Source organism: Streptomyces sp. NPDC056161, from assembly GCF_042268025.1.
Classification (GTDB): Bacteria; Actinomycetota; Actinomycetes; order Streptomycetales; family Streptomycetaceae; genus Streptomyces.
In genome coordinates this window covers 1-47,110 of sequence record NZ_JBHJUV010000068.1, presented here as the reverse complement: position 1 = coordinate 47,110, position 47,110 = coordinate 1, and the positions used below count along the sequence as shown (strand labels likewise).

Genomic DNA, 47,110 nt, shown 5'->3' with positions numbered 1-47,110 from the left:
CGATCGAACACCACCGTCGCCGGAAGCCGCAGACCACACACCACACCCAGACGATTACGCAACTCCACCGACGTCAACGAATCGAACCCGAGGTCCTTGAACGTCGTGGCCGCGGCCACCGAGGCGCCGGCGGCGTGGCCGAGGACGGTCGACACCTCGGTCCGGACCAGGTCCAGCACTTCACGTTCCCGGTCGGCGGGTGACAGAGCCTTGACCCGCGCGGCCCATCCCGAGGCGCCGCCCGGTGATCCGGCCGATGCAGCGGCCGCCCGGCGCGGCACCGCGCGCACCAGACCTCGCCACACCGGACCGAGGCCGCCGGCGGCGGCGCGCGCGTTGAGGGCAGCGCGGCCCAGACGCAGAGGGAGCACGTGTGAGGTGTCGGCGCTCAGGCCGAGGGCGCGGTCGAACAGTGCGAGTCCGTCGTCGGCGGCCAGTGCCTCGATGCCGGTGCGGGCCAGGCGGGCCACGTCGGCGGTCCGCATGGCGCTGGTCATGCCGGCGCCGCCGGTGTCGGCCCACAGGCCCCAGCCGAGGGAGAGCGCCGGGTGGCTGAGGGCGCGGCGATGCGCCGCGAGAGCGTCGAGGTAGGCGTTGGCGGCCGCGTAGTTCCCCTGGCCGGCGTTGCCCGCGACGGCGGCGACGGAGGAGAACAGGATCAGCGGGGACCGGTCGGAGATGAGCTCGTGGAGGTGCCAGGCCGAGTCCGCCTTCGCGGTGAACACCCGGTCCAGGGCATCGGGGGTCGTGGTCTCGACGGTCGCGTCGTCGAGGATGCCGGCCGCGTGGACGACGGCCGCGAAGGAGCCGTGCCGACGGAAGAGCTCCGTGACAGCCGCCCGGTCACCGACATCGCAGGACTCGACGACCACACGCGCGCCCAGCACCGCCAGCTCCGCCACCAGGTCAGGCGCGACGCCGGAACGACTGACCAGCACCAGCTCGCGAACCCCGTGAACCGACACCAGATGCCGGGCCAGCAAGCGACCCAACACGCCGGTACCACCGGTGATCAGCACCGGACCGTCGCTGAGCGAAAGGGAGAATCCGGGCCCTGATTCAGGTTCGGGCGCCGGAGCCAGACGCGGTACCGACACCCGGCCGCCGACGACGGCGAGCTGCGGCTCAGCGTCCATGACCGGACGCACCAGGGCGACGGCCGTTTCGGCATCCGTAGCCTGATCGGTCTCGACGAGGACCAACCGGCCCGGGTTCTCCGTCTGGGCGCTGCGGACCAAGCCCCGCACCGCGGCCCCGGCCAGGTCCGAGGAACTGGTGACGACGACGAGCCTGGTGTCCGCGTACTGCGGATCGGCGAGATGGCTCTGGATCAGATCCAGGGCCCGGGCCGTCGCCGCACGGGCCGTGGCGGCGTCGATTGGCGCGTCGGCGGGGCGGAGGAAGTCGGCGACGATGACCGGCGCTTCCTCAGGGACCGGAGACGTTTCGACCGGGACCCAGGTGACGTGGTACAGCGCCCCACCGTCGCCAGCCGCGACACCAGCGCCGCTCCAGGCCCGAAGGGTCAGGGACTCGACGTCGGCGACCGGGCCGCCCTGTGCGTCGGCGACGGTCAGCCGGACGGAGTCGTCGGGGTTCGGCGAGATCCGAACGCGGAGTGCGCCCGCGCCGACTGCGTGCAGCCGCACACCGGACCAAGCGAACGGGATCTTCGGTGCGCCGGACGCGCCGTCGCGCCCATCGCGCCCGTCGGACACCACCGGATGCAGTGCCGCGTCCAGCAGCGCCGGATGCAGGCCGAATCTCGCCGCATCGGCGATCTGGTCCTCGGACAGCACCGTCTCCACGCACAGGTCGCCGCCCACTTTCCAGGCGGCCCGCGCCAACCGGAACTCCGGCCCGTACTCATACCCGGCCTCCGCCAGACGCGCGTAGGCGTGGGCGAGGTCGACGGGCACCGCGCCGGCCGGCGGCCAGACCCGCAGGTCGACCGACTGGCCCGAACTCGACTCGCCCGAAGCAGCGACAGTGGCGACGCCCGTGGCGTGGCAGGTCCAATCAGCGTCCTCATCCTCGGCCGGCCGCGCGTGGATCGCGAGATCCCGCCTTCCCGCCTCGTCGGCGCCGCCGAGCCGGACCTGGACCTCGACCGCGCCGTCGTCGGGAAGCAGGAGGGGGGCCTGCAGGGTCAGGTCGTCCAGCCGCGCGCAGCCGACCTCTTGCGCCGCGCGCAGGGCCAGTTCGACGAACGCGGTGCCGGGAAGCAGCACCCGGCCGAGGACGGCATGGTCGGCGAGCCAGGGGTGGGTGGCGATGGACAGCCGCGCCGTCAGCAGCAGGCCGTCGCCCTGCGCGAGCCAGACGCGCGCGCCGAGCAGCGGATGCCCGGCGCCGGGGAGGCCGAGACCGCCGGTGTCGGCGCTCTGCGTCGCGGTGCTCCAGTAGCGGGACCGCTGGAACGGGTAGGTCGGCAGATCGAGGTCCCGGCGCGGACCGCCGTCGACGGACGACTCCCAAGCCGGACGCACCCCGAGGGCCAGCGCTTCGGCGAACGACCGGCGCAGGCGCGGCAGGCCGCCTTGCCCGCGGCGCAGGGTGCCGACGGCCGCGGCGTCGGAGTCGGCCGCTTCGATGGTCTCCTGGAGGGCCGGCACGAGCACCGGGTGCGGGCTCGCTTCGAGGAACAAGGACTGCCCGGACTGGAGGAGCGTCCGCGTCGTGGCTTCGAACTCGACGGTGCCGCGGAGATTGGTGAACCAGTACTCGGCGTCCAAGACCGCGGTGTCGATCTGTTCAGCGGTGACCGTCGACCAGAACGGCACCGAACCAGACTGCGGAGAAACCTCGCGCAACGCCTCCAAGATCTGCCCGCGGATCTCATCGACATGCGCCGAATGCGACGCGTAGTCCACCGCGACCATCCGCACCCGATGCCCCGCAGCCTTCCACCGCGACTGCAACACCTCAAGCGCCGCCGCCGGACCGGACACCACCGAAGACGACACACCGTTCGCCGCCGCCAGACCCACTCCATCGGCATCACCACCGGCCTCGGCCAACAAGTCCCGGACCGCCGCGGCCGGCAACGCCACCGACATCATCCCGCCCCGGCCGGCGATCGCCCGAATCGCCTGCGACCGCAACGCCACCACCCGCGCACCATCACGCAACGACAAGCCACCCGCCACCGTCGCCGCCGCGATCTCACCCTGGGAATGACCCACCACGGCGGCAGGCTCCACACCCAGCGAACGCCACAGCGCCGCCAGCGACACCATCACCGCCCACAACACCGGCTGGACCACATCCACCCGCTCAAACTCCGCCCCATCAGAACGCACAACATCAATCAACGACCAGTCACAGAACTCCGACAACACCGCCGCGCACTCAGCCATCCGCGCAGCGAACACCCGCGACGACCCCAACAACTCACGACCCATACCGACCCACTGCGCACCCTGCCCCGGGAACACAAACACCGGACGCAGCGCGGGTCCGCTCCCGATCAGCACATCAGCGTTCGGCGATTCCTCGGCGAACGACCGCAGCGCGACCAGCGCGGTGTCCCGGTCGTCCGCGAGGACGACTGCCCGTTCGGAGAACGCGGCGCGAGTCGTGGCCAGGGCGTAGCCGACCTCGTCGGGCGTCATGTCCGGTGCGGCCGCCCAGCGGTCGGCCAGTGCTCGCGCGGCGTCCCGGAGCGCCGGGTCGTTCTTGGCGGACAGCACCAGGGGCACCGGGCCGACTACGGCCAGGTCCAGGCCCGGCTTCGCACCGGTTGGCGGCGCCGCCACAGCGGGCCCGGACACGGGCGCCTCCTCGACGAGGACGTGCGCGTTGGTGCCGCTGATCCCGAACGACGACACCCCGGCCCGCCGCGGACGACCCTCCACCCGCGGCCACTCCCGCGCCTCGGTCAACAGACTCACCGCACCCGACGACCAGTCGATATGCGGCGACGACTCCTCAGCGTGCAGGGTCCGCGGCAGCTCCGCATTGTGCAGCGCCATCACCATCTTGATGACCCCCGCCATGCCGGCGGCGGCCTGGGAGTGACCGATGTTCGACTTGATCGAGCCCAGATACAGCGGCCGGTCGGCGGCGCGGCCGCGGCCATAGACAGCCAGCAGCGCCTCGGCCTCGATCGGGTCGCCGAGCATGGTGCCGGTGCCGTGCGCCTCCACCGCGTCCACCTCGTGCGGCGCGAGCCCGGCCGAGGCCAGCGCCTGAGCGATCACCCGTTCCTGCGCCAAGCCGTTCGGCGCGGTCAGACCGTTGCTGGCGCCGTCGGAGTTGATCGCCGACCCGCGCAGCACGGCCAGGACGCGGTGGCCGCGGGCCTGGGCGTCCGACAGGCGCTCCAGCAGGACGACACCGCAGCCCTCGGCCCAGCCGGTGCCGTCCGCCCCGGCGCCGAACGCCTTGCAGCGACCGTCGGCGGACAGTCCGCCCTGACGGGAGAACTCGACGAAGATGCCGGGGCTGGACATCACCGCGACACCGCCGGCCAGCGCCATGCGGCACTCGCCGCGGCGCAGCGACTGGGCCGCGAGGTGCAGCGCCACCAAGGACGAGGAGCAGGCGGTGTCCACGGTGACCGCCGGGCCCTCGAACCCGAAGACGTAGGCGACCCGGCCGGAGGCGACGCTCGCGGTGCTGCCGGTGAGCAGGTAGCCCTCGCCGCCGTCGGCCGGTTCGTGCAGCCGGGGGCCGTAGTCCTGGGACATCGCCCCCACGAAGACGCCGACCTGGTCGCCGCGCAGCCGGGTCGGGTCCAGGCCGGCCCGTTCGAACGCCTCCCACGAGGTCTCCAGCAGCAGGCGCTGCTGCGGGTCCATCGCGGCGGCCTCGCGCGGGTTGACCGCGAAGAACGCCGGATCGAAGCGGTCGGCGTCGTAGAGGAAGCCGCCAGAGGCGGTGGCGCTGGCCCCCGGCCGCCCGGCGTCGCCGATCAGGGCCGGGAGATCCCAGCCCCGGTTCGTGGGAAAGCCGGAGATGACGTCGCGGCCCTCGGCGGTCAGGCGCCACAGATCCTCCGGGCTGCGAACACCGCCGGGGTAGCGGCAGCTCATGGCGACGACGGCGATCGGATCGGTGTCGGCGACCGCGGTTCCCACCAAGGCGGCGGACGCCGCGGCGGCTCCGGCCGGCGCGCCCCCGGACAGCTCGGCATGCAGATGCGCGGCCAGCCGGACCGGAGTGGGGTGGCTGAACAGGACCGGGGCCGGCAGTGTCAGGCCGGTGCCGCGGGCCAGGCCGGCACGCAGGTCGAGGGCGCCGAGGGAGTCCAGGCCCAGGTCCTTGAACGTGGCGGCCGGGTCGACGGCCGCGGCGTCGGCGTGGCCGAGGATGCCGGCCGCGACGGAGCGCACCAGGCCGAGAAGCTCGGCGGCGTCGGCGGACGCGGCGGGTCGATCAGAGTCCTGCGACGAGACGTCGTCGAAGCCGTCGGACTCATCGGCGGTGGCGCCGGCGTCGAAGGCTTCGAAGCCTGTGCTCGCCGGGGCGCTCGGGCTGCCGGTCTCGGCCAGCCAGAACCGGCGGCGCTGGAACGCGTAGGTCGGCAGGTCCGGGCGGCCGCCGGGGGCGTCGGCGAACGGGGCGTCCCAGTCCACGGCCGCGCCGTTGACCACTGCCTCGCCGAAGGAGAGGAGCAGCCGGTCGAGGCCACCCTCGCCGCGGCGCAGGGTGCCCGACACCGCGGGCGGCGCGCCCTCCGACTCCAAGGTCTGCGCGAGCGCCGCCGTCAGCACTGGGTGGGCGCTCATCTCGACGAACACGCCGAAGCCGTCGCGCACCAGGGCGCGGGTCGCGTCCTCGAAACGGACGACCGAGCGCAGGTTGCTCCACCAGTACTCGGCGTCCAGGCCGGTTGGGTCGAAACGGCCCGGCTGGACGGCGGAGTAGAAGGCCGCCTGTCCGGGCCGGCCGCGGACGCTGTCGAGCGCCGCGAGCACCCCGTCGCGCATCGGTTCCACGAGCGGGCTGTGCGAGGGGAAGGCCCGCACCTGCCGCACGCCGATGTCCTCGGCGGCCAGCACGGCGGTCAGCTCGGCGAGCGCCGCCGTCCGCCCGGCCAGGATGGTGGTGTCAGGGCCGTTGACCGCGGCCACGAAGATCTGGTCCGCCCACGGCTCGATCCGCCGGGCGGCCTCGGCGGCCGGGAGCAGCACCGAGGCCAGCCCGCCGACCGCCTCGACGCCGGAGGAAGCGACCAGCCGGGCCCGCTCGGACACGATCCGCGCGCCGTCCCGCAGGGAGAGCGCCCCGGCCACGGTCGCGGCCGCGATCTCGCCCTGGGAATGGCCTACGACGGCGGCCGGCACGACGCCGAGCGAGCGCCACACCTCGGCCAGCGAGACCATGACCGCCCACAGGAACGGCTGGACGACGTCGGCGGCGTCTGGGTCGAGCACCTCGGCGACGCCGCGCGCCATCTCCAGCAGGTCCCAGTCCACGAACTCGGATAGCGCGTCGCGGCACCGCTCCATGGCGGCGGCGAAGGCCGGGGAGGATTCCAGCAGCTCCCGAGCCATGCCGGGCCACTGCCAGCCTTGGCCGGGGAAGACGAAGACGGGGCCGGGGGCGGCGGAACCCGCGGTGGGCGCGGCGGCCCGGCCGACGGCCACCGGCGGCAGCGGGCTGCCGGAAATCACGGCGTCGAGGCCGGCCAGCGCGGAGGTGTGGTCGGCGGCGAGGACCACGGCGCGGTGCTCGAAGACGGTGCGGGTGGTGGCGAGGTCGCGGCCGAGGTCTCGGAGGTCGAGCGCGGGGTCGTCGGCGGGTGCGGAGTCGAGCGCGGTGAGGTGTGCGCGGAGCTTCGATGCCTGGGCACGGAGCGCTTGGCGGGTGCGTCCGGAGAGCAGGAGCGGAGTCGGCCCCGACCCGTCGGCCGGCTCAACGCGGTCCGGGGTGTCAGGGCCCGGATCCACGGCCTCCACGGACTCCGGGGCCTGCGCCACCAGCACGTGGCAGTTCGTCCCGCCCATGCCGAACGAAGACACCCCGGCCAGCAGCGGGCGGTCGGCGCGCGGCCACGGCCCGAGCGTCGTCGGCACCCGCAGTCCCAGTTCGTCCAGGGGGATCGCGGGGTTCGGGGTCTCGTGGTTGAGGGTCGGCGGAAGCTGTCGGCGGCCCAGGCTCAGGACCACTTTCAGCAGTCCGGCGATGCCCGACCCGCCTTCCAGGTGGCCGATGTTCGCCTTGACCGAGCCCAGTGCGAGCCGGTCGGCGGCGTCGCGGCCGGCCCCGAGCGCGGCGCCGAGCGCGGCGGCCTCGATCGGGTCGCCGACCGGGGTGCCGGTGCCGTGGGTCTCCACGAATTGGACACGGCGCGGGTCGGCGCCGGCGCGGCGGCAGGCGGTGCGGACGACGTCGGCCTGGGCCGCCGCGTCCGGGGTGGTCAGGCCCGCGCCGCCGCCGTCGTTGTTGACCGCGCTGCCGACGATCACGGCCAGGATCGGGTCGCCATCGGTGCGGGCCGCCGCCAGCGGCTTGAGGACGACCACGCCGCCGCCTTCGCCGCGCACGTAGCCGTCGGCGCGCGCGTCGAAGGGGAAGCAGCGCCCCTGCGGCGACAGCCCGCCGAACTGGACGCCGGCCACCGTGGGCTCGGAGGTGAGCGCCAGGCTCACCCCGCCAACGATCGCGGTGTCGCACTCGCCGCGCGCCAGGCTCTCGCAGGCCAGGTGGACGGCGACCAGCGAGGAGGACTGGCCGCTGTCCACGGTCAGGCTCGGCCCGCGCAGCCCCAGGAGGTAGGAGACGCGGTTGGCGATGATGCCGCGCTGGGACCCGGTGAAGGTGTGCCGCCCGACCGCGGCCCCGCCGCCGGTGAAGGAGAGCTGCGCGTAGTCGTCCGACATCGTGCCCACGAACACGCCGGTCCGCGTCCCGCGCACCGTCTCCGGCACGATCCGCGCCCGTTCCAGCGCCTCCCAGCTCAGCTCCAGCACCAGGCGCTGCCGCGGGTCCATCGCGGCGGCCTCGCGCGGGGAGATCCCGAAAAACGCGGCGTCGAACCGGTCCACCCGGTCCAGGAATCCGCCGCGCCGCACGGTGACCGCCGGGTCTGGCCAGCGCCCGGCCGGGGCCTCGCCGACGGCTTCGACGCCGTCGCGCAGCAGCTCCCAGAACCGCTCGGGTGTGTCGGCGCGCGGCATCCGGCAGGAGACTCCGATGACGGCGACCGGCTCAGCGGGCGGCGTGGTGCGCGACGCGGTGAGCGGGTCACCGGTCAGGTCGGCGGTCGGCGCAGCCAGGGACTCGGACGATTCAGTCACCGTGCCTCACTCTCTCGGCGGTTGCTCAACGTTCGGCGGGCCTGCGTGGAGGGTGCATGGGCGGGCCCGGAGGGGGTGCAGGCGGGCTTGTGGCGAGAGTCCGCGACGCGTCGAGCGCGCCGCGGATTCGGTTCGCGGCCTCAGGCCCGGACCGCGGCCGTCCCCCGCACCAGTCCCCCGAGCAGCCGCACGAACGCGTCCCGCCCGGAGTCCAGGAAGAAGAAGTGCCCGCCGGCCAGCCGGTGGGTCCGGCAGCCGGCGCGGGTGTGCCCGGTCCAGTCGGTGGCCTGGCCGACGTCGACCAGCGGGTCGTCGGCGCCGTGCAGCACGTCGATGGGGCACGGCAGCGGCTCGGAGTCGGCCGGCTCGCGACTCGCGCACAGGACGAGGTCGCCGCGGATCCGGTCCACCGCGGCGCGCACCCACTCCGGATAGCGCGCCATCTCCGGGGACAGCCCGCCGATCTGGAGCATCAGGGCTGTGAGATCGCCGTCGGAGTCGCGGGCGCGGTGGCCCAGCGCCACCGGGTGCCTGGGCGCCCGGCACGCGCCGACGATCAGCCGGGCCGGGCCGGCGCCGCCCCGGGCGTGGCGGCGCGCGAGCACGTCGTGGGCCACGAGCGCGCCCATGCTGTGCCCGTAGAACACGTCGTCCGGGCGCACGTGGGGGTCGAGCTGCTCGTCGAGTTCGGCCACCACCTCGGCCATCGTCGTCGGCAGCCGGTCGCGCAGCCGGCCCTCGCGGCCGGGCAGCTGGACCGCGACGACCTCGGCGACGCCGTCCAAGTCGCGCCGCAGCGATGTGAACGCCGACGCCGCGCCGCCCGCGTGGTGGAAGCAGAACAGGCGCGGGCCGCCGTCGGTCCGGGGCACCGAGGTCAGACAGGGCGCCGCCGCACGGCGCCGGCCGAGGGCTGTCACTGCGGGCTCCACCAGAGATCTCCGGATTCGGTCTCGGGGCCGGTCACCAGGCCACCGGCATCTCGTAGACGCCGTAGAAGTTCGTCTCCTTCTTGAAGCGCAGCTCCTCCATCGGCACCGCCAGCCGCAGCGTCGGCACCTGCTGGAACAACGTCGCGTACAGGACCTGAAGCTCCATGCGCGCCAGGTTCTGGCCGAGGCACTGATGCACGCCGAAGCCGAACGCCAGGTGGTGCTTGGCCTCGGGGCGCTCGACGTCCAGGCGCTCGGGGTCCGAGAACACCGCAGGGTCCCAGTCGGCGGCGGTGTTGGAGACGATCACGCCCTCGCCGGCCCGCATAGTGACCCCGCCCAGCTCCACGTCCTCGGTCAGGACCCGGCTCGTGGAGATCTCGGCGATACTGAAGTAGCGCAGCAGCTCGTCGGCCGCCCCGGGCGCGCCGGCGACGACCTTGGCCCGCTGCTCGTCGTCCTGGAGCAGGGCCAGCACACCGAGCGAGATCATGTTGGCGGTGGTCTCGAACCCGCCGGTCAGCAACAGGGTGGCCTCGCCGACCAGCAGGTCGTGGTCGTAGGCGTCGGCCTGCCGGTAGCGGGCGGCCAGCCGGCTGAGCAGGTCGTCGCCGGGGTCCTCGGTCTTGGCGGTGACCAGCGCCCCGATGTAGCCGCGCAGGCCCTTGAACGCCTCCATCTTCTCCTGCGGCGTGCTGTTGCGGGCGTCCAGCGTCGCGGCGCGCTGGTGGAACAGCTCCCGGTCCTGGTACGGCACGCCCAGCAGCTCACAGATCACCAGCGAGGGCACGGCCAGGGACAGGTGCGCCACCAGATCGGCCGGCGGGCCGGCCGCCAGCAGGCCCGCCACGCAGTCCTCGACGATCCGCTGCACCTGCGGCCGCAGCGCCGCCAGCCGGGCCGCGGTGAACTCGTTGATCAGCATCTTGCGGTGCTCGGTGTGCTCCGGCGGGTCCATCCAGGTCAGGAAGCCCTTGACAGCGGCTCCCATGCCCTGCGCGCCGGCGACCAGCGCCGGGTAGCCGGGATGCGCGCGGTTGACGCTGACCCGGGGGTCGGCCAGCAGCTTGCGGGCCAGGTCGTGCCGGGTCACCAACCACGCGGTGCGGCCGGTCGGCAGCGTGATCCGCGAGACCGGCTCCTTGTCCCGCAGTTCGGCGTACGCCTGCGGCGGGTGCATCGGACAGCCGCGGGTCATCGGGAACGACGGCGGCTGGGCCTGGGCGGGCTCGGCGTGGGCGATCTCCGTCATGGGCTGCTCCTCCTGACGATGGTGGCGTTGCGAGCGGCTGCGGACGCCGACGCCGGTAGTCGACCAGCGGGGGCTAAAGGCGAACTTGGGCGAGCCTTGCCGGGTCCGGCGGCCGGGCCGCCAAGTGTCGGCGTACACGTGAACGTCAACTCGTACGCCGACACCAAGCGCCGGACAAGGCGTGCTTTAGCGCCGACGCCGAGACTGTGACCCGCAAAACGACCCGGGCCGGGCTGCCAGAGCCCTCATCGGCCGGGGCCGACGTGGACCTGAAGATGCCACCGTGTGCGCAGCCGCACGCGGGAGGCGGGAAGGCGTAGCGATGTCCAGCACACCCGCCGGGGCGCCGACGACGGATGAGGCGCCGCCGGCGTTCCCGATGCCGAGGGCCTGTCCCTTCCATCCACCGACCCAGTACGCCGAATTACGGGAGAACGATCCGGTCTCCAAGGTGACCCTGCCGACCGGCCGCACCGCGTGGCTGGTGACCCGGCACGACCTGGCCCGCAAGCTGCTGGCCGACCCCCGGGTCAGCGTCGACCGGGCGCACCCGGCCTACCCGGGCGTGATTCCGCAGGGCGCGGCGTTCACCCAACGCCCGCCGGGCTTTCTGACCTGGATGGACCCGCCGGAGCACACCGAGCACCGCAAGATGCTGATGAACGAGTTCACGGTGCGGCGGCTGTCGGCGCTGCGGCCCCGGGTCCAGGAGTCGGTCGACGAGTGCGTCGACGCCATGGTGGCCGCCGGCTCGCCCGCCGACCTGTTGGAACATCTGGCGCTGGCGGTCCCGACCATGGTGATCACCGAACTGCTGGGCGTCCCCTACCAGGACCGCGGGCTGTTCCAGGAACGCACCACCCTGATCGTCAACCTGGCGAACAGCCCGGAGGCCCGGACCCAGGCGCTGCGTGAGATGGGCTCTTACATCGGAAAGCTGATCGCCGAGAAGACGGCCGACCCGGGCGACGACCTGATCAGCCGCCTGGTCAAGAAGTACCAGGACGCCGGCACTTACGACCTGGCGCACCTGACCGGCCTGGTCACCCTGTTGCTGACCGGCGGGTTCGAGACCACCGCCAACATGATCGCGCTGGGCGTCGTGGCGCTGCTGGAACACCCGCAGGAGCGGGCCCGGCTCGTCGCCGACCCCTCACTCGCGCCGCGCACCGCCGACGAGATGCTGCGGTTCTTCAGCGTCTCCGACTACGCGACCGGCCGGGTGCTGCTGGAGGACATGGAACTGGAGGGCGTCCAGATGCGCGCCGGGGACGGCGTGCTGGCCCCTAACGGCGCGGCGAACCGGGACGCCACCGTGTTCCAGGACCCGGACCGGCTGGACGTCGGCCGCGACGAGGCCAGGCACCACCTGGCGTTCGGCTACGGCATCCACCAGTGCATCGGGCAGAACCTCGCGCACCTGGAGCTCCAGGTCGCCTACACCCGGCTGTTCGAACGTCTGCCGAACCTGCGGCTCGCGGTCCCGTTCGACGAGCTCCGGTTCAAGAACGACACCAACTTCTACGGGGTCCACGAGGTCCCCGTGGCGTGGTGAGCCCGGCCGGGGCCGACGCGGCGGCAGCCCGCCGGACCCGCACCGGCCGCCGGAGCCTGTTGGCGGCCTCCGTCCTCGTCGCGCTCTGCGTCATCGGCAGCAGCCTGCTGTTCCTGAGCCACGGGAACGCGACCGCCGCGGCCGGCACGAACTGCACGGTCCGCGACGACCTGACCGAGGCCACCACCGACTACCACTACGTCGGCGGTGCGGACGGCATCCCGGTGCACGGCGTCGGCTCCAGCCTCACCTACTACGACAACATCTACGACGCGCACGGCGCGGTCGTCGGGCACACGGTGGGCTTCGTCAGCGCCATCTACAAGCGCCCCTCCGACGGCCATCTGATGACCCAGTACTACGAGTCGGTCGAACTCGGCGACGGCACGTTCAGCGCCAGCGGCATCGTCGACCGCTACGCGATGTTCGGCGGCGCCCAGGTGAACCTGTCGATCATCGGCACCTCCGGCTCCTACATCGGCCAGACCGGCACCCGGCAGTGGTGGTTCCCCCAGCCGATCCAGAACCCGCCGCCGCAGGAGACCAGGCTCAAGCTCCGGCTCACCCTGTGCCGCTGAGCCCGGCCCCGGCCGAGTCGGACCCGGACTCCGACTCGGACTCCGGCTCCCTCGGAGCGACACATCCCTGCCCCGGCGACACATCCCCGAAAGGACCCGACATGCAGGTCAAGGACCAACTGACCGCCGCCGCCGCCGAACTCGCGCGGCTGATCAAGGGCGTGGACGAGGCGCAGTTCCCGCTGCTCACGCCAGGCGCCGACCAGACCGTGCAGGGCCTGCTGAACCACATCGTGGCCTGGTCGCCGGTGGTTGAGGCGATCGGCGCCGGCATGCCGCTGGCCCCGGGCCGGCCGGACGAGAGCATCAGCTATCTGCCGGGCGACTGGCGCGGCCGGCTCCTGGCCTCGCTGGACCGGATCTCCGAGTCCTGGTACTCCGACGCGACGTGGGAGGGCCGCACCGAGCTCGGATTCGCCAACGTGCCGACCGTCGTCATCGGCGAGAAGACCATCATCGAGTACGTGGTGCACGGCTGGGACCTGGCCAAGGCGACCGGGCAGGAGCTGATCGTCGCCCCGGAGGTGGCGGCCACGACGCTGCGCGCCGTGCGGGCCACCGCCGAGGAGTCCCGGCGCGCCGGGATGTTCGGGCCCGACGTCGCGGTGCCGGAGTCCGCGGGGGCCCTGGCCCAGGCCCTCGGCGCCAGCGGCCGCAACCCGGGCTGGACCGCCGCGTGAGCCCGGTGGCGGGGCGGGCGAAGACACCCGGCCGCAGGCCGTCGAAGGCGCCGCGCCGGGCCGTGGCGGCGGCCGTCTTCGGCGCCTCGCTGCCGGTGTTCATGGTGTCGCTGAACAACCTGCTGGTGACCAACGCGCTCCCGGAGATCGAGAAGCAGCTGCTGATGTCGATCACCGGCCTGCAGTGGGTGATCAACGCCTACATCCTCGCCTTCGCCGGCCTGCTGCTGACCGGCTCGGCGCTCGGCGACCGCTTCGGCCGCCGCAAAGTGTTCCTGGCCGGGATCGCGCTGTTCGCGGTGGGCTCGGCGCTGTGCGGAATGGTCCGGTCCGGAGAGGTGCTGATCGCCGCCCGCACGCTCCAGGGCGCGGGGGCGGCGGCGATCCAGCCGCTGTCGCTGACCCTGGTGGTGGGCGCCGTTCCGGCGGCGAAGCGCAGCGTGGCGATCGGCCTGTGGGGCGGCGTCAACGGCCTCGGCGTGGCGCTGGGGCCGCTGGTCGGCGGCCTGATCACGGCGCACGCGCCGTGGCAGTGGATCTTCTGGGTGAACATCCCGGTGGCCGCGGCCGCGGTGCCGTTCGTCCTGCGCGGGGTCCGTGAGACCCACGGCGAGGACAGCGGGCTGGACCTGCCCGGCATGGTGATGGTGATCGGCGCGGTGACCCTGGCGGTGTGGGGCATCGTCCAGGTCGGCACGGCCGGCTGGTCCTCCCCGTCGGTCCTGGTCCCGCTGGCCGCCGCGGTCGTGCTGACGACCGCGTTCGTGTCCTGGGAGCGCCGGGCCCGCTCGCCCCTGCTGCCACTGCACTTCTACCGACAACGCGCGTTCGTGATGAGCAACCTGGTGTCGCTCGCCTTCTACTTCGGGGTGTTCGGCTCGATCTTCTTCCTGTCGCAGTACTTCCAGGACTCCCTCGGCTACTCGGCGCTGGGCGCGGGAGTACGGACCCTGCCGTGGTCGGCCATGCCGATGCTGGTGGCCCCGATCGCCGGGGCCTTCACTGACCGGGTGGGGGGCAACCGGCTGATGGCCGGCGGGCTGGCCCTGCAAGGGCTGGGCTTGGCCTGGGTGGCGGCCATCGCCCAGGTCGGACTGTCCTACACCCGGCTGGTCCCGGCGCTGGTCCTGGCCGGGGTGGGGATGGGCCTGGTGTTCGCGCCGACCATGGCCGTGGTACTGGGCTCGGTGCGGCCGCACGACTACAGCAAGGCCTCGGGGGCGAACAACACCGTCCGCGAGATCGGCGGCGCGCTCGGCGTCGCGGCGCTGTCGACGGTGTACCTGGCACACTTCACCGTGGTCCGAGCGTTCCCGTTCGACGCCGCCCGCGCGTTCGTCCACGGCATGGTGGCGGCGCTGTGGGTGGGGGTGGCGGTACTGCTCGCCGCCGCGGTGCTCAGCCTGTTCATCCCGGCTTCCCCCGCGCTCGCCGACGAGGACGGGGAATCCGGGATGAACGCGCTGGTCCCGGCCGAGTCGCCGGGCACTGAGGGGAGACTCGCCCCGGCGTCAGCCGACTGACGAGCGCGGCCGTCGACGGCCCGGTGCGACCGGAACCGGTCTCGCCGGGCCTCTTCCGTGTGAGACCGGCATGGGGCTCACCGGGCCGCTTCCGTGCGCAACCCGTCGCAGATCACGGCCATCACGCCGTCGGCCTCCTTCGGCCCGCCGCCCACGCCGTCGTTGGCGATGAACACGGCACGCAGCAGAACCTTGAGCAAGGTGATGTCAACGTCCATCCGCACCGTCCCGGTCTGCTGGGCCCGGCGCATCAGCACCTCGACGGCCGCCCACAGGTCCCGGTTGACGTCGGTGAGGCTGGCGGTGATGTCGACGCCTATCCCGGCCACCGCGTCGATGAGGTCGCGCTTGGCAGCGCTCTCCCGGTGCAGCCCGGAGATGAAGGCGAAGAAGGCCGCGCCCGGGTCGGGGGCGTCGGCCAGCGCCTCGGCGCGGTCCACCAGGCGCTGCGCGCGGTCCAGGATCACCGCGTCGAAGAGGGCTTCCTTGGTCGGGAAGTGCCGGTAGACGGTTCCGGCGCCGACCCCGGCCCGGCGGGCGATCTCGTCCAGGCCGACCTGGAGCCCCACGGAGGCGAATGCCTCCTGCGCGGCCTCCAGCACCCGGGCCCGGTTGCGGCGGGCGTCGGCGCGCATCGCCGGCGCGGCCGCGCGCTCGGCGGCCGGGATCTCAGCGGGTACGGATGTTTCAGCTGATGCCTCAATGGCCATGTACGGATCCCTCGGTGACGGCCGCGACCCCGACCGGCCCGACCGGATCCCCCCAGGTTAGTGCATGCCTTTCGGAGCGGCGACGCGCTCGGGCGCCGGGCCGGGCGGAACGGGCCCCGGCGGCCCCGCCGACGGGTTCGCCGACGGCGGCGGGACCGCCGGGGCGCAGGGCCGAGCCGCCGCTGGGTGGTCGGCTCGGCCCCGGTCAACTCCGCGCCTCGGACCCCGCCGGGGTCACGGGCGACGCGGGTTCCGGCCGCCGCCTACGCGGCAGTATCAGCGCCGGCGGCACGGCGATCACGGTGAGCGCGGTCATCCAGAGGAACGCGACGCCGAATCCGGAGGCGTGCGCCGCCGGGCCCCCGGGATGCCCGGCCAGCTCGTGCTGGAGGACCACCGCGGCCACCGCCACTCCGAACGAGCCGCCGACCTGGAGCAGGATCCGGGTGGTGCTGCTGGCATGCGGGATCCGGTCCTTGGACAGGCCCTGGTAGGCGGCCACCATCACGGCGATGTTCACCGCCGACAGCCCCGCCCCGCGCACCACCAGGCCAGCGATCTGCGGCACCTGGCCGCCGTGCACGCCGACCCAGCCGAACGGCAGGCTCCCGACCAGCGCGCACGCCAGCCCGGCGAGCACCACCGGACGCGCCCCGTAGCGGTCTGAGAGCTTGCCGACGGCCCTGCGCGCCGCCAGGCTGCCGATGCCCTGGGGAGCCAGCAGGAGTCCCGCGGTCAGCGCGGAGTATCCGCTGACCTGCTGGTAGAAGAGGGGCAGCAGGAACGCCACCCCGTACAGCGACAGCCCGGACAGGAACAACAGCACCGAGGAGGCCGCGAACGACGGGACCCGGAACAGCCGGACGTCGATCATCGCGGCGTCGCCGACCCGCGCCGCGTAGACCGCGAACCCGGCCAGGAGCAGGACACCGAGGGCCAGCGGCACCCAGGCCCCCTCCCGGACGCCGAACTGCGCGACCCGGGTCAGGGCGTAGAGCACGGCGACCACACCGGGGACGAACAGCACCAGGCCCGTGACGTCCAGCGGGCGGCGCTGCCGGTCCTGGTCGCGGTCCAGGCCGCGCCAGGCCAGGACGAAGGCGACCAGGCCGATCGGCACGTTGATGAGGAAGATCCAGCGCCAGCTCGCCGCCTGCAGGATCAGGCCGCCGGCCACTGGGCCCAGGATCGGGACCACCACGGCGGGCAGGCTGATTGCGGCCATCACCCGCCCCAGCCGCGCCGGACCGGCGGCGCGCACCAGCAGCGTCTGCTGCACCGGCAGCATCAGTCCGCCGCCGAGTCCCTGGACCACCCGGAACGCGATCAGGCTGCCGATGTTCCACGACACGCCGGCCAGCACCGAGCCGACCGTGAACAGCGCGACGCCCGCCAGCCACACCGACCGGCCGCCGAAGCGGCCGACGGCCCAGGCGCTCAGCGGGATGCTCACACCGAGGGCGAGCAGGAACCCGGTGCTCACCCACTGCACCATGGACACGCCGGTGTGCAGGTCCTTGGCCAGCCGCGCGGTGGCGACGTTGACGATGGTGGTATCCAACAGCACCGCCACCAGCCCGACCAGGAGGATCCCGATCAGGGCGCGGAGCTTCGGCTCCAGCGCTTCTTTCCCGGAACGGCCGGGCATGCCCGTCGCCCCCCTCTCCACGTCGATCGCGCGTCCCGCTCGGGAGTCAGCCTGCGATTTCCTTGCTGAGGGCCTCTAGCAGCCTGGGCAACATGCCCAGCGCGCGAAGGGCGTTGATCGGGTCGGTGTGGTCCTTGGAGTGGACGATCTTGCCGTCCCGGATCGTCATGATGTTGACGTAGGACAGGACGAAGCCCTCGCCGTCCGAGGCGCGCTTGCCGTGGACGGAGTACTCCACGATGGCCACCTCGGGGTCGGTGGTCTCATGGATCACGACGCCGTCGATCTTGTCGTAGGTGCGTGTCGCGGCGCCGCCGGAGAAGCGGGCTCGCAGCTCGGCGTTGGTCGTCTCGGTCCGCGACGGGAACCCGGGCGGGGCGAACGGCATCTCGATGACGACCGGGTCGCCGTACAGGTCGGCGAGGGTCTCGCCTGTGGGGTCGAGGGCGGCGGCCAGGAACCGCTCGACGACCTCGCGGGTACTCGGGGTTGACTCCGACAAGGGTTTTCTCCATTTCGTTTCGTTCAAGAGCCCGGTGACGGCCACTTTATTCGGAAAGACCGCCCCGCTTATGATGACGCCGACGATACGGGGCGCATTTTCCGGTTGTCAACGACGGCGGCGTGTCCTCAGCGCGCCGCCGGATTCGGACGGCCGGACGCCGACCGGATCCGGGTCGTCGTCCGCGTCGTCCCACCTCGCTCCATCGGGCGGAAAGAGGAACAGGTGCCTGTCAATCGGAGAACTTTTCTGCGCTACGGCGCGACCACCGCGGCAGCCGTGATCGCCGCCGGGACCGGAGCCGGGGTCCTCCTCGGCTCCCCGGCCCTGGCCGTCGGCTCCGTGCCGTGGCCGGAGCTGGCCGGCCGGCTCGCCGGCCCGCTCGTGCTGCCCACCGACGCCGACTTCGCCGCCGCCGAACGGGTCTACTTCAGTCACTACGACACCCCGGCCCCGTCGGCCGTCGCCTATTGCACCTCCGAAGCCGACGTCCATGCCTGCATCACCTTCGCCCAGCGGTACGACCTGCCGGCCGTGCCGCGCAGCGGCGGCCACAGCCATGCCGGCTTCTCCACCACCACCGGGCTGGTGATCGATCTGACGCGGCTGAACAGCGCCGCGCTGACCGGATCGGGCCCCGGCGGCAGTCCGCTGGTCGTGCTCGGTCCCGGCACCCGCCAGATCGACGCGCTGACCACCCTGGCGCCCCAGGGCTACGCGCTGGTCGGCGGCGGCTGCCCGACCGTCGCCGCCGGCGGCTTCGTCCAGGGCGGCGGCTACGGCCTGCTCACCCGCAGGAACGGCATGTCCTGCGACCGCCTCGTCTCGGCGCGGGTGGTGCTCGCCGACGGCCGGGTTGTCACCGCCTCGGCGCGGGAGAACCCGGACCTGTTCTGGGCGCTGCGCGGAGGCGGCGGCGGCAACTTCGGGGTAGTCACCCAGTACCGGGTCCGGCCGGTGGCCCTCACCCAGCTCGGGCAGTACGCGCTGACCTGGCCGTTCACCCAGGCGGCGGCGGTGTTGGCGGCCTGGCAGGACTGGGTCGTCGGCGCGCCGTGGGCGCTGGGCGGGGGCTTCACCCTGGCCGCCTCGCCGGCCGCGGGCGGCGTCCCGCAGCTGAGCGTGTCCGGCGGCTGGACCGGGTCGCTCGACGCGCTCGACGCAGTGCTGGACACGTTCGTGGCAGCCGTGGGGACCGCGCCGACGGTCCGCTCTGCGAACATCTACTCGTATCAGGACTCGATGATGAGCGTCTACGGCTGCGGGACGCTGACCGCCGAGCAGTGCCACCTGACCGGCACCACTGCGGAGGGCATGCTCCAGCGCGGCAACTTCCTGGCGGTGCGCAACCGGATGTTCGACGACCCGATGCCCGCGGCCGACACCGCGGCACTGGTCGCGGCGTTCGAGCAGCCGCTGCCGACCGGACACGTTCGCCTGGTCAGCGGCGCGGCGCTCGGCGGGGCCGCCAACCTGGTCGGGCGGACAGACACGGCGTACGCGCACCGGACGACGCGCTTCCAGCTGATCGCCGTGGACACCACGCCGGCCAGCGCCGATCCGGGGGCGGCCGACCAGGCGGCGGCCGCGGCGTGGACCGAACGAGTGTTCGCGGCGATCGACCCGGCCTCGAACGGCGAGTCGTACCAGAACATGCCGGACCCGGCGCTGGCCGACTGGCAGGCCGCCTACTACGCCGAGAACTACGGCCGGCTGACGGAGGTGAAGCAGGCGTACGACCCGTACGGCTTCTTCTCCTTCGCGCAGGCGGTCGGGCGCTGACCCGGCGGCCGCCTCGTCGGGGCCACCGGGTCGATTTCAGTCCTCGATTCCACCCTCGACTCAGCCCTCGATGATCCGCAGCGCCCGGGACGGGCACAGGGCGACGGCCTGGCGCAGCGCCGCCTCGTCACCCGCCCCGGGCGTTCGGAGGAGGAGGACGCCGCCGTCCTCAGCCTGGTCGAAGAGGGGTGTCGTCGGCCGTGACGCACTGGCCTGCGCCGATGCAGACCTCGGGGTCTGCTTCGAGCTTCATGCGGGGCCGCCTTTCGCGCGGTGAGCTGTGGGTTTCATCAGGGTGTTCATTCCGGCCGGGCCGACTCATGCGGTGTCAGCAGAGCATTGATCCTCAGCCAGCAGGACGCCGATGTGCGCCGCCACGGCGGCCAGCGTCGGCTCCTCCATCACCCGCTGTGGATCGAGCCGGACGCCGACGTCCGCACCGAGGGCGTTGCAGACCTCGAGCACGGTCAACGAGGTGAACCCCAGGTGCGGCAGCTCCGCCGCCAGGTCCAGCTCGGCCGGGTCCGCGGCCAGGACCAGGGCCGCGCGGGTGCGCACCAAGTCGGTGAGCATGCGACCGCGTTCGGCCGGCGACGCCGCCGCCAGCGCGGCGCGGAGATCGACGGCGGCCGGGACAGCCGACTCGCCGATCGCCGCGCTGCGGGCCCGCGCCTCGGGCAGCTCGGCGAGCAGCGCCGGCACCGGATCGGGCACCTCGGACCACGCGATGTCGGCGACCACCAGCGGGCCGCCCGGAGCGTGGGTGGGGATCCGCGCCAGGACCAGCGCCGGAGTCAGGGGATTGAGCCAAGGCGCGGCCCGGCCCCGATCCCAGATCAGCAGCGCGCCAGGTCGGCCGGCGGCACTGCGTGCGCGGACCAGGGCCTCGGCGGCGGCCAGGGCGCCGGAGGCGGAGGCGCCGGTGAGGGCTGCCGAGTCAGCGAGGATGAGGAAGGCTTCGACGTCCGGGGCGGCCTCGTCGATGGCGCGCAGATCGGCGACGGCCTGCTCGGAGGTTCGATCACCGAGCACGTAGACGACGGCGGTCGGTGCGGCGTCGCGGGCGTGTGACTCGGCGGTCGGCGCGGTGTCGCGGATCACGCGCGCTCCGGCTCGGGTGATCGCCGCCTCGATGTCGTCGGCGGCGGTGCCGTAGACCAGGACGTCACCGCTCGGCTGCCACAGCTCACCCGGGTCTCGGAACTCGGCGAGCCGGCGGATCAGGATCCCTGACTCGCGCACCGCCGAGACCCGCTCTTTCGGCCCGGCCAGCAGGAATCCCGCCAACTGCGCCGCCACGCCCGTGGCGACATCGCCGGCCGGCAGGTCGATCACGCCGCCTGCCACGTCCGCCGCTCCGAACGCGCCGAATGTCGCCGCCAGGCCGAGGTCAGGCTCCGGATCCTGCGCGTCCGCGCACACCGCGCCCTGTGTCAGGCCCCAGACCGGCACCCACGTCGGCCACTCGGCCAGGTTCGGGCGGGTATCCGGACGCAGCCCCCAGACCACCCCGGCCAGCGCGTCGGGCGCGAACTCCCCGGGCACTTCGTCGGCCGCCGCCGTCGTCACCGGAACTCCGCGTGCGGCCAACGCCGTCTCCACCGCCGTCGGCACGTCCACCAGCAGCCAGGTCCCCGGCCGTGCGGTCGCCGTCGCTCCCCCGCCGCCTGCCGGCGGAACCGCCCGCCATCCCATCCGATACCAAGCCCGCCGATGCCGCCGCCAAGATCCGAGCGTCGGCAACAGCCAGCCCAGCGCCTCGCGGTCCGCTCCGGCCACGCCGAGTTCGGCGGCCAGGCCGGCGGTGTCGCCGGATTCCACCGCCGCCCACAGCACTGCGTCTTCGGCCGGTTCGGCGGCCGGGGCGTCGATCCAGTGGCGGCGCCGGCGGAGCGGGTAGGGCGGGAGGTCGACGACTCGGCTGTCGGGAGCCAGGCCGACGGCCCAGTCGACCGAGCGCCCGGACGTGAACAAGCGCGCGGCGGCGGTCAGGACCGTCTGGTCCTCCGGGCGGTCGCGGCGCAGCGTGGGGATCACCGCGGCGGCCGTGCGCGCCAGGTTCTCGCCGATCATCGGGGTCAGGACGGCGTCCGGCCCCAACTCCAAGAACGTGGTCACCCCGTGCTCCCGCAAAGCCCCGACCCCGTCCCCGAACCGCACTGCCTCGCGCACATGCCGCACCCAGTACGCCGGATCCGTCAGCTCTCCCGGCGCTGCGATCCGCCCAGTCAGATTCGACACCACCGGCAGCCGCGGCTCGGCCCACCGAACCGCACGCACCACCGCCTCGAACTCCTCCAACATCGGCTCCATCAACGGCGAATGAAACGCATGACTCGTCCGCAACCGCCGCGTCTTACGACCCTGGGCCGCCAACCGGCCGACGATCTCCTCGACCGCGTCCTCGCGGCCGGACAGCACCACCGAGTACGGCCCGTTCACCGCGGCGATCCCGACCAGGCCCGGCTGGTCAGCCAGCAGCGGCCGCACCACATCCTCAGGGGCCTGCACCGCGACCATCACGCCACCGGACGGCAGCGCCTGCATCAACCGGCCCCGCGCCGCGACCACGCGCACCGCGTCCTCCAGCGACAACACACCAGCAGCCGCGACCGCTGCCAACTCCCCCACCGAGTGACCCCCGACCACGTCCGGCGACACCCCCCAGGACTCGAACAACCGGAACAGCCCCCAGCCGAGGGCGAACAGCCCCGGCTGGGCGAACTCCGTCCGGTCGGCAAGCTCCGGCCTGGAGTTCGGGCCCCACACCGCCTCCCCGACGTCGCACCCCGCCTTGGCGAACAGCGCCGTCACCTCGTCGACCGCCGCCGCGTACTCCCCGAACCGCCGCAGTCCGGAGCCCATGCCGGCCCGCTGGCTCCCCTGCCCCGAGAACAGCATCGCGAGCTTTCCGCGCGGCGAGTCCTCCCGCGGGCCGTCGATCAGTGCGGCGGCGGCGCCCTGGGCGGCCAGCGCTTCCAGGCCGGCGAGCGCCACGCCCCGGTCGGCAGCGACGACGACCGCGCGGTGGGTGAACCTGGACCGGGTCGCGGCCAAGGTGCGGGCGACGTCCCGGCTCCGGACACCGGGTTCGCGACGCAGGAATCCGGCCAGGTCCGCGGCCTGCCGGGCCAGCACCGGGTGCGAGCGGGCGGACAGGACCCAGGGGTGCGCGTTTTCGGGTTCTGATACGTCCCGCGCGTCACCGGATTCGCCCGCGAAGCTCGGGTCACCGGCCGCGGAGCCGCTCTCCGGGGCCTGTTCCACGATGACGTGCGCGTTGGTCCCGCTGATTCCGAACGAAGAGACACCGGCCCGCCGCACCCGTCCCGCGCCGCCCGGCCACGCCACGGCCTCGGTCAGCAGCGCGACGCCACCGGGACTCCAGTCGACGTGCGGCGACGGCGCGTCGACGTGCAGGCTGGCCGGGAGCAGCCCGTGCCGCATCGCCAGCACCATCTTGATCACCCCGGCGGCCCCGGCGGCGGCCTGGGTGTGCCCGATGTTCGACTTCACCGACCCCAGCCACAGCGGATCGCCGCCGCGCCGCGCCGCCCCGTACACCTCGAGCAGCGCCTGGGCCTCGATCGGGTCGCCGAGCGGCGTGCCGGTGCCATGCGCCTCCACCGCGTCCACCTGGTCCGCGCCGAGGCCCGCGGCGGCCAGGGCGGACCGGATGACCCGCTCCTGCGCCGGGCCGTTCGGCGCGGTCAGGCCGTTGGACGCGCCGTCCTGGTTGACCGCGCTGCCGGGCACCACGGCCAGGATCCGCCGCCCGTTCCGCCGCGCGTCGGACAGCCGCTCCAGCAGCAGCAGGGCAGCGCCCTCCGACCAGCCGGTGCCGTCGGCGGCGGCGGCGAACGGCTTGCAGCGGCCGTCCGGGGCCAGCCCGCGCTGCCGGGAGAACTCCACGAACACCCCCGGCGTAGCCATCACGGTAGCGCCGCCCGCCAATACCAGGTCGCACTCGCCGTTCCGCAGCGCCTCGGCACCCAGGTGGACGCCGACCAGGGAGGAGGAGCAGGCCGTGTCGAGCGTGACCGCCGGCCCCTCGAAGCCGAAGGTGTAGGCGATGCGGCCGGAGGCCACGCTGCCCGCGCTGCCGGTGCCGACGAAGCCCTCGTAGGCCGGCGGCACCGCGGACAGGCGGGTGGCGTAGTCCCCGTACATGATCCCGGCGTAGACGCCGGTCTTGCTGCCGCGCAGGGTCGCCGGATCGATCCCGGCGTCTTCCAGCGCCTCCCAGGCGACTTCCAGCAGCAGGCGCTGCTGCGGGTCGATGGATGCGGCCTCGCGCGGGCTGATACCGAAGAACTCCGCGTCGAAGTCGGCGGCGTCGTACAGGAAGCCGCCGCGCCGGGTCACCGACGTCCCGCTGTGGTCCGGGTCTGGATGGTAGAGGGCTTCGACGTCCCAGCCCCGGTCGTCCGGGAACTCGCTGGTGGCGTCGCGGCCCTCGGCGAGGAGGTCCCAGAAGTCCTCCGGGGTGCGGACGCCGCCGGGGAACCGGCAGGCCATGCCGACGATCGCGATCGGCTCGCGCGCGGCGCGGGTCAGGTCCTCGATCTGGCGGCGGAGGCGGTCGTTGTCCTTGACGGCGGTGCGGAGCGCCAGAACCACGCGATCCGCGGGATCGGGGGAAGCCGAGGCGATCGCGGACCCGGCGACTGCGGCAGCGGTCGTGGCAGTGGCGGTTCCGGTATGCGGCGTCATGGTCGGGGCGGCGGGCGCGGTCGGCCCGACCGGGCTGGCGGTCATCGTTGTCCTCGGCTCTCGCTCAGGGTTCGGTCAAGCTCTCGGTGATCAGGTCCGGCGCTCGGTCGCCGGAGCTGGTTTATGACTCGGTCAGGTCCGACGGCTCCGTGCCGCCGAGCACGAGGCGCACCAACTCGTCGGCGTCCAAGGCGTCCACGGCGTCGGCGGCGTCGATCGGGTCGGCTTGGTCGTCGCCGGGCGGCGCGGCGGCGGTGCCGACCTCGGCCCCACCCCCGGCCAGCCGCAGCAGCGCGTCCACGAGCCCGGCTTCCCGGAACCGGGCGTAGGGGATCGCTTGCAGTGCCTCGCGCAGGATCTGTTCCGCGTCGCGCTCGGCTGCGGCGGCCGCACTGGCCCCGGTCGCCGAGGTCAGCCGGGCCAGCAGCCAGTCGGCGACCGCCGCCGGCGTCGGGTGGTCGAAGACCAGGGTGGCCGGCAGCGTCAGCCCGCCCGCCGCCCCGAGCCGGTTGCGCAGCTCCACCGCGGTCAACGAGTCGAAGCCGAGGTCGGTGAACTGCTTGTGCGGATCGATCAGGTCCGCCGAGGCGTGGCCGAGCACGGCCGCGATCGCGGCCAGCACCTCGGTATGGACCAGGGCACTGCGACGCTCCTCGGGCGTCGCGGCCAATCGGGCGGCCAGTCCTCCGACGCCCGCGCCGGCCCCGGCGGGCGCCGCCGACACCAGCCCGGCGGCAATAGACGGCAGCGCGCCGAGCCCGGCCAGCCGACGCAGCGCGGCCGGGTCCAGCGGCGTTACCATCACGGTCGGCCGCCCAGACACCAGCGCGGCGTCGAACAGCGCGAGCGCCGTCGGCGGGGCCATCGGGACCAGGCCGCGCTCGGCGACCCGAGCCCGGCCCCGCACGTCGCCGGCCAGCCCGCCCTCGACGTCCCACAGCCCCCACGCGATGCTGCACGCCGAAAGCCCCTCGGCCCGGCGGCGCGCGGCCAGCGCGTCCAAGCGGGCGTTCGCGGCGGCGTAACCGGCCTGGCCGGGGCTGCCGAGCGTCGCGGCCGCCGAGGAGAACAACACGAAGGCGCTCAGCGGCGTCGGCAGGTCGCCTGTCAGCTCGTGCAGGTGGTCCGCGGCGTCGGCCTTGGGCCGGGCCGCCCGGGCGAGGTGCTCCGGCGTGAGGGCTTCGAGCAGCGCGTCGTCGGTCACGCCGGCGGTGTGGACGACAGCGCTGAGCGGCCGGTCCGCCGGAACGCTGGCCAGCAGTGCGGCCAGGGCATCGCGGTCGCCGACGTCGCATGCCTCGATCCGGGCCTGGACGCCGAGCGCGGCGAGGTCGGCGGCCAGCTGGCCGACGCCGGGGGCGGCCGGTCCGCGACGGCTGACGATCAGTAGGTCCTTGACGTGGTGCGCGGTCGCGAGATGCCGGGCGAGGTGGGAGCCGATCGCGCCGGTGCCGCCGGTGAGGAGGACGGTGCCGGTGCCGAAGGCGGGGGCAGTACCGCCCGCCGATGAGTCGGGCCCGGACTCATCGCGCGCGGCCTCGGTCAGGGCACCGGTGCCGCCGTCCACGACCCGCAGCCGCTCCAACCGCGGCACCAGCACGCGTCCGGACCGCACCGCGGCCTGTGACTCTCCGGTGGCCAACGCGGCCGCCAGACCGTGGCTGTCATCGAGGTCGTCGTCAACGGCGTCATCGAGGTCGACGATGCCGAACCGGCCGGGATGCTCCAGTTGGGCGCTGCGCATCAGCCCCCAGACTGCGGCAACGCCTGCGTCCGCCGACTCCGCGTCGCCAGTAGAGACCGCACCGCGCGTCACCAGCACCAGCCGGCCGTCGACCCGCCGTTCGTCGGCCAGCCAGCGCCGCAGCACGGTCACCGCTTCCACCGCCCCGGCCACCGGCACCGCGACGGTCGGCGGGAACTCGGCGCTGTCGGCGAGCCCTGCAACGTCGTGGACCAAGATCCAGTCGCGGTCCGGAGCCGCCGCCTCCTCGGCCTCGATCCACGCGACCGTATACAAGCCGCGCACTGGTCCCGCCGCGGCGGCCCGCAGCTGGGTGTGCGACACGGTCCGCACGGCCAGCTCCTCGACGGTGGCGAGCGGTGCGCCGTCCGCGGCGGCCAGCACGATCCGGCAGGTGTCTCCGCCGGACGCCGTGACCCGGACCCGTGCGGATCGTCCGCCCCGGCCTTGGATGCGCACGCCGCTCCACGAGAACGGCAGCGGAACTCCGTCGTCGCCCGCACCCGCCCGCACGAGGAGCGCCAGCGGTTGCAACGCCGCATCGAGCAGCGCGGGGTGCAGCGCGAATCCGGTGACCTCGGCGTCGTCCGGCAAGGCGATCTCGGCGAGGACGCTGTCGCCGACCCGCCACGCCGCGCGCACCCCGTGGAACGCGGGTCCGTATTCGATCCCGCGGTCGGCGATGTCCTGATACAGCTCCGCGACCGGGACGGCGGTCGCTCCGGGCGGCGGCCAGGCCGCTCCGCCGAGAGCTGGATCGGGGCCTCCCGCCCCGGCGCCGCCCGCTGTGACGCTCCCGGAAGCGTGCCGGGTCCACTCGGTCTCGTCGCCGCCGTTCCCCGGCCGCGAATACACCACGACCGTCCGCGACCCGTCCGGATCCTCGGCCCCGACCACGACCTGCACGCTCAGCGAGCCCCGGTCCGGCAGCGCCATGGGGGCCAGCAGCACCAGATCACGCACGTCGGGAAGCCCGACCTGCCGACCGGCCTCGGCGGCGAATTCGGCGAGCGCGGCCCCCGGCACCAACGGCGTGTCGAACACCAGGTGGTCGGCGAGCCAGGGGTGGGTGCGCGTGGACAGCGCGCCGGTCAGGACGAGCCCGCCGCCCTCGGCCAGCGGGACGGCCGCGCCGAGGACCGCGTGCCCGGTGCTCTGCTGCCCGGCGCCGGAGCCGCCGCCGGCCTCCGGGGTGGGCAGCCAGTATCGCTCGGAGCGGAACGGATACGTCGGCAGGTCGGCGGGCCGGGCCGGCGGCAGGCAGGCGGACCAGTCGACCCGGACACCCGCGGTGTGGAGCCGTGACAGGGCCCGGATCGTGATCTCCGCGTCGGTGTGCTCGCGACGGAGGGCCGACACCGCAATCGCCTCAGGCGCCACTTCGCGGATCATCGGGGTCAGGACGGCGTCCGGCCCCAACTCCAAGAACGTGGTCACCCCGTGCTCCCGCAAAGCCCCGACCCCGTCCCCGAACCGCACTGCCTCGCGCACATGCCGCACCCAGTACGCCGGATCCGTCAGCTCTCCGGGCGCTGCGATCCGCCCAGTCAGATTCGACACCACCGGCAGCCGCGGCTCGGCCCACCGAACCGCACACACCACCGCCTCGAACTCCTCCAACATCGGCTCCATCAACGGCGAATGAAACGCATGACTCGTCCGCAACCGCCGTGTCTTACGACCCTGCTCACCCAGGAGCTCGGCGACCGCCAGCACGTCCGCTTCGACTCCGGACAGGACGACGGATCCGGGACTGTTGACAGCGGCAACGCCTACGCGGTCCAAGCGGCCGGTCAGGAACGGCAGCACTTCGTCTTCCGGAGCCTGCACCGCGACCATCACGCCACCGGACGGCAGCGCCTGCATCAACCGGCCCCGCGCCGCGACCACGCGCACCGCGTCCTCGACCGACAACACACCAGCAGCGGCAGCCGCCACCAACTCTCCGACCGAGTGGCCGCCGACCAGGTCCGGCGACACCCCCCAGGACTCGAACAACCGGAACAGTGCCCAGCCAAGGGCGAAGAGAGCAGGCTGGGCAAACTCGGTGCGGTCGGCGAGCTCCGGCGTGTGGCCCGGGCCCCACACGGCCGACGCGACGTCGCACCCCGCGTCGGCGAACGCGGCCAGCGTCTCGTCGAGGGTCGAGGCGAAGACGGCGTGGCCCCGAAGTCCCGCGCCCATGTCAGCCCGCTGACTCCCCTGGCCGGAGAACAGCATCGCCAGCCGGCCCGGAACGGCGCGGCCGTGCAGCACGTCGTCGGACTCCCGGCCGCGCGCCAGATCGGCCAGCGCGCGAGCCGGGTCGGCGCCGAGAACGGCGGCCCGATGTTCGAAGGCCGTCCGGCCGACCGCCAGAGTGCGGGCGATGTCGGGCGACGGCGTGTCAGGGTTCGCGGCCAGGTACTCGCGTAGGCGCTCGCCCTGCGCGCGGAGAGCGCTCTCGGTGCGGCCGGACAGGAGCCAGGGGACCGGCGGCGCGGGGACTTCGACCGCCTCCGTCGCCGCTTCCGCCTCCGTCGGCGACGGCGAGGCCACCGGCAACGCCTCCCCCGCCACAACCTCCATCAGCTCTTCAGGCGCTTCCTCCAAGATCACGTGCACGTTCGTCCCGCTGATCCCGAACGACGACACCCCTGCCCGCCGTACCCGCTCGCCGCCGCCCGGCCAGGTCGCCGCCTCGCTCAGCAGCTCCACCCCGCCCGACGTCCAGTCCACGTGTTCGGTCGGCTGGTCGGCGTGCAGCGTCCGCGGCAGTTCGCCGTGCCGTAGCGCCAGCAGCGTCTTGATCACCCCGGCGACGCCGGCCGCGGCCTGGGTGTGGCCGATGTTCGACTTCACCGAGCCGAGCCGGAGCGGCGGCGCCCCGTCCCGCTCGGCTCCATACACCGCCAGCAGGGCCTGCGCCTCGATCGGATCGCCGAGAGAGGTACCGGTGCCGTGCGCCTCGACCGCGTCCACGTCGGACGCCGCCAGGCCGGAGGCGGCCAGCGCCGCGCGGAGGACGCGCTGCTGGGAGGGGCCGTTGGGCGCGGTCAGGCCGTTGGACGCGCCGTCGGAGTTGACCGCCGAGCCGCGCAGGAGGCCGAGGACGGTATGGCCGTTCCGGCGCGCGTCGGACAGCCGCTCCAGGACGAGCATCCCCGCGCCCTCCGACCAGGCCGCGCCGTCCGCGCCCGTGCCGAACGATTTGCAGCGGCCATCCGGCGCGAGACCGCGCTGGCGGGAGAACTCGATGAAGACCACCGGCGTGGCCATCACCGTCGCGCCGCCCGCGAGGGCCAGCTCGCACTCCCCCGCGCGCAGCGCCTGCGCCGCCAGGTGCATGGCGACCAACGACGATGAGCACGCGGTGTTGATGCTCATCACCGGGCCCTCCAGTCCCAGCGCGTAGGCGATGCGGCCGGAGGCCACGCTGCCGGCGCTGCCGGTGCCGAGGTAGCCCTCGTAGTCGGCGGGCACCGGGGTGAGGCGCGAGGCGTAGTCCTCGTACATGACCCCGGCGAACACGCCGGTGGACGTCCCGCGCAGGGTCGTCGGGTCGATTCCGGCGCGCTCGACGGCCTCCCACGACGTCTGCAGCAGCAGGCGCTGCTGCGGGTCCGTGGCCAGCGCCTCGCGCGGGCTCATGCCGAAGAACTCGGGATCGAAGTCCGCCGCGCCGTACAGGAACCCGCCCTCGCGGGTGTAGACCTTGCCGGACGCGCCGGGGTCCGGGTCGTAGAGCGCTTCGAGATCCCAGTCCCGGTCGTCCGGGAAGGGGCCGATCGCGTCGCGGCCCTCGGCCAGTAGCGTCCAGAACTCCTCCGGCGTGTCCGCCCCGCCGGGGAAGTGGCACGACATGCCGACGACGGCGATCGGCTCGGCCGGGTCGAGGGCGCCGGCCGAGGCCCGCCCCCCGGCAGCGGCCGGCACGGCACGCGACTCCACCAGTCGGGGCAGCAGCCAGGCGCTGAGCTCGTCGACCGTCGGGAAGTCGAAGACCAGCGTCGCGGGCAGAGTGAGCCCCGACGCCGCGCCGAGCCGGTTACGCAGTTCGACGGCGGTCAGCGAGTCGAACCCGAGGTCTTTGAAGGCCCGGTCGGTAGCGACTGCGGTCGGGTCATCATGCCCGAGTACGGCGGCCACCTGCGCGCCGACCAATTCGGCCAGCACCCGGCCCCGGCGGGCGGCGGGCTCGGCGGTCAGCCGGGCGGCCCACCCGGCGCCGCCGCCGGTCCGGACGACAGCCGGGAGCAAGCCGCGCGCAACCGACGGCAGCCGCCCGAGACCGGCCAGCTCGCGCAGCGCCGGCAGGTTCAGGCGCGCGGCCACGACCAAGGCGTGGTTCGCCGCCGGCGCCACGTCCAGCAGCGCCAGACCCTCGGCGGGATTCAGCGGAAGCAAACCGCCGCGCGCCAGACGTCCGCGCCCAGCCGCGCCGAGCGCGCCGGTCATCGAACTCTCACCGGCCCACAGACCCCAGGCCAGGCTGTGCGCGGGCAGACCCGCGGCCCGGCGATGGGCAGCCAGCGCGTCGAGGAAGCTGTTCGCGGCGCCGTAATGCGCCTGGCCCGCGCTGCCGATGACGCCCGCCGCCGAGGAGAACAGCACGAACGCGGCCAACGGCGTCGGCAGGTCGCGGGTCAGTTCGTGCAGGTGCCAGGCGGCGTCGGCCTTGGGCCGCAGCACGCGGTCCACCTGGTCGGCGCTCACCGATTCCAGGACCGCGTCGTCGGTGACCCCGGCGGCGTGCATGACGGCGGTCAACGGAGCGTCGGCCGGAACCCGGGCGAGCAGGGCCGCGAGCTGTCCCCGGTCGGCGACGTCGCAGGCTTCGACGACGACGCGCGCGCCGAGCGCCTCGAGCTCGGCAGCGAACTCCACGGCGCCCGCGCTCTCCAGTCCGCGGCGTCCGGCGAGGATGAGGCTCCGGATCCCGTGCCGGATCACGAGATGTCGCGCCACCTGCGAGCCGATCGCGCCGAGGCCGCCGGTGATCAGGACTGTGCCGTCGCCGAAGTCGGGGGTCGGCCCGGGAGCATCGTCGACGGCGGCGATGCGGGCAAGGCGAGGCACGAGCGCCTGGCCGGCGCGGATCGCAAGCTGCGGCTCGTCGGGGTGGTGGACGGCCTCCTCGGTCGCCGGATCGAGGTCGACGAGCGCGACCCTGCCGGGATGCTCCGCCTGCACACCGCGCATCAGCCCCCAGACCGCCGCGCCGACCAGATCGTCCACCCGATCGCCCGGACCGGCGGCCACCGCGCCACGCGTGACCAGGAGCAGCCGGGTAGCGGCGAGCCGAGGCTCGGCCAGGAATCGACGCAGGTGGCCAACCGCGTCGCCGACCGCCGTCCGGGCGGCGGCGGGATCGCCGCCGGTGATGCGCACGGCGAGGAGGGCGGGGGCGTCGGCGACGGGCAGCTCTGCCGGCGATCCGATCGCCGCCCCGAGCTCGACCATGTCGTCCGCGCAGAGCGCGTGGACCGTCGCGTCGAGTTCCGCCCAGCCGTCCAGTATCGTGCCGATCGGCTCGCCGCCCGACGCCGGTGCCCAGTCCAGTCCGAACAGGCAGCGCCCGATGTCGAGCAGGCCGTCGGCCGGCAGTTCACGCGTCCGGAGCGCCGACACGCTGAGCAGCGGTGTGCCCTCGCAGTCGGAGACCGCCACGCTCGCCGCGTCGGCCCCGACCGGCGTGATCCGCACTCTCAGCACCGCGCCGGGCGGCAGCCCCGCGCCGTGGAGCCAGACACCCTCGAAGGCGAACGGCAGCCGGACCGGTCCGGTCCCGCTGCCCGCCACTGCGGCGACGTGCAGGGCCGCGTCGAGCACCGCCGGATGCGCGAGGTATCCACCGTCATCGAGCCCTGATCCGCTCGACGCGTCGACGTCGGCCGGGCCGATCTCCGCAAACAGTTCTTCGCCGCGTCGCCACGCCGCTCGCAGCCTTCGGAACGCCGAGCCGTAGCGCAGGCCTCGATCGGCCAGCACCTCGTAGGCGTCGAGGACGTCGACCTCGTCGGCGCCGCTCGGCGGCCAGGACTCGCCGGCGATCCCCGGCACCGCGGCCGACGCCGGGTCTGTCACGTCCGCATCGGGCAGCACAGTCCCGCTCGCGTGCAGCACCCATTCCTCGTCCGGCGCGGCCCCTGCCGGCCGGGAGTGCACACTCACCGCCCGCGCTCCGTCCCCGCCTCCGCCCGGCGGCCCGACGAACACCCGCAGCACCGCGGAGTCCTCCGCCGTCAACGCCAACGGCGCGTGCAGCGCCAGATCCCCGATCCGCCCGCACCCCACGTGCCGGCCGGCCCGCAGGGTCAGCTCCACGAACCCGGTTCCCGGGAACAGCACCGTCTCCCCGACCGCGTGGTCGGCGAGCCACGCCGGCTCCCGTGCGGACACCACTCCGGTGAGCAGCGTCCCCGCTCCATCGGTCAGATCGACGGCCGCTCCCAGCAGCCGGTGCCCGGTCGGGGCCAGGCCCAGCGCCGCCGCGTCGGTCGCGCCGCCGGCCTCAGCCAGCCAGAAGCGCCGCCGCTGGAACGGATAGGTGGGCAGATCCGGCAGTCCGCCGCCAATACCGGTGCCACTGCCACTGCCATCGACAGACGACCCCGGCAGCGCCCGTCGCCAGTCCACACCGACGCCCCGGACATGCAGCTCGGCCAGCGACATCAGGAACCGGTGCGGCCCGGCCTCCTCACGCCGCAGCGTCCCCACGACGACGCCGCGCACGCCGGCCTCGTCCAGCACCGACTGCACCGCTGGCACGAGCACCGGGTGCGGGCTGACCTCGACGAAGACCGCGTGCTCCCGCGCGGCTGACCGCACCGCGTCGGCGAAGCGCACGGTGTTGCGAAGGTTCTGATACCAGTAGTCGGCGTCCAGCCGCGTGGTGGCGTCCACCGGCGCGCCGGTGAGCGTGGAGAACATCGGGATCCGCGGCGGGCGGCAGTGGACCGTGCCGAGCCGCTCGGCCAGCCGGTCTTTCAGTGACTCCACCATCGGCGTGTGGGAGGCGTAGTCCACCGGGACCCGCCTCATCCGGACCCCGGAGCGTTCGCATCCCTCGGTGAGCTCGTCGAGCGCTGTGGCCTCGCCGGCGACGATCGTCGACTCCGGGCCGTTGAGCGCGGCGACATTCAGCCGACCGGGCCACGGCGCGATCAGCTGTTCCGCCTCGGCCGCGGACACCGGCAGATGGGCCATGCCGCCGGTCCGGGCGATCTCGGCGATCGCCCGGCTGCGCAGCGCCACCACCCGGGCGCCCTCGTCCAGGTCCAGGGCGCCGGCGACGACAGCGGCCGCGATCTCCCCCTGGGAGTGCCCGAGCACGGCGGCCGGCGCCAGCCCGTGCGCCTCCCACACCGCGGCCAGGCCGAGCAGCACCGCGAACAGCGCGGGCTGCACCACGTCCACCCGGTCCAGGCTGGGAGCGTCGGCGGCCCCGCGCAGCACGTCGAACAGCGACCAGTCGATGTGCGGAGCCAGCGCGTCCGCGCACTCCTTGGTCCGCGCGGCGAACTCTGGCGAGGCGTCGAGCAGGTCCCGGGCCATGCCAGGCCACTGCGACCCCTGCCCGGGGAAGACGTAGACCACGCCCTCGGCGGGCGCGGAGGTCCCGGTGACGAGGGCGGGCGCGGCGGCGTCCTCGGCGAGGGCGCTGAGCCCGGCCAGCAGCGCGTCCCGGTCCGCGCCCACGACGGCGGCCCGGTGCGCGAACCGCGTCCGGGCCGCCAGCGCGCGGGCCACGTCGCCGATCGGGGCCCGGCGGGCGGCCCGGGCGGCGAGCAGCCGGGCGGCCTGCTCGCGCAGGGCCTCGGGGGTGCGGGCGTGGAGGAGCCAGGCGACGCCGGGGGCGTCGGTCGTATCGGCGCTCTGCACATCAGCGCCCAGATCCTCCGTGCTCACATCATGAGTGCCCAGAACATCGATGCCCAGATCGTCAGCGCCCAGCGCATCGGCCGCCGCCTCATCCTCCTCAGGGGCCTGCTCCACAATGACGTGGGCGTTCGTCCCGCTCATCCCGAACGACGACACCCCGGCCCGCCGCGGCCCCGGCCCGGGGTCCCAGGGCCGCTCCGCCTCCAGCAGCCGCAGGGTGCCGTCGGTCCAGTCGACCTCACCGGTCGGCGCGGAGACGTGCAGCGTGCGCGGCAGGGTGCGACGCCGCAGCGCCTCCACGATCTTGATCACGCCGGCCACCCCGGCGGCCGCGTGGCTGTGCCCGAGGTTCGACTTGACCGAGCCCAGCCACAGCGGCCGGGCCGCGTCCCGGCCGGGACCGAACACGGACTGCAGGGCCCGGGCCTCGATCGGATCGCCGAGGACAGTCGCGGTGCCGTGCGCCTCGACCACGTCCACATCCTGCGGCCGCAGCTCGGCGTCGGCGAGCGCGTCGCGGATCACCCGCTCCTGCGCCGGGCCGTTCGGCGCGGTGAGGCCGTTGGAAGCGCCGTCGGAGTTGACCGCGCTGCCGCGCAGCACCGCCAGCACCGGGTGTCCGTTGCGCCGCGCGTCGGACAGCCGCTCCAGCACCAGCACGCCGACGCCCTCACCCCAGGCGGTGCCGCCGGCGTCGTCGGAGAACGAGCGGCAGAGGCCGTCCGGCGACAGCGCGCGCTGCCGCGAGAAGACGACGAACGGCTGCGGCGTCGGCATCACGTTCGCGCCGCCGGCCAGCGCCAGGTCGCACTCCCCCGACCGCAGCGAGCGGATCGCCAGGTGCAGGGAGACCAGCGACGAGGAGCACGCTGTGTCCACGGTCAGGGCCGGGCCGTGGAACCCGAAGAAGTAGGAGAGCCGCCCGGAAGCGACGCTCGTGGTGTTGCCGCCGGCCAGATAGCCCTCGAGGTCGTCCGGCTTGACCCGGATCCGGGAGGCGTAGTCGTTGTAGATCAGCCCCACGAAAACCCCTGTGTCGCTGCCACGCAGCGCCTCCGGGTCCAGCCCGGCGCGCTCCAGCGCCTCCCAGGAGGTCTCCAACAGCAGGCGTTGCTGCGGATCGGTGGCGACGGCCTCGCGCGGGCTGATGCCGAAGAACTCCGGGTCGAACTCGTCGGCGTCGTACAGGAACGCGCCGTGCCGCACGTAGGAGTGCCGGGCCCGCTGGGGCGAGGGGTCGAACAGGTGCTCCAGGTCCCAGCCCCGGTTGTCGGGGAAGCCGCCGACCGCGTCCCGGCCGTCGGCCAGCAGCTGCCACAGATCCTCCGGACCCCGCACGCCGCCGGGGAAGCGGCAGGCCGTGGAGACGATCGCGATGGGCTCGCGGCGCGCCGCCTCCGACTCCTCCCAGCGCCGCCGGGTGCGGTGCAGCTCGGCGGTGACCCGCTTCAGGTAATCGGTGAGCTTCTGCTCGTTCGTCATGACCGCTCCGGTTTCGTGGTGCCTGCGGCGGGGTTCGGCGCCGCGGACCCGGCTCCGGCTGCCGCTCCGACTCGGGCCGTCCCACGCCGGCCGGAGCGGGCCGCCGCGCGCAGCAGGAGGCCGAGCGCGCCGACCCGCGGGCCCCGGACTCCGTGCATGCGCAGCAGCGAAACCATCGCCCACAGCCGGGTGTGCGCAACGTGGTCCGGCGAGCCGTGGACATCGTCGTGTTCGAGCAGGTCCAGGTGCCGGGCGTGGGCCCGGAGCCATGCCGGGTCGGCGGACGGGATGATCTCGTCGCGGGTGCTCGCGGCGTAGGCGATCGGGATGTCGAGCCGGGAGATCCGGTCCGCGTCCAGGCCCCAGGACGCCAGGGCGTCCGGCAGCTCGGCGACCGGCACCCCGACATGGTGGGCCAGCGTCTCCAGGGTGAGCCGCGGCACCCGGCTGAGCCACGCGTGGTCGGTGAAGAACGACCAGAGCGGCGCGCCGGCGGTCACCACGCCGCGGATCCGCGGGTCGTCGGCGGCAGCGCGCAGCGCCAGGTGGCCGCTGAAACTCAGGGCCATGGCATAGGTCTGCTCGGTCCGGGCGACCGGCCCGAGGGTGTCGAGCAGCGCCGGCAGCAGACGCCAGCTCTCCGCGGTGTAGGGCAGGGTGTTCTCGCCGACGCCGGGGAGTTCCAGGACCACGGCGGCGAAGCCGAACCGGCGCACCGCGGCCAGGGCCGGGGCCCACTGCTCCTTGGAACTGACGATGCCGCCGCAGGTGACGATCAGCGGCCGGGGCCGGGACGCCGACAGGCCGGTGGCCCAGCAGGCGACGTCGCCGTCGGGGGCCTTGACCGTCACCCGTTCCAGACCGTATTCCGGGGCCCAGCGCGCGAAGGTCTCGACGGCCAGGTCGTGCGCGCGCCGCCGGGCCGGGCCGTCGACGAAGGGGAAGCGGGCCATGGTGTAATGCCGCACCGCTTCGAGCAGCCGTCCGCGCTCGCGCAGCACGTCCCCGGCCTCGGACCAGCGGACCGCCCAAGACGTGGGCGAACCCTCGGCGTCGTCGGCGATCCCGGCGAGGATCCCGGTCAGGCCGCTGATCTTCTGCGCGCGGGCGTGCAGCACAGCGAAGTCTTTGAGTTCGGCAATGTCGTTCACGCTCGGGCCTCCGCGGCTCCGGCCACGGGATCGGCGGAACCGGATTCCGACACGGCCTGCAAGTCGGTGGCTTCAGCGGCGTCGGCCGGGGCTTCAGCGACGAGATCGGGGAGACCGGACTCCAGAGCGTCCCGCAGATCGGTCAACACGTCGGCGGCCTCCGCGCCGTCGATGACGCGGTGATCGAAGGCCAGGCTCAGCCGCAGGACCGGGGCCACCGCGAGGACCCCGGCGCGGACCACCGGGCGCTCGGCGATGCGGCCGACGCCGAGGGTGACGGCGGTGCCGCCGTAGGAGTGGAAGCCGTCCACGGCGGTGTGGCCGAGCGAGGTCACCGAGAACGTGCCGAGCCGGGCCCGCCGCCGGGCCAGCGGCCGGACCCCGGCGGTGAAGGCGAGCGGTCCCAGCCAGGCCGGCAGGCGGGCCAGCACGAAGGCCCCCTTGAACTCGGACATCGCGGCCGGGACGCCGTCGCGGAACCGGTCCACGTCACGCTGGATCGCGGCCAGGTCGGCGCGGTCCACGTCGCGCAGCAGTCCGGAGAGAACGACGCGCTGCCCGCCGACCCGCTTGTCCAGCGCCAGCTTGGCGTCGGCGCCGGTGAACCGGACCACCCGGGGACGGAGCCGGCCACCGATCGCCGCGTTGGCGTCGGGGTGGGCCGCCAGCACCCGGCCGGCGGCGGACAGGACGTACGTCACCCAGGAGTAGCGGGTCCCCGCGGCCAGGGCGGCCGCACGGCGTTCGGCCAGCACGGTCATGTCCACGTCGGTATCGAGGAACACCGGGAAGCCGCCGCGGGCGTATCGCAAGAAGTTGTGAGTCGGGCGGCGGGCGGCGGGCAGCGCCGCGGCGCGCGGGGCCCGGCCGGCCTGCTCGGCCTGGCTTAGCCCGGCAGCCCCAGAACGACGCCCCGCCATCACGCCACCGCCAACTCGAACAGCGCGCCCAGACTCCCGGCCTCCAGCACGTCCGCCAGCGGTAGCGCCCGGCCGGTCCGCTGCTCCAGCACCGCCGCCAGGCGCAGCAGGTGCAGCGAGTCCCAGTCGGGGACCAGGTCGAACGCGACGTCCAGGTGCTCAGCGGCGACCGGCAGGCCGACCTCGTCGTGGACCAGGGCGACAAAGCCCTCGATGTCGATCATGCATGGACCCCTTCGGGGAAGACGGCGGTCAGGGTCAGGTGCTTGGGTGTGTCGGGGATTTGTTCCAGGCCGTGGCGGAAATGCAGCACGTCGCCGTCGTCGCGGACCATGGCGAAGCCGACCGTGGGGTAGAACATCCGCACCTTGCCGTTCTTCGGCGTCTGCCGGAACGCGGCGTGCACGGCCTGCACCCCGGTGGCGCGGGCGTGCCGCAGCAGTGCCGCCAGGCAGCTGTGTTCGATGCTGCGGGCGAACACCCGGCAGCTCAGCAGCATGTTCTCGATCAGGCCGACCTCGCCGTCGCGCCGGTAGACCAGCAGTCCGACCAGGCCGGCGTCACCGAACCGGTCGCTGGCGCGGATCGTCAGCACGAGGTGGTCCGGGTCGGCGGCCAGGGTCCGGACGTCCTGCTCCTGGAACCGGACCGTGGTGAGGTTGAACTGGTTGGTCCGCTGCGTGAGTTGCGCGACGCGCGGGATCTGCTCCGGCGTAACCGGGGCCAGCCGCACCTCGGTCCGCAGTTCGCGCAGATAGTCCTCGATGCCGGAGAACGAGGCCAGGAAGTCCTGGCGCTCCAGGTCCTCGCGATACAGGGCGCCGCGCGAGACGTCCTCGGCGGTGACGTGCGCGGCGTCGAACCAGCCGTCGCGCAGCAGGGCCGAGGGGTGCAGCGCGGGGTCTGGCCCGAGCCGGATCACCTCGACCTCCGGGAGCTCCCGGGCCACGAGGGCGCACTCGTAGGCGCTGTCGTCGGCGAAGACGAACGCGTCCAGGCCCAGGTTCAGCACCTCGGCCAGCTCCTTGATGCTCTCGTGCTTGGGCCGCCAGTCGGCGATCACCCGCACGAAGTCCTGCTCGGCGAGTTGCATCCCGGTGTGCTCGCGCAACACGGCCCGCACCGGTTCGATGTCGTTCTTGCTGACCACGGCCAGCAGCACGCCCTGGGAGCCGAGCTGCTTGACCACCCGCTGGAACGCGGCGAACGCCTCACCGCGTCGGCCGGTCCCGAGCTCGATACCCTCCGGGCCGTCGTCGCCGAGGATCCCGCCCCACAGCGTGCCGTCCAGGTCCAGCACCAGACACTTGCGGACCCGGCCGGTCAGCCGCCGGACCACGTGGCCCAGATCGCGGGCGCAGGCGGCCAGGAGCTGGTCGGACAGGTGTGCCTTGGCGTATGCGGACATCCGCGGCTCGGTAACCGGAACACCCTCGGCCAGCATCGGCGCCAGGTCCAGGACGGTGAGCCGGGGTCGGGTCCGGGCCAGGTCCAACAGCGCGGCCCCGGCCGCGTGCCAGGCCGCGGCCAGCCGGGTGCGGTCGTCGACGGCGACCAGCTGCGCGGTGGCCTCGCGGGTCAGCGGCAGGGTGCCCACGGCCAGCGCCGAACCGCCGGCCCGGTCGAACTCCGCGGCCAGCCGCCCGATCAGGTCCACCTTGGCGAGCAGGATCTGCTCGGCGTGCTCAACCCGCCAGGGGCTGGGAAGCTCGTCCAGCACCACGCGCGGGTCCAGCAGGCAGACCACCAGGTCGCGGTGCTCGGCGTACAGGGGTCCGGCCGGGTCGCCGAGGTCGAACACGTAGGAGTCGAAGTCGGCGAGGTGCGGGCGCAGCAGCAGGCCGTGCCGCGCCAGTTCGGCGGTCAGCGCCGGGACCAGGGCGGCCAGGGTGCCGTGCCCGGTGACCGCGACGTCGGCCACCTGCTGGTCCGGGTGGTGCCGCAGCACCTCGGCCGGGTCGAGCCGGGCCAGCAGGTGGCCGTGGCGCAGCAGCGTCTCGGGGTCGTCCTCGCGCAGCACGGCACGCACGCTCGGGTACTCGGCGGCCAGCCGGCCCGCGCGGTGCCACTCGGTCAGTTCGTCAATGCCCTGCGAATCAGAGCCCATCACCGATCGCCCTCCCGCTCCAGGACGAAGGCCGCCTCGATCCACTTGCTGGACTCCACCGCCACGCCGACCGCGCGCTGCCCGGGTTCCAGGCCCGGCAGCGCCAGTTCGAGTTGGAAGAACGCCAGCGCGTTGGCGGTGTTGCCGGTGTCGCCGACGCAGTCCACGCGCCGCGCGCCCGGCAGGTCCAGGTGTGCCACGATCCGGTCGGTCATCCGCACCGACAGCTGGGGCGGCATCAGCACGTCCACGTCCGTGTCCTTCCAGCCGACGGCGTCGAGCGCGTCGCCCAGCGCCTCGGCGGCCAGGGCTGGCACGTTCTCCTCGATCGCCTTGAAGTCCTCGTGGATGGCCCGGTGGTCAGAGCGCCGGTCGCCGAGGCCGAACCACTCCACGGTCTGGCCCGGCGGCCGGCCCAGCCCCACGAAGCGGGTGTGGACGTGGCGCAGGACTGGGGCGGTCCGGGCGGCGGACGCGTCCCGCAGGGCCGGGCCGTCCTCGGCGCTCAGGACCAGCGCCCCGGCGCCGTCGCCGAACAGCACGGTGTTGACCAGCTCGCCGGGCTCCAGCGCGGCGAAGTCCGCCTCCAGGTCCACGTGCTTGGCGCAGACGTCCCCGCCGAGCACCAGCACGGTCCGGGCCCGGCCAGCCTGGATCGCCTGGTGCGCCAGGTCCAGCGCCTGCACCGCGCCGGTGCAGCCGGACTGGAGCTGGTAGGTGCGCACCCCGTTGATCCCGAGCCGGTCGGCGACCAGGTTGACGCTGGTCGGCAGCAGCGAGTCCGGCATCGAGGTGGCGAGCAGGACCAGATCCACCTCGTCGGGCCCGACGCCGACGCCGGCCAGCGCGCGCCGGCCGGCGTCCTCGGCCAGGTCGGCCAGGCCGGCCCGGATCTGTCCGGTCTCCAGGTCCACGGCGAGGTGCCGGGTGCGGGTCCCAATGAACTCGTTGACCCACTGTTCGAAGACCCGGCCGGTTCCGAAGAACCGGCCGAGTGCGGCGTTGTCGATCGGCGGTCCGGGCAGCGCTGTGGCGACGGACACGACGCGGGCGGTCGGCATGGGCGAAGCGGGCATGTCGGTCCTCTCTCCGGAGGGCTCGGCACCGGACGCCCGCTCGGGCGCCGCTGGAGTCAATGGCCTCCACCGTGGACCGCCGGGGCAAAGCCCGGCTAAAGCGCCACTTCGCACCCTCGGTTCCCGGCCGATGCGGAAGTGGACGCGGCGGACGTCGACGCCGCGGCCGGGGTACGAGGGTGCTGATGCGGAAGCGACTGCGGACGCTGCGATGGGTCCACGGCCGGCCACCGGCGTGCCGCGTGCGCCGACCGCGCCATCGGCCGCAGCACGTGGTCTTCGGCGCCCAGGATGGCCTGGTGCATTCCCTGGAACCTTCGGCGTTGACGCAGACCACGGCGTACGCCACTTCGTCGAGCGTCGCGCGCTCGGCTACGCCAGCTCCGTCACCGGCCGCTCCCTGCGGCCGCGCTGGACTACCGGCGGTGCTTGGGGGTGGCCCCGCCAGTGACACCGGCGGTGCCGACGACATCGGTGGAGGTGCTGTTGGCCCGCTACCGGGACTACCTGAGCGTCGAGCGGGGCCTGGCGACCACGACCGTCGAGCTGATCGTGCACCTGTTTCGCCCGTTCCTGCTTGGCCTGGCGGGGACCGGGGGCCGACTTGACCTGGGCGGGCTGGACGCGTGTGAGGTGACCGCGTTCGTGCTGGAGCGATCCCGCCGGCGACCGGGTTCAGCGGGGCGGATGGTGACCGCGCTGCGGTCCCTGCTCAGTTTCCTCCATATCGGCGGCATGATCGGCAAGCCACTGTCCACGGCGGTGCCGGCGGTGCCCAGCTGGACGCAGACCATGCCTGCCCAAAAGGCTGCCGGACGAGCAGGTCACGGCGCTGCTGGCCTGCTGTGATCGAGGTTCGGCGATCGAGTGCCGGGACGCGGACTGCGCCAGGCCGATCAGGCCGCTCACAGCGAAGAGGCCGTCAAGGCCCTGTCCGGCTTCCTGGCCTACCCCGTTGAGGCCCTGCTCCACAGTGAGCCCTGGGCCGACGAGGAGCCACTCCTGCGCCCTTACGCGCGGTGAGTGCCACACCACCCGAACCTGCGGACAGCACGCCGGGACAACCCCCGGTGGACGGTCCGCCACACACGTCCCGGGACGGACCGAACGCACCTTCCGGAACGTGAAACGTCGTGGTCGGTCACCCAGTCGTCGAGTCATCGAGTCGCCGGGGGCACGGCCGGAGGCACGCCGAGGGCGGCGGCGGCAAGAAACCAGCCACATCCCCACGACTACTTCACTTGGTTCACACCCGCGGAACTGCCGCGCCTCACCCCGGGGCGCACGCAAGGGGGAAAAGAGCAGCTATACACGCTATCGGCCCCCCATTCAGCCACCCAACCGGATGCCACGCTTTGCAAGACGAAACACCGGCGATCACATCAATTACCCGCACTTTAATTCCCGAAGGTCAATTCTTGACCCAACGATCCATACGCGAGAGAAATGGAATGTCTCATTCCGCACCAGTGGCACCTTAGGCCGCGTTGCTCCTTGAACATTGACCTTCCATGATGGATGAAACTGTTTGGCGGCCGCCGCCGGGTCAACGACGATCACGACGTGGCGGTTCCCTTGCCGTGTTTCCGGAGAGGGGAACGCTCTTGCCTGCCCCCCACTTACCTGATCCAAAAGCCCCGTGGCTCCGACGCTTCCGGCCGCGTCCAAAGGCCAGGTTTCGCCTCGTCTGTTTCCCGCACGCGGGCGGTTCAGCCACCTACTACAGCACCCTGGCCCAGTCCCCCGCACTCGCGCCGACTGCGGAAGTGCCGGCGCTGCAGTACCCCGGAAGGCAGCACCGGCGCAGGGAACAGCTCATGGACAGCATTCCCGAGCCGGCCGACCGGATCACCGCGTCACTGACCTCGCACCATGACCACCCACCCACCCTCTTCGGACACAGCATGGGCGCCGTTCTCGCCTTCGCAGTGGCGCGGCGGCGGCAGGAGCGTTCGGAGAACCAGCCGAACCGGCTCTTCGTATCAGGACGCCGCGCGCCGTCCCGCTTCTACCGGGGTACCGTCCATCTGCTCGGCGACGCCGAGCCGGCCGACGAACTGCGCCGGGTCGGTAGCACCGACCCACGCTTCCTGGACGACGAGGAACCGCTTGCGGACGTGCTGCCGGTCGCCCGCAACGACTACCAGGCGACCGAGGAGTACCGGTGGGATCCACCGGCGCCGCTGAGCTGCCCGGTCACCGCCCTGGTGGGCGACCCAGGGGAGCGCGAACCCGTGAGGGGGGCCCAGTGAGGTACGAAATCCTGGGCCCGCCCCGTATCACCGACGGAAAAACGCACTCCACCATCAACGCACGCAAAGTGGAGATAGTCCTCTCCGTCCTCCTCATCCGCGCCGGCCATGTGGTCTCCCTGGAGCAGCTGATGCAGGAGGTCTGGGGAGAGGATCTGCCGCGGCGAGCCACCGCGGGACTGCATGTGTACATCTCCCAGCTGCGCAAGTTCCTCAAGGCTTCGAGCACCGCCAGCAGCCGCGTCGAGACGCGTGCGCCGGGGTATGTGCTGCACAAGGGCGATGACGAGATCGACGCCGAACTGTTCCCACGGCTGGTCGGCACGGGACGGGCGTTCCTCAGACAGAAGCAGCACGACATGGCCGTCCCCTGCCTTGAGAAGGCGCTCGCGCTGTGGCGCGGTCCGGCACTCGGACACAGCGGCGGCGGGCCGGCCGCCAACGGGCCGATCATCGACGGGTTCTCGACCTGGCTCGCGGAATGCCGTCTGGAGTGCCAGGAGATGCTGGCCGAGTGTCAGCTGCATCTCGGGCACCACCGGGAGGCCGTGGGGATGCTGTACGCACTCATCGCCGAGAACCCGATGCGTGAGGCGTTCTATCGCCAGCTCATGCTGGCGCTCTACCGTTCCGAGCGGCGGGCGGACGCGCTGAAGGTCTATCAGTCGGTGCGACAGACCCTCAACGACGAAATGGGCCTGGAGCCGGGACGCCCGCTCCAGGCGCTGCAGCGAGCCATACTCGCCGGAGACAAGAGCCTGTTGGTCACGCCGCCGGTCGCGTCCGGCCGCTGACCTGAATTCCGCACATCACGCGCCATTCGGTGTGCGGCGCTCCGGCGTGTCCGCATCGTCACAGGTGCGGCGCTCACAGGTGCAGGGCACGAACGGTAGAGAACCATGATCTCCATACGGGCCAGGTGGGCACCCTGACACACCTGCGGTCCCACCGCGCCGAACGCCATGTGGGCGTTCGGCCCGTGGGTGATGTCGAACCGGTACGGGTCGGGGAAGGCGCTCTCGTCGCGGTTGCCCGAGCAGTGGAGCAGGAAGATCCGGTCGCCACGGCCTCATGGAGGCGGCGGGCGATGCCCTGCCCGCGCCACGGTCCGCGTACGGCAAGTTCCATGAGGCCGAAGGTGCGGTGTCCGTTCTCGCGCCGCATGTCCTCGGACACGGGTTCAGCGAGTTGGTCCCACCATCCTGTGTTGGCGCTGAGCGGATAGCCGTACGCCATACCGACCGGCTCTCTGTCCTCGGTGCGAGCGAGGGCCGCGCGGAAGGTGGCCTTGCGGGTCTGCGAGCGAAAGCGCCGGAAGGTCGCGTTCACGTCATGCTCGGTCTCGTTATACGGCGCTTCCGCGAACGCCTCGGCGTAGATGAGGCGGAACGCATCCTCGGCCTGCACGGCGACGCGCCCGCCCATCTGCTCTGTGGTGATGGCCTGTTGCTGTGTCACGTGGTGCTCCCTGGGACGGTTTCGCGGATGGGGTCGCCGCACTCGCGGGCCGCGGTACTGTCGACCGCAGTCGCAGCCCGCTGGAACTCCCCGACCTTGCCAAGGAGACGCGGCGAGGAGATGCCTCCCCAGCCGTCGAGTACACCGCTCATCTGCGCGCATGCCTCGTCGACCTCACCGGCATCCCGGAGGACGCCCGCGAGCCTGACGCGGTACGAGGCGCTGTTGCGGGCAAGGTTGCCGCCGATGCCGTGCACGGCATCGCGCGCAGGAAGGGCACGGCGCACTTGGGCTGTTCGGCTCGCACGTACATGTCGGCCGTAGCGTGTCGACCTCGAACGGGCCGACGAACCTCGCCCAGTTGGGAGCCTCGCTGTCCGTATCCGCCCGCACCTGGTGGCCGGCCGCGCGGCTCAGGGCGCGGCGTGCGCCGGACAAGTCCCCGGCATGGGTGGCGACGTTGGCGTCTCGTAGCGCGATGACCAGGTGCACCGTGAGAAGGTGATGCGGCGGAAGGCGGAAACCGCGCCGGATCGGGTCATCGACGACCTCAAGACCGTTGATGGAATCATCGCGCCTCACACTGGCTCCCGTTCCAAGTTGTACGGGTTCGAGGCCACTGGCACGCTGCCGAAGTTCCATGCAGACTGGAAAGGGTTGTCCGGGGCCGGCGTCTTCTGCGAGGGCTTCCTCCCGACTGAGGTTCCCCCGTCGTTCGGGAGATGCTGATCAGCTGGTCAGAGTAGGTTGACGGAGTTTCAGGTTCGCTCGTTCGGCCGTTGCCTGCTCGGCGTAGTGCTTCTCCTCGAATTCGACCGGGCTGAGGAAGCCGAGCCGTTCCTGGATGCGGCGGGAGTTATAGAAGCCGTCGATGTACTCGAAGAGCGCGAGGTTCGCCTCGGCACGTGTGGCGAAGACGCGGCCGCGCACGCCCTCGGTCTTGATCAGTATCCACAGGGTCTCCGCGAGCGCGTTGTCGTAGCTGTCCCCGACGGAGCCCATGGACGCGTCAACTCCGGCTCGCAGCAGACGAGTGGTGAGCTTGATGGACGTGTACTGACAGCCGTGGTCGGCATGATGGACCAGCTTGCCCGGCTCGACCTCGCGGCCGGCGAGCGCGTACTCCAGTGTGGTCAGGACCAGGTCGGAGTCCGCTCGGGCGGAGGTCTCCCAGGCCACCACCCGGCGGGAGAAAGCGTCGCGGATCGCCGAGAGCCACAACGGGCCCTCGCCGGTGGAGATCATGGTGAGGTCGGTGACCCACAACCGGTTCGGCACCGGTGCGGTGAAGTCCCGGTTGACCAGGTCCGGGGCGAGCGTGGCCTTCGGATCCCGGCGCGTGAAGCCCTTGCGGCGAGGGCTGACGCCCGCGAGGCCAGCCTCACGCATCAGGCGCTCGACCCGCTTGCGGCCCCACGCGTGTGCCCTCGCGTTTCAGCACCGCATGCACGCGTGCCGTAGATCCCGCCGGACTCCGTGTGGATCTCCCTGGTCCGCCCGGTCAGCTCGACGTCGCGACGCCGCCGCTCGCACAGCTGTTTCTCGGCACGGCGCCAGCGGTAGTAGGTGGCGGAGGGGATGCGCAGCTCCCGTAGGACGCACTCGACTCCCAGGCGCGGACGCTCGCCGATGAGAGCCGTCACCCGGGCCGGGTCGGGTCGAGTTGCGCCGCGAAAAAGCCGAGGCCGTCCGCAGCTGAAGTTGCCCCGGTGTGTTGGACAACCTTCCACTTTGGGACAGTGGGTCCCGCAAAGGAGGAGTTGATCGTGCCAAGGACGCGTCCGGCCTACCCGCCGGAGTTCCGTCGCCAGATAGTCGAGATGGTCAGGGCTGGCCGTTCGCCGGAGGAACTGGCGAAGGAGTTCGAGCCTTCCGCCCAGACCATCCGCACCTGGGCCAGCCAGGACCGTGTGGACGCTGGGGAACGCCCGGGGCTGACCAGCGACGAGAAGGAGGAACTCGCCCAACTGCGCTGTGAGGTCAAGCAGTTGCGCGAGGAGAAAGAGATCCTCCGTAAAGCCACGGTTTTCTTCGTCCGGGAGACCAGCCGGTGATCTGCTACCGGCTGATCGACGAGAACAGGGCACACCACGACGTCTCCCTCATGGCCCGGCTGCTGGGTGTGTCACGGCAGGGCTACTACGCCCGGAAGGACCGCTCAAGAAGATCAACCCGATCGTGCGGGGCTGGTCGGCCTACTACCGGACGGTGGTGTCCAGCGAGGTCTTCACCGCACTGGGACAACCACGTGTGGAAGCTCACTTACAAATGGGCCAAGCGCAGCCACCCGAACAAGCCGATGCACTGGATCTCCGACAAGTACTTCGGCCGGTTCAATAAGTCGAGGAAGGACCGGTGGGTGTTCGGCGACCGCGACAGCGGCGCCTACCTGCTCAAGTTCTCCTGGACGAAGATCGTCCGACACCAGTTGGTCAAGGGCAGGGCATCTCCGGACGACCCGGCGCTTGAGTCGTACTGGGCCGAGCGGCGTCGCAAAGGACCGCCTCCGCCGGTCGACGGCATGACCGTGCGCCTGCGCCGAGCACAGCAAGGTCGTTGCCCGATCTGCGGAGGACTCCTTCTGCACACCGATCACCCGCCGCGAAGTCCCCGGGAATAGGAAGCGCGGCGGGCCGTCATCAGGAAGGCGATCTCCAAACAGTACGTCGCGCTCCTGGGCGGTGGCTCATCGGATGATCAACGGCTCCGTCTCCTTCACACCCTTTGTCAACGGCGGATTGGAGCCGCCGGGCTGACGAATCCTGTACCTTCTCCTGGCCGCGAGCCCTTGGGACTTGCTTGAGCCGTGTGCGGTGAACAGCTGCTTGCACGGTTCTGAGGGGGCGTGCGACACGAAGTCGCACGAAGCGAGTGAATTGCACTGAAAGGAGGATCAGAGGTGTTGATGGTGTAATTCCGGGCCAGTGTCCACAGGC

The 47,110-nt window shown here is 72.9% G+C and carries 27 protein-coding genes and 3 pseudogenes; 13 read left to right on the top strand and 17 right to left on the bottom strand.

Going from position 1 to position 47,110, the window contains the following annotated elements; all coding sequences use genetic code 11:
- The 3 genes from ACFC09_RS39705 to ACFC09_RS39695 all read right to left on the bottom strand — a co-directional run.
- On the bottom strand, positions 1-8,246 hold an 8,246-nt coding region (locus ACFC09_RS39705), incomplete at its 3' end, for an SDR family NAD(P)-dependent oxidoreductase (protein WP_376536875.1).
- Positions 8,247-8,386: 140 nt separating this feature from the next.
- A complete protein-coding gene (locus ACFC09_RS39700) occupies positions 8,387-9,166 on the bottom strand; it encodes a thioesterase II family protein (RefSeq protein WP_376536873.1) in 780 nt (259 codons plus the stop codon).
- Between the two features lie 43 nt (positions 9,167-9,209).
- Complete coding sequence (locus tag ACFC09_RS39695) at positions 9,210-10,430, bottom strand: cytochrome P450 (RefSeq protein ID WP_376536871.1); 1,221 nt, start codon at positions 10,428-10,430, stop codon at positions 9,210-9,212.
- A gap of 322 nt (positions 10,431-10,752) precedes the next feature.
- Between ACFC09_RS39695 and ACFC09_RS39690 the strand changes: the two genes are divergently transcribed.
- From ACFC09_RS39690 to ACFC09_RS39675, 4 genes are all read left to right on the top strand, one after another.
- Positions 10,753-11,985, top strand: a complete 1,233-nt coding sequence (locus ACFC09_RS39690; protein ID WP_376536869.1) for a cytochrome P450 — start codon at positions 10,753-10,755, stop codon at positions 11,983-11,985.
- Complete coding sequence (locus ACFC09_RS39685) at positions 11,982-12,563, top strand: hypothetical protein (protein WP_376536867.1); 582 nt, start codon at positions 11,982-11,984, stop codon at positions 12,561-12,563. Before ACFC09_RS39690 ends, ACFC09_RS39685 begins: the two co-directional genes overlap by 4 nt.
- 101 nt (positions 12,564-12,664) lie before the next feature.
- Positions 12,665-13,243, top strand: a complete 579-nt coding sequence (locus ACFC09_RS39680; protein ID WP_376536865.1) for a TIGR03086 family metal-binding protein — start codon at positions 12,665-12,667, stop codon at positions 13,241-13,243.
- Complete coding sequence (locus ACFC09_RS39675; RefSeq protein ID WP_376536863.1) at positions 13,240-14,766, top strand: MFS transporter; 1,527 nt, start codon at positions 13,240-13,242, stop codon at positions 14,764-14,766. The genes ACFC09_RS39680 and ACFC09_RS39675 overlap by 4 nt, the downstream gene beginning before the upstream one ends.
- 77 nt (positions 14,767-14,843) lie before the next feature.
- Here ACFC09_RS39675 and ACFC09_RS39670 read toward each other — a convergent pair whose 3' ends face one another.
- From ACFC09_RS39670 to ACFC09_RS39660, 3 genes are all read right to left on the bottom strand, one after another.
- Positions 14,844-15,476: a TetR/AcrR family transcriptional regulator gene (locus ACFC09_RS39670; protein WP_376536861.1), complete on the bottom strand. Its 633-nt coding sequence runs from the start codon at positions 15,474-15,476 to the stop codon at positions 14,844-14,846.
- A 205-nt stretch (positions 15,477-15,681) separates the two neighbouring features.
- The gene (locus tag ACFC09_RS39665) at positions 15,682-17,124 is read right to left on the bottom strand and encodes an MDR family MFS transporter (protein ID WP_376536859.1); all 1,443 of its coding nucleotides are present in this window, start codon (positions 17,122-17,124) and stop codon (positions 15,682-15,684) included.
- A gap of 46 nt (positions 17,125-17,170) precedes the next feature.
- Positions 17,171-17,626 carry a nuclear transport factor 2 family protein gene (locus ACFC09_RS39660; protein WP_376536857.1) on the bottom strand — a complete coding sequence of 152 codons (456 nt, stop codon included), beginning with the start codon at positions 17,624-17,626 and terminating at the stop codon, positions 17,171-17,173.
- Positions 17,627-17,851: 225 nt separating this feature from the next.
- Between ACFC09_RS39660 and ACFC09_RS39655 the strand changes: the two genes are divergently transcribed.
- Entirely contained in the window at positions 17,852-19,408 is a 1,557-nt protein-coding gene (locus tag ACFC09_RS39655) for an FAD-dependent oxidoreductase (protein ID WP_376536855.1), read from the top strand.
- Positions 19,409-19,726: 318 nt separating this feature from the next.
- Here the strand turns inward: ACFC09_RS39655 and ACFC09_RS39650 are convergent, their stop codons facing one another.
- From ACFC09_RS39650 to ACFC09_RS39620, 7 genes are all read right to left on the bottom strand, one after another.
- On the bottom strand, positions 19,727-24,166 hold the full coding sequence (locus tag ACFC09_RS39650) for a type I polyketide synthase (RefSeq protein ID WP_376536853.1): 4,440 nt from the start codon (positions 24,164-24,166) through the stop codon (positions 19,727-19,729).
- A gap of 76 nt (positions 24,167-24,242) precedes the next feature.
- Positions 24,243-35,210 carry a type I polyketide synthase gene (locus ACFC09_RS39645; RefSeq protein WP_376536851.1) on the bottom strand — a complete coding sequence of 3,656 codons (10,968 nt, stop codon included), beginning with the start codon at positions 35,208-35,210 and terminating at the stop codon, positions 24,243-24,245.
- The gene (locus ACFC09_RS39640) at positions 35,207-36,361 is read right to left on the bottom strand and encodes an alpha/beta hydrolase (RefSeq protein ID WP_376536849.1); all 1,155 of its coding nucleotides are present in this window, start codon (positions 36,359-36,361) and stop codon (positions 35,207-35,209) included. The genes ACFC09_RS39645 and ACFC09_RS39640 overlap by 4 nt, the downstream gene beginning before the upstream one ends.
- A complete protein-coding gene (locus tag ACFC09_RS39635) occupies positions 36,358-37,173 on the bottom strand; it encodes a 2-oxo acid dehydrogenase subunit E2 (protein ID WP_376536847.1) in 816 nt (271 codons plus the stop codon). Before ACFC09_RS39635 ends, ACFC09_RS39640 begins: the two co-directional genes overlap by 4 nt.
- Positions 37,174-37,280: 107 nt before the next feature.
- Positions 37,281-37,505 carry a phosphopantetheine-binding protein gene (locus ACFC09_RS39630; RefSeq protein ID WP_376536845.1) on the bottom strand — a complete coding sequence of 75 codons (225 nt, stop codon included), beginning with the start codon at positions 37,503-37,505 and terminating at the stop codon, positions 37,281-37,283.
- Positions 37,502-39,388 (bottom strand): HAD-IIIC family phosphatase, encoded by a 1,887-nt coding sequence (locus ACFC09_RS39625; RefSeq protein WP_376536843.1) that lies wholly within the window; start codon positions 39,386-39,388, stop codon positions 37,502-37,504. The genes ACFC09_RS39630 and ACFC09_RS39625 overlap by 4 nt, the downstream gene beginning before the upstream one ends.
- A complete protein-coding gene (locus tag ACFC09_RS39620; RefSeq protein ID WP_376536841.1) occupies positions 39,388-40,464 on the bottom strand; it encodes a 3-oxoacyl-ACP synthase III family protein in 1,077 nt (358 codons plus the stop codon). The genes ACFC09_RS39625 and ACFC09_RS39620 overlap by 1 nt, the downstream gene beginning before the upstream one ends.
- Positions 40,465-40,911: 447 nt before the next feature.
- Here ACFC09_RS39620 and ACFC09_RS39615 point away from each other — a divergent pair, with 447 nt between their 5' ends.
- From ACFC09_RS39615 to ACFC09_RS39600, 4 genes are all read left to right on the top strand, one after another.
- Positions 40,912-41,313 (top strand): hypothetical protein, encoded by a 402-nt coding sequence (locus ACFC09_RS39615; RefSeq protein WP_376536839.1) that lies wholly within the window; start codon positions 40,912-40,914, stop codon positions 41,311-41,313.
- A gap of 18 nt (positions 41,314-41,331) precedes the next feature.
- Complete coding sequence (locus ACFC09_RS39610) at positions 41,332-41,487, top strand: hypothetical protein (protein ID WP_376536837.1); 156 nt, start codon at positions 41,332-41,334, stop codon at positions 41,485-41,487.
- Positions 41,488-41,975: 488 nt separating this feature from the next.
- A complete protein-coding gene (locus ACFC09_RS39605) occupies positions 41,976-42,716 on the top strand; it encodes a thioesterase II family protein (protein WP_376536835.1) in 741 nt (246 codons plus the stop codon).
- Positions 42,713-43,510 carry a BTAD domain-containing putative transcriptional regulator gene (locus ACFC09_RS39600; protein ID WP_376536833.1) on the top strand — a complete coding sequence of 266 codons (798 nt, stop codon included), beginning with the start codon at positions 42,713-42,715 and terminating at the stop codon, positions 43,508-43,510. The genes ACFC09_RS39605 and ACFC09_RS39600 overlap by 4 nt, the downstream gene beginning before the upstream one ends.
- 158 nt (positions 43,511-43,668) lie before the next feature.
- Here the strand turns inward: ACFC09_RS39600 and ACFC09_RS39595 are convergent.
- The 3 genes and pseudogenes from ACFC09_RS39595 to ACFC09_RS39585 all read right to left on the bottom strand — a co-directional run.
- Positions 43,669-43,764, bottom strand: a pseudogene (locus ACFC09_RS39595) (hypothetical protein); the annotation flags it as partial.
- Between the two features lie 5 nt (positions 43,765-43,769).
- Positions 43,770-44,174 (bottom strand): annotated as a pseudogene (locus tag ACFC09_RS39590) (GNAT family N-acetyltransferase); the annotation flags it as partial.
- Positions 44,171-44,461: a hypothetical protein gene (locus tag ACFC09_RS39585; RefSeq protein WP_376536831.1), complete on the bottom strand. Its 291-nt coding sequence runs from the start codon at positions 44,459-44,461 to the stop codon at positions 44,171-44,173. The gene ACFC09_RS39585 and the pseudogene ACFC09_RS39590, both read right to left, overlap by 4 nt.
- Positions 44,462-44,660: 199 nt before the next feature.
- Here ACFC09_RS39585 and ACFC09_RS39580 point away from each other — a divergent pair, with 199 nt between their 5' ends.
- On the top strand, positions 44,661-44,903 hold the full coding sequence (locus tag ACFC09_RS39580; RefSeq protein ID WP_376536829.1) for a hypothetical protein: 243 nt from the start codon (positions 44,661-44,663) through the stop codon (positions 44,901-44,903).
- Here the strand turns inward: ACFC09_RS39580 and ACFC09_RS39575 are convergent.
- A pseudogene (locus tag ACFC09_RS39575) lies at positions 44,904-45,590 on the bottom strand (IS3 family transposase); the annotation flags it as partial.
- A 350-nt stretch (positions 45,591-45,940) separates the two neighbouring features.
- Here ACFC09_RS39575 and ACFC09_RS39570 point away from each other — a divergent pair.
- Genes ACFC09_RS39570 through ACFC09_RS39560 form a run of 3 tightly spaced genes read left to right on the top strand, consistent with a single transcriptional unit; the run spans position 45,941 to position 46,794 of the window.
- Positions 45,941-46,228 (top strand): transposase, encoded by a 288-nt coding sequence (locus ACFC09_RS39570; protein ID WP_376536827.1) that lies wholly within the window; start codon positions 45,941-45,943, stop codon positions 46,226-46,228.
- The gene (locus tag ACFC09_RS39565) at positions 46,149-46,514 is read left to right on the top strand and encodes a group II intron maturase-specific domain-containing protein (protein ID WP_376536825.1); all 366 of its coding nucleotides are present in this window, start codon (positions 46,149-46,151) and stop codon (positions 46,512-46,514) included. Before ACFC09_RS39570 ends, ACFC09_RS39565 begins: the two co-directional genes overlap by 80 nt.
- Positions 46,423-46,794, top strand: coding sequence for a hypothetical protein (locus ACFC09_RS39560; RefSeq protein WP_376536877.1), 372 nt, complete (start codon positions 46,423-46,425; stop codon positions 46,792-46,794). Before ACFC09_RS39565 ends, ACFC09_RS39560 begins: the two co-directional genes overlap by 92 nt.
- Positions 46,795-47,110 lie beyond the last annotated feature (316 nt).

Coding starts and splice junctions, on each gene's coding strand:
- ACFC09_RS39650 (WP_376536853.1), bottom strand. CDS start 24,166: ATGACCGCCAGCCCGGTCGGGCCGACCGCGCCCGCCGCCCCGACCATG.
- ACFC09_RS39690 (WP_376536869.1), top strand. CDS start 10,753: ATGTCCAGCACACCCGCCGGGGCGCCGACGACGGATGAGGCGCCGCCG.
- ACFC09_RS39670 (WP_376536861.1), bottom strand. CDS start 15,476: ATGGCCATTGAGGCATCAGCTGAAACATCCGTACCCGCTGAGATCCCG.
- ACFC09_RS39620 (WP_376536841.1), bottom strand. CDS start 40,464: ATGCCCGCTTCGCCCATGCCGACCGCCCGCGTCGTGTCCGTCGCCACA.
- ACFC09_RS39630 (WP_376536845.1), bottom strand. CDS start 37,505: ATGATCGACATCGAGGGCTTTGTCGCCCTGGTCCACGACGAGGTCGGC.
- ACFC09_RS39605 (WP_376536835.1), top strand. CDS start 41,976: ATGATGGATGAAACTGTTTGGCGGCCGCCGCCGGGTCAACGACGATCA.
- ACFC09_RS39695 (WP_376536871.1), bottom strand. CDS start 10,430: ATGACGGAGATCGCCCACGCCGAGCCCGCCCAGGCCCAGCCGCCGTCG.
- ACFC09_RS39625 (WP_376536843.1), bottom strand. CDS start 39,388: ATGGGCTCTGATTCGCAGGGCATTGACGAACTGACCGAGTGGCACCGC.
- ACFC09_RS39665 (WP_376536859.1), bottom strand. CDS start 17,124: ATGCCCGGCCGTTCCGGGAAAGAAGCGCTGGAGCCGAAGCTCCGCGCC.
- ACFC09_RS39680 (WP_376536865.1), top strand. CDS start 12,665: ATGCAGGTCAAGGACCAACTGACCGCCGCCGCCGCCGAACTCGCGCGG.
- ACFC09_RS39645 (WP_376536851.1), bottom strand. CDS start 35,210: ATGACGAACGAGCAGAAGCTCACCGATTACCTGAAGCGGGTCACCGCC.